The 57,055-nt window shown below is 71.7% G+C and carries 52 protein-coding genes (1 of these 52 cut by a window edge); 19 read left to right on the top strand and 33 right to left on the bottom strand.

What is annotated here, in order from left to right:
- Positions 1–431 carry the 3' portion of a CocE/NonD family hydrolase gene (locus OHB01_RS20790; RefSeq protein ID WP_147944338.1) on the top strand. 1,318 nt of this gene lie to the left of the window's left edge, so 431 of the gene's 1,749 nt are visible here — the last part of the coding sequence; its start codon lies beyond the left edge, outside the window; it ends in the stop codon at positions 429–431.
- Here the strand turns inward: OHB01_RS20790 and OHB01_RS20785 are convergent.
- The 3 genes from OHB01_RS20785 to OHB01_RS20775 are packed head-to-tail and all read right to left on the bottom strand — an operon-like array spanning position 365 to position 5,998.
- Complete coding sequence (locus OHB01_RS20785; RefSeq protein ID WP_328853858.1) at positions 365–3,952, bottom strand: BTAD domain-containing putative transcriptional regulator; 3,588 nt, start codon at positions 3,950–3,952, stop codon at positions 365–367. The genes OHB01_RS20790 and OHB01_RS20785 overlap by 67 nt on opposite strands.
- Positions 3,953–4,010: 58 nt before the next feature.
- The gene (locus tag OHB01_RS20780) at positions 4,011–4,613 is read right to left on the bottom strand and encodes a hypothetical protein (protein ID WP_142623521.1); all 603 of its coding nucleotides are present in this window, start codon (positions 4,611–4,613) and stop codon (positions 4,011–4,013) included.
- A complete protein-coding gene (locus tag OHB01_RS20775) occupies positions 4,610–5,998 on the bottom strand; it encodes a selenium-binding protein SBP56-related protein (protein ID WP_142650506.1) in 1,389 nt (462 codons plus the stop codon). Before OHB01_RS20775 ends, OHB01_RS20780 begins: the two co-directional genes overlap by 4 nt.
- A gap of 111 nt (positions 5,999–6,109) precedes the next feature.
- On the opposite strand from OHB01_RS20775, the gene leuE reads away from it, so the two are divergent.
- The gene (gene leuE / locus OHB01_RS20770; protein ID WP_328853857.1) at positions 6,110–6,793 is read left to right on the top strand and encodes a leucine efflux protein LeuE; all 684 of its coding nucleotides are present in this window, start codon (positions 6,110–6,112) and stop codon (positions 6,791–6,793) included.
- Positions 6,794–6,888: 95 nt separating this feature from the next.
- Here the strand turns inward: leuE and OHB01_RS20765 are convergent, their stop codons facing one another.
- Positions 6,889–7,680 carry an LLM class F420-dependent oxidoreductase gene (locus tag OHB01_RS20765; protein WP_261985908.1) on the bottom strand — a complete coding sequence of 264 codons (792 nt, stop codon included), beginning with the start codon at positions 7,678–7,680 and terminating at the stop codon, positions 6,889–6,891.
- A gap of 338 nt (positions 7,681–8,018) precedes the next feature.
- On the opposite strand from OHB01_RS20765, the gene OHB01_RS20760 reads away from it, so the two are divergent.
- Positions 8,019–8,660: a VC0807 family protein gene (locus tag OHB01_RS20760; protein ID WP_142650503.1), complete on the top strand. Its 642-nt coding sequence runs from the start codon at positions 8,019–8,021 to the stop codon at positions 8,658–8,660.
- Between the two features lie 37 nt (positions 8,661–8,697).
- Here the strand turns inward: OHB01_RS20760 and OHB01_RS20755 are convergent, their stop codons facing one another.
- A complete protein-coding gene (locus tag OHB01_RS20755; RefSeq protein WP_142650502.1) occupies positions 8,698–8,997 on the bottom strand; it encodes a nuclear transport factor 2 family protein in 300 nt (99 codons plus the stop codon).
- A 56-nt stretch (positions 8,998–9,053) separates the two neighbouring features.
- Between OHB01_RS20755 and OHB01_RS20750 the strand changes: the two genes are divergently transcribed.
- The 3 genes from OHB01_RS20750 (at position 9,054) to OHB01_RS20740 (ending at position 11,074) form a co-directional block, all read left to right on the top strand.
- A complete protein-coding gene (locus OHB01_RS20750; RefSeq protein WP_142650501.1) occupies positions 9,054–9,779 on the top strand; it encodes an SDR family oxidoreductase in 726 nt (241 codons plus the stop codon).
- Positions 9,780–9,852: 73 nt separating this feature from the next.
- The gene (locus tag OHB01_RS20745; protein ID WP_142650500.1) at positions 9,853–10,725 is read left to right on the top strand and encodes an aryldialkylphosphatase; all 873 of its coding nucleotides are present in this window, start codon (positions 9,853–9,855) and stop codon (positions 10,723–10,725) included.
- 7 nt (positions 10,726–10,732) lie between these two features.
- Positions 10,733–11,074, top strand: coding sequence for a hypothetical protein (locus OHB01_RS20740; protein ID WP_328853856.1), 342 nt, complete (start codon positions 10,733–10,735; stop codon positions 11,072–11,074).
- 61 nt (positions 11,075–11,135) lie between these two features.
- On the opposite strand, the gene OHB01_RS20735 is transcribed toward OHB01_RS20740, so the two are convergent.
- The 9 genes from OHB01_RS20735 to OHB01_RS20695 form a co-directional block, all read right to left on the bottom strand.
- Positions 11,136–11,528, bottom strand: coding sequence for a type II toxin-antitoxin system VapC family toxin (locus tag OHB01_RS20735; protein ID WP_142650498.1), 393 nt, complete (start codon positions 11,526–11,528; stop codon positions 11,136–11,138).
- Positions 11,528–11,779, bottom strand: coding sequence for a hypothetical protein (locus tag OHB01_RS20730; protein ID WP_142650497.1), 252 nt, complete (start codon positions 11,777–11,779; stop codon positions 11,528–11,530). Before OHB01_RS20730 ends, OHB01_RS20735 begins: the two co-directional genes overlap by 1 nt.
- A 53-nt stretch (positions 11,780–11,832) precedes the next feature.
- Entirely contained in the window at positions 11,833–12,327 is a 495-nt protein-coding gene (locus OHB01_RS20725) for an SDR family oxidoreductase (protein WP_328710746.1), read from the bottom strand.
- Between the two features lie 297 nt (positions 12,328–12,624).
- Positions 12,625–14,019 (bottom strand): FAD-dependent oxidoreductase, encoded by a 1,395-nt coding sequence (locus tag OHB01_RS20720; protein ID WP_328853855.1) that lies wholly within the window; start codon positions 14,017–14,019, stop codon positions 12,625–12,627.
- A 13-nt stretch (positions 14,020–14,032) separates the two neighbouring features.
- On the bottom strand, positions 14,033–14,824 hold the full coding sequence (locus tag OHB01_RS20715) for an ABC transporter permease (RefSeq protein ID WP_142650495.1): 792 nt from the start codon (positions 14,822–14,824) through the stop codon (positions 14,033–14,035).
- On the bottom strand, positions 14,821–15,684 hold the full coding sequence (locus OHB01_RS20710; RefSeq protein WP_142650494.1) for an ABC transporter permease: 864 nt from the start codon (positions 15,682–15,684) through the stop codon (positions 14,821–14,823). The genes OHB01_RS20715 and OHB01_RS20710 overlap by 4 nt, the downstream gene beginning before the upstream one ends.
- Entirely contained in the window at positions 15,681–16,937 is a 1,257-nt protein-coding gene (locus OHB01_RS20705; protein ID WP_205830818.1) for a polyamine ABC transporter substrate-binding protein, read from the bottom strand. The genes OHB01_RS20710 and OHB01_RS20705 overlap by 4 nt, the downstream gene beginning before the upstream one ends.
- 144 nt (positions 16,938–17,081) lie before the next feature.
- Entirely contained in the window at positions 17,082–18,230 is a 1,149-nt protein-coding gene (locus tag OHB01_RS20700) for an ABC transporter ATP-binding protein (protein WP_142650493.1), read from the bottom strand.
- A gap of 51 nt (positions 18,231–18,281) precedes the next feature.
- Positions 18,282–19,715 (bottom strand): gamma-aminobutyraldehyde dehydrogenase, encoded by a 1,434-nt coding sequence (locus tag OHB01_RS20695; RefSeq protein WP_142650492.1) that lies wholly within the window; start codon positions 19,713–19,715, stop codon positions 18,282–18,284.
- Between the two features lie 228 nt (positions 19,716–19,943).
- Here OHB01_RS20695 and OHB01_RS20690 point away from each other — a divergent pair, with 228 nt between their 5' ends.
- A complete protein-coding gene (locus OHB01_RS20690) occupies positions 19,944–20,435 on the top strand; it encodes an Lrp/AsnC family transcriptional regulator (RefSeq protein WP_030511698.1) in 492 nt (163 codons plus the stop codon).
- A gap of 37 nt (positions 20,436–20,472) precedes the next feature.
- Here OHB01_RS20690 and OHB01_RS20685 read toward each other — a convergent pair whose 3' ends face one another.
- The 6 genes from OHB01_RS20685 to OHB01_RS20660 form a co-directional block, all read right to left on the bottom strand.
- Positions 20,473–22,080 carry an ABC-F family ATP-binding cassette domain-containing protein gene (locus OHB01_RS20685; RefSeq protein WP_147944347.1) on the bottom strand — a complete coding sequence of 536 codons (1,608 nt, stop codon included), beginning with the start codon at positions 22,078–22,080 and terminating at the stop codon, positions 20,473–20,475.
- Positions 22,081–22,325: 245 nt separating this feature from the next.
- Entirely contained in the window at positions 22,326–22,979 is a 654-nt protein-coding gene (locus OHB01_RS20680) for a cyclase family protein (RefSeq protein ID WP_147944348.1), read from the bottom strand.
- Between the two features lie 17 nt (positions 22,980–22,996).
- Positions 22,997–23,941, bottom strand: coding sequence for an agmatinase (gene speB, locus OHB01_RS20675; RefSeq protein WP_147944349.1), 945 nt, complete (start codon positions 23,939–23,941; stop codon positions 22,997–22,999).
- Positions 23,938–24,765 (bottom strand): nitrilase-related carbon-nitrogen hydrolase, encoded by an 828-nt coding sequence (locus OHB01_RS20670; RefSeq protein ID WP_328853854.1) that lies wholly within the window; start codon positions 24,763–24,765, stop codon positions 23,938–23,940. Before OHB01_RS20670 ends, speB begins: the two co-directional genes overlap by 4 nt.
- The gene (locus OHB01_RS20665) at positions 24,762–25,952 is read right to left on the bottom strand and encodes a Zn-dependent alcohol dehydrogenase (RefSeq protein WP_328853853.1); all 1,191 of its coding nucleotides are present in this window, start codon (positions 25,950–25,952) and stop codon (positions 24,762–24,764) included. The genes OHB01_RS20670 and OHB01_RS20665 overlap by 4 nt, the downstream gene beginning before the upstream one ends.
- Before the next feature lie 33 nt (positions 25,953–25,985).
- Positions 25,986–27,413 carry a purine-cytosine permease family protein gene (locus OHB01_RS20660; RefSeq protein WP_147944351.1) on the bottom strand — a complete coding sequence of 476 codons (1,428 nt, stop codon included), beginning with the start codon at positions 27,411–27,413 and terminating at the stop codon, positions 25,986–25,988.
- Between the two features lie 94 nt (positions 27,414–27,507).
- On the opposite strand from OHB01_RS20660, the gene OHB01_RS20655 reads away from it, so the two are divergent.
- Positions 27,508–28,965 (top strand): PucR family transcriptional regulator, encoded by a 1,458-nt coding sequence (locus tag OHB01_RS20655; protein WP_328853852.1) that lies wholly within the window; start codon positions 27,508–27,510, stop codon positions 28,963–28,965.
- A 12-nt stretch (positions 28,966–28,977) separates the two neighbouring features.
- On the opposite strand, the gene OHB01_RS20650 is transcribed toward OHB01_RS20655, so the two are convergent.
- Entirely contained in the window at positions 28,978–29,715 is a 738-nt protein-coding gene (locus OHB01_RS20650) for a GntR family transcriptional regulator (RefSeq protein ID WP_142650521.1), read from the bottom strand.
- A gap of 247 nt (positions 29,716–29,962) precedes the next feature.
- Between OHB01_RS20650 and OHB01_RS20645 the strand changes: the two genes are divergently transcribed.
- From OHB01_RS20645 to OHB01_RS20615, 7 genes are all read left to right on the top strand, one after another.
- Positions 29,963–31,084, top strand: coding sequence for an ABC transporter substrate-binding protein (locus OHB01_RS20645; protein ID WP_142650484.1), 1,122 nt, complete (start codon positions 29,963–29,965; stop codon positions 31,082–31,084).
- Between the two features lie 48 nt (positions 31,085–31,132).
- Entirely contained in the window at positions 31,133–32,644 is a 1,512-nt protein-coding gene (locus OHB01_RS20640) for a sugar ABC transporter ATP-binding protein (protein WP_142650483.1), read from the top strand.
- On the top strand, positions 32,644–33,603 hold the full coding sequence (locus OHB01_RS20635; RefSeq protein WP_142650482.1) for an ABC transporter permease: 960 nt from the start codon (positions 32,644–32,646) through the stop codon (positions 33,601–33,603). Before OHB01_RS20640 ends, OHB01_RS20635 begins: the two co-directional genes overlap by 1 nt.
- A complete protein-coding gene (locus tag OHB01_RS20630) occupies positions 33,600–34,625 on the top strand; it encodes an ABC transporter permease (protein WP_142650481.1) in 1,026 nt (341 codons plus the stop codon). The genes OHB01_RS20635 and OHB01_RS20630 overlap by 4 nt, the downstream gene beginning before the upstream one ends.
- Complete coding sequence (gene lsrF, locus OHB01_RS20625) at positions 34,618–35,505, top strand: 3-hydroxy-5-phosphonooxypentane-2,4-dione thiolase (protein ID WP_142650480.1); 888 nt, start codon at positions 34,618–34,620, stop codon at positions 35,503–35,505. Before OHB01_RS20630 ends, lsrF begins: the two co-directional genes overlap by 8 nt.
- 64 nt (positions 35,506–35,569) lie before the next feature.
- Positions 35,570–37,246: a glycerol-3-phosphate dehydrogenase/oxidase gene (locus OHB01_RS20620; RefSeq protein WP_328710753.1), complete on the top strand. Its 1,677-nt coding sequence runs from the start codon at positions 35,570–35,572 to the stop codon at positions 37,244–37,246.
- Positions 37,243–38,787, top strand: coding sequence for an FGGY-family carbohydrate kinase (locus tag OHB01_RS20615; protein ID WP_142650478.1), 1,545 nt, complete (start codon positions 37,243–37,245; stop codon positions 38,785–38,787). Before OHB01_RS20620 ends, OHB01_RS20615 begins: the two co-directional genes overlap by 4 nt.
- Positions 38,788–38,812: 25 nt before the next feature.
- Here OHB01_RS20615 and OHB01_RS20610 read toward each other — a convergent pair whose 3' ends face one another.
- Positions 38,813–39,850: a DivIVA domain-containing protein gene (locus OHB01_RS20610; RefSeq protein WP_328855823.1), complete on the bottom strand. Its 1,038-nt coding sequence runs from the start codon at positions 39,848–39,850 to the stop codon at positions 38,813–38,815.
- Between the two features lie 90 nt (positions 39,851–39,940).
- Between OHB01_RS20610 and OHB01_RS20605 the strand changes: the two genes are divergently transcribed.
- Together OHB01_RS20605 and OHB01_RS20600 are read left to right on the top strand one after the other, a co-directional pair.
- Complete coding sequence (locus tag OHB01_RS20605; protein ID WP_328710755.1) at positions 39,941–40,696, top strand: ABC transporter ATP-binding protein; 756 nt, start codon at positions 39,941–39,943, stop codon at positions 40,694–40,696.
- Entirely contained in the window at positions 40,693–41,364 is a 672-nt protein-coding gene (locus OHB01_RS20600; RefSeq protein ID WP_328710756.1) for a hypothetical protein, read from the top strand. Before OHB01_RS20605 ends, OHB01_RS20600 begins: the two co-directional genes overlap by 4 nt.
- 126 nt (positions 41,365–41,490) lie before the next feature.
- On the opposite strand, the gene rlmN is transcribed toward OHB01_RS20600, so the two are convergent.
- Positions 41,491–42,603, bottom strand: a complete 1,113-nt coding sequence (gene rlmN, locus OHB01_RS20595) for a 23S rRNA (adenine(2503)-C(2))-methyltransferase RlmN (protein ID WP_328855822.1) — start codon at positions 42,601–42,603, stop codon at positions 41,491–41,493.
- Between the two features lie 104 nt (positions 42,604–42,707).
- Here rlmN and OHB01_RS20590 point away from each other — a divergent pair, with 104 nt between their 5' ends.
- The gene (locus tag OHB01_RS20590; RefSeq protein ID WP_147944356.1) at positions 42,708–43,742 is read left to right on the top strand and encodes a suppressor of fused domain protein; all 1,035 of its coding nucleotides are present in this window, start codon (positions 42,708–42,710) and stop codon (positions 43,740–43,742) included.
- 439 nt (positions 43,743–44,181) lie between these two features.
- Here the strand turns inward: OHB01_RS20590 and OHB01_RS20585 are convergent, their stop codons facing one another.
- The 9 genes from OHB01_RS20585 to OHB01_RS20545 all read right to left on the bottom strand — a co-directional run bounded on the left by OHB01_RS20585 (position 44,182) and on the right by OHB01_RS20545 (position 54,996).
- Positions 44,182–45,309, bottom strand: coding sequence for a phosphatidate cytidylyltransferase (locus tag OHB01_RS20585; protein ID WP_222709629.1), 1,128 nt, complete (start codon positions 45,307–45,309; stop codon positions 44,182–44,184).
- A 107-nt stretch (positions 45,310–45,416) separates the two neighbouring features.
- Positions 45,417–45,974 (bottom strand): ribosome recycling factor, encoded by a 558-nt coding sequence (gene frr, locus OHB01_RS20580; protein WP_142650473.1) that lies wholly within the window; start codon positions 45,972–45,974, stop codon positions 45,417–45,419.
- A gap of 9 nt (positions 45,975–45,983) precedes the next feature.
- Positions 45,984–46,754, bottom strand: a complete 771-nt coding sequence (pyrH, locus tag OHB01_RS20575; RefSeq protein WP_030511713.1) for a UMP kinase — start codon at positions 46,752–46,754, stop codon at positions 45,984–45,986.
- 52 nt (positions 46,755–46,806) lie between these two features.
- Positions 46,807–47,640 carry a translation elongation factor Ts gene (gene tsf / locus OHB01_RS20570; protein WP_142623556.1) on the bottom strand — a complete coding sequence of 278 codons (834 nt, stop codon included), beginning with the start codon at positions 47,638–47,640 and terminating at the stop codon, positions 46,807–46,809.
- Positions 47,641–47,834: 194 nt separating this feature from the next.
- Positions 47,835–48,710 carry a 30S ribosomal protein S2 gene (rpsB, locus tag OHB01_RS20565; protein WP_328855821.1) on the bottom strand — a complete coding sequence of 292 codons (876 nt, stop codon included), beginning with the start codon at positions 48,708–48,710 and terminating at the stop codon, positions 47,835–47,837.
- An 816-nt stretch (positions 48,711–49,526) separates the two neighbouring features.
- A complete protein-coding gene (locus OHB01_RS20560) occupies positions 49,527–51,131 on the bottom strand; it encodes a CoA transferase (RefSeq protein WP_328855820.1) in 1,605 nt (534 codons plus the stop codon).
- 451 nt (positions 51,132–51,582) lie between these two features.
- Positions 51,583–52,866, bottom strand: a complete 1,284-nt coding sequence (gene dprA, locus OHB01_RS20555) for a DNA-processing protein DprA (RefSeq protein WP_142650471.1) — start codon at positions 52,864–52,866, stop codon at positions 51,583–51,585.
- Positions 52,866–54,641, bottom strand: a complete 1,776-nt coding sequence (locus tag OHB01_RS20550) for a YifB family Mg chelatase-like AAA ATPase (protein WP_328710759.1) — start codon at positions 54,639–54,641, stop codon at positions 52,866–52,868. Before OHB01_RS20550 ends, dprA begins: the two co-directional genes overlap by 1 nt.
- A 1-nt stretch (position 54,642) precedes the next feature.
- Positions 54,643–54,996, bottom strand: coding sequence for a YraN family protein (locus OHB01_RS20545; protein WP_142650453.1), 354 nt, complete (start codon positions 54,994–54,996; stop codon positions 54,643–54,645).
- A gap of 316 nt (positions 54,997–55,312) precedes the next feature.
- On the opposite strand from OHB01_RS20545, the gene OHB01_RS20540 reads away from it, so the two are divergent.
- Positions 55,313–56,242 (top strand): tyrosine recombinase XerC, encoded by a 930-nt coding sequence (locus OHB01_RS20540; RefSeq protein ID WP_142650518.1) that lies wholly within the window; start codon positions 55,313–55,315, stop codon positions 56,240–56,242.
- Positions 56,243–56,545: 303 nt separating this feature from the next.
- On the opposite strand, the gene OHB01_RS20535 is transcribed toward OHB01_RS20540, so the two are convergent.
- A complete protein-coding gene (locus OHB01_RS20535; protein WP_240971895.1) occupies positions 56,546–56,986 on the bottom strand; it encodes a M23 family metallopeptidase in 441 nt (146 codons plus the stop codon).
- Between the last annotated feature and the right edge of the window lie 69 nt (positions 56,987–57,055).

The raw sequence follows: 57,055 nt of genomic DNA, 5'->3' as shown, positions 1-57,055 counted from the left end.
TGGAATCCGACGCGAGGTCTTTCACGGTGACGGGCAAGCTCGTGGACGTGCACCCCGACGGCCGGGAGGAAATCCTCGTGGACGGCATCGCGCGTGTCGCGGACGGCGCCACCCAACTCCCGGACGGTGCCACTCGGCTCACAGGCGGCGGCGTTCAACTCGCGGACGGTGCCGCCCAAGTCGCGGACGGCGGCACCGAGCTCACAGGCGGCGGCGCTCAGCCGGAGACGGCGCGTGTCCTCCTCGGCAACCTCGCCCATGTCTTCGGGGCCGGGCACCGGGTGCGGGTGGAGGTGGCGGGATCGAACTTCCCCAAGTTCGCCCGGCACGCGGCCCCCGCGCGGATCACGATCAGCGCGCCGTCCTACCTGCTGCTGCCGGTGACGGGCAGGCCGAGGTCCTCGCGCGACGCCGTACGGCCCCGCTCGTAGGCGGCGTCGAAGGCCGGGCCCGCCGTCTCACGCGCCGACTCCAGCGCCGCGGCGGCCTCGGCGTCCGCCCGCCAGCCCTCGAACGCGGCGTCGGCCGCACCGAAGAGCGCCGCGGACCGCGTCGCGTCGCCCCCGGCCAGGGCGATCATGGCCATCCCGGCCAGCACGGTCGAAAGGACCGGCGGGTCGGGGGCGGCGCCGAGGGCGTCCAGCGCCTGGTGATGACGCGCGAGCGCGCCGTCGAGGTCGCCCCTGGCCAGCAGCGTCCTGCCATACGCGGCGTTTGTCGACGCGAGTTGCTGAGGGACGGCGGGGCTGTCCTCCAGCACGGACAGGGCCTCCTCGTACGCCGCCACCGCGCCGTCGAGATCGCCCCCGCTCCGCGCCACGTTCGCCTCGCCCATGCTCACCTGCACCAGCGCGTACGGCGAGACGCCGGCGGTCACGTGGGAACGGGCCGCCGCCACGTCCGCCGCCGCGCCCTCGCGGTCGCCCGCCTGGAGGCGCAGCTCGGCCAGGCGGGTCAGGGTGGAGATCATGTCGTCCGCGCTGACCCATCCCGCGGTCAGCCCGGCGATCTCGTCGATCAGGTCGGTCGTCTCCGCGCCCCGGCGGGCGCGGAGCGTGGCCAGCGTGAGGAGGGCCTCGCTGAGCCCCCAGCGATCCCCCAGTGCGCGGAACCTGCGCACCGCCTCGGCGACGTCCCGTTCGCTGCCGCCGTGCGGGCCGAGCGAGCCGCCCCTGATCATGAGCGCCGAGGCGGCCAGCCAGGGATCGTCCGAGCCGGCGTACGCGTCGAGCATCGCGGCCGCCTCCTCCCTGCGTCCGGCGATCGCCGTCACGACCGCCCGCAGGATCGGCAGCATCGGATGCACCGGCCCCTCGCGGAGCGCCTCCTCGATGAGGTCGCCGAGCTCCCGGCGGATCTCCTCGACGCGGCCGGGCTCCGTCCAGATCATGCCGAGCCGGGTGACCGTGACCGCGAACCGGCATCCGGCATAGGCGCGCACCATCCCGGCGGGCGGGCCTTCGGGAACGAGGTCGAGCACCTGCCCGGCCCAGACGGACGCCTGACCGCGATGCCCGCGCAGCCACCAATACCAGCTCATCGTGCCGCACAGGCGCAGCGCGGTCTCCGCGTCCCGGGAGTCGACGGCCCAGCGCAGGGCGGCGTTCAGGTTGTCCTGCTCGGCGGTCAGCCTGGCCATCCACTCCAGCTGCCCGGCTCCGCGCAGGCGCGGCTCGGCGTCCTCGACCAGCCGAAGGAAGTGCGCCGCGTGCCGGCGCCGGTAGTGGTCGAGCTCACCGCTGTCCGTCAGCCGTCGCAACGCGTATGCGCGGATCGTCTCCAGCATCCGGAACCGGCCGTCGCCCGGCGTCTCCAGCAGGGACTTGTCGACCAGCGACGGCAGCACCGCCACCACGTCGAGGCCGTCGCCACCGCAGACCAGCTCCGCGTCGTCCAGCGTGGCCCCGCCCGCGAACACCGCGAGCCGCTCGGCCAGCGTCCGCTCCTCGGGCGCGAGCAGGTCCCAGCTCCACTCGACCACCGCGCTCAGCGTGCGGTGCCGGGGCAGAGCCGTACGGCTCCCGCCGGTCAGCAGGCGGAACCGGTCGTCGATGCGGGCCGCGAGCCGTTCGGGGCCGAGCGCCCTGATCCGCGCCGCGGCCAGCTCGATGGCCAGCGGCATCCCGTCGAGGCGACGGCAGATCGTCACGACGTGCGGCGTCGTACGCTCGTCGAGGACGAAGCCGGGACTCACCGCGCGGGCGCGGTCGACCAGGAGGCGTACGGCGGGGTAGCCGCCCGCCTCGCCGGGGGTGACGCCCTCCGGGGGCAGGCCGAGGGGAGGGATCGGGGCGAGCGTCTCCCCCGGCACGCCGAGCGGCTCGCGGCTGGTCGCCAGCACGCGCACTCCCGGGCAGCGGCGCAGCACCAGCTCGGCCAGGCGCGCCGCGGCGTCGATCACGTGCTCGCAGTTGTCGAGGATGAGCAGCAACTCGCGCCCGGAGAGGGCGGCGACCAGACGTTCGGCCGGGTCGGGCGGGTCGCGCCGCCAGTCGCCGCCCACCCGCGGCTCGGCGGCGACGCCCAGCGTTTCGAGCACGGACCGCACGACGTCGGCAGGGTCCGTCAGAGGGGCCAGCTCGACCAGCCACGCGCCTTCGCCGCACCCGCTCTCATCACACCTGCTCTCATCACATCGGCCCTCACCGCACCTGTCGTCACCACACTGGCCCTCACCGCACGTGTGCTCGCCCCGCCCGCTCTCACCACGCTTGTCCTCACCCCGCCCGCTCTTGCCACGCTTGTCCTCGCCTCGCCCGCCCTCCACGGAACCTCCGGTACCGGAGCCGTGGCGGTGCTCGGCGGCACTGGTCGGGGCGACGCGCAGGGCCGTCTCGACCGCGAGGCGCGTCTTGCCCGCCCCGCCCGGACCGACGACCGTGACCAGCCGGGAGTCGCGCAGCAGGGCCGCGAGACGCGTGACCTCCTCCTCGCGGCCCACGAACGTCGTCGGCGGCGCCCACACCCTGCCCGCGCGAGTGCCGGAGCCGCCCAGGCTGTCGGGGGAACCGGCGGCGTCGGGAATGCCGGGGGCACTGGGGATGCCAGGGGTGCCCGGTGTGCTCGGGACGTCGGGAATGCCCACCGCGCCGGTAGTGGGGGCGCCCGCCGCGCCGGGGGTGTCCCTATCGCCGGGGCCGCCCAGGGTGCCGGGGGCGCTGGGGGCGCTGGGGGTGCGGTTCATCGGCGGGCTGGGCGGCATCGGGGCATCCTGCCCGCGCAGTACGTCGAGATGGGCGGCCTGCAGCTCCGGACCGGGATCGACGCCGAGTTCGTCCGCGAGCGCCCGGCGGACCCGCTCCCACAGGGCGAGGGCGTCCGCCTGCCTGCCCGAGCGGGCGAGCGCGCGCATCGCCAGGGCGGACAGCCGTTCACGCAGCGGATGGGCGGCCACCTCGGCCGACAGGTCCACCTCACGGCCGAGCGCGAGGTGCGCGGCGGCGCGTGCCTCGACCGCGGCCAGCCGCCGCTCCTCCAGCCGGGCCGCAGCGGCCGCCAGGTAGGACACCGCGCGCAGGTCGGCCAGGGCGGGCCCGCGCCACAGCGCCAGCGCCTCGTCCAGCTCCCCGCTCGCGGCCTCGGCGTCCGTCACGCCGTCCGTCACCCCGTCCGGCAGCGTGCCCGTGGCGTACGGCAGGGTCAGCCGCAGGAAGACGTGGGCGTCGACCCGCGCCGGGTCGAGGTCGAGCACGTAGCCGCCGTCGCGCCACAGCACCGCGTCCGGCCGCCCGAGCGCCGCGCGCAGGCGCTTGACCAGCGTCTGCAGGGCGTTCGCGGCGTTGGCGGGCAGGTCGCGCTCCCACAGCGCGTCCACGAGCCGGTCGGCCGGGACGAGGCGGCCGGGCCGTATGGCCAGCACGGCCAGTAACGCGCGCACCCGCGTGCCCGTGACGGCGACCGGAGCCCCGTCGTCATCGAGGACCTCGAGCGCGCCGAGGAGACGAACCCGCACGCCGGTCTATCCTGCCAGCCGTACGGGAGGCCGCGCCGCTCGCCCGTCGCGTGGTCGCTCAGACGGCGCCCACGAGGGTGACGACGCCGGCTCCCACCAGGGCGAACGCCCACATCCTGTCGAGGTTGAACCAGGCCCGGCGCAGGACGGCCACGCCGAGGAACTCGTACACCACGACGGCGACGACGGTCGCCGTGAGGAACATCGCGAGCGTGTGCACCCCGGCGACGAGCATGCCGCCCGACAGGGCGTGCCCGTGGTGACCGGCGGCGGGCATGCGGGTCAGCACGGGCAGCAGCATCAGGCCCGCGCCGTGCACCGACGACATCAGGAACGACCAGGCGGCCAGTTGCGGCAGCGACAGCCGCATGCCCACCCAGCGGAAGTGCCGCCGGGAGAGCAGGTGCCACAGGCCGAACCCGACGAGCACGACGCCCGCCCCGATCGAGAGGGCCGTGGCCGTCACGATCGAGCCGGTCGCCGACACGGCGAGCACCACGAGGGCCACCGACGCGAGGTGGCCCAGCGCGATGACCGGCAGGGACTGCAGCAGCAGGTCGCGGCTGCGCTCCTGCAACCCGCGGGCGACAGCGAACAGCCAGCCCATCGCGGGATTGATCCCGTGAAAGGCGCCCAGCAGGATGACGGCGGTCAGGGTCACGGGTAGCAGTAGGAGTCGGAGGACGCGTCGCCGCCCTGGAGCCGGGTCTGGTGCGGGCGCAGGCCGCGGAAGTCGTCGCCGTGCGGGAAGAACCGCTCGTCCAGCGTGAACGACTCGGCGTCGACCTTCGCCATCCAGGCGCCCACGCCGTCGGGGTAGAACTGGTCGTCCCAAGCGCCGTACAGCGAGTTGGTGACGTAGACCCGGCGGCCGTCGCGGCTCACCTCGACCATCTGCGGGCCGCCCGAGAGCCGCTCGTCCGGCGCGGCCGGGTGCGCCTCGCGCCGCACGATGCCACCGAGGCGGACCGAGCCGATCTCGACCGGCTTGAACGGGTCGGAGACGTCATACTGCTTGAGCTCGCCGGTGCCCCAGCACGACACGTACAGGCGCTGATCGTCCACCGACAGGTCGATGTCGGTCACCAGCGGCGGCACCGCGCCGAACGGCTTGAGCACGTCGGGCAGGTCGTCGGGCGATGCGGGCTCGGCCGGGATGGTGATCACTTTCTCGGCCGTCCACCGGGAGCCGTCCTTGTGCCACACCCACACGGAGGCCGACAGGTCCTCGACGCTGGTCACGACGCCCACGAAGCCGTACGTCTTGGTCGGGTCGTGGGCGGGGCGCAGCTCCAGCGTCATCTGGTGCTGGTCGCCGAGGTCCACCTCCTGGACGTGCCTGCGCTTGCGCAGGTCCCAGAAGTGGATCTTGTGGCCGTACTTGCGGCCGAGCAGCAGCTCGCCGACCACCCCGTCCTCGACCATGGACGGCGTGCCCCACTCGGAGGTGACGAGCACGTCGTGGTTGATGTGCCACCAGAAGTCGTACGCGAGGTACTGCGGGCCGCGGTCGACCTCCCACCGGCCCAGGACCTCGAACGAGTTGTGGTCGAGGATCGCGATGCCGCCGGGCCCGTCGTCGCCGTAGCCGCCGAGCGCGCTGACGTACAGGCCCTCGGGGCCGCAGTGCACGGTGTGCGGGCGGGAGTATCCGGCCCGCTTGCCCAGCTCCTCCGCCTCGATGACCTTCACGAGCTCGGGGCTGACCCGGTCCTTGGTGTCGTAGATGTAGATCCGCGACGACCGCAGGCCGGGGATGATCAGGTAGCGCCGCTCGACGTGGGGGTGCGGGGCGTAGGGGCACAGCGCGCTGCTGCACGCGTTCCAGCCGAAGTGGTGCAGCTCGTCCCCCGTGTACGGCAGGTCGGTCCAGCCCACCACGGTCCCGTACGACGGGGAGCCGGGATCTGTGTCGAGGACGGCGAGCGCGTCGGGCCGCTGGGCCGACCGGTCGAAGGCGGCCACGTAGGCCAGCTTCTCCGGCGGCGCCTCGGCGGCGTCCCTCGGTGAGGGATAGAACGTGGGGTCAGGCTTCCACAACGTCATGCACCCCAGGATTCTCCCGCGTTCCCTACCAAGTCAATAGGAATCTACTGACTGTGACCGGCGCCTGGATAGGGCTATAACAGGACATGCGATTTCGTGACGGGAGCGAGCATGTTCTTCGGCATCACCAACATCTGGACCTACATCGCGGGAACGTTCCTGATCATCCTGCTTCCGGGGCCCAACTCGCTCTTCGTGCTGTCCACCGCCGCGCAGCGTGGCGTGCGGCAGGGCTACCGGGCGGCGGCCGGGGTCTTCGCCGGTGACTCGGTCCTCATGTTCCTGTCGGCCGCGGGGGTCGCGTCGCTGCTGAAGTCGACGCCCGTCCTGTTCTCGATCGTGAAGTATTCGGGCGCGATCTATCTGGCGTGGATCGGCTTCGGCATGCTCCGCGGCGCCTGGCGCTCCCTGCGCGCCTCCCGCGACACGGCCGCGGCCTCCCAGGTCGCCGAGACGGCCCAGGCCACGGAGACCACCGAGCAGGCGCCGGTGCGCAGCCCGTTCCGCAAGGCGTTCACGATCAGCCTGCTCAACCCCAAGGCCATCTTGTTCTTCGTGGCGTTCTTCGTGCAGTTCGTGGACCCGTCGTACGGCGCGCCGGCGCTGTCGTTCCTGATCCTGGCGCTGATCGTGCAGATCTTCAGCGTGACCTACCTGAGCACGCTCATCTTCGGCGGCACGTTCCTCGCGAGCCACTTCCGGCGCCGCCGCAAGCTGGCCGCCGGGCTCACCTCGGGTGTCGGCGCGCTCTTCCTCGGCTTCGGCGCCAAGCTGGCCACCGCGACCCTGAGCTGACACCCGCCCTGGGCCTTGCCCATTCGGCGGCCTCATCCGGCGGCCTCATCCGGCGGCCTCATCCGGCGGGCTCATCCGGCGGGCATCCGGCAGGCTCATTCGCCGCGCATGTCGGCGAGGGCGTTCTCGAAGGCGTCCATCGCCCGCTGGATCCGGTCCCACCCCGCCGACGGCAGCCAGGGCATGACCCGGGCGACCCCCGCCTTCTCGCACCGCTCCAGCACGCCGGGGTCGGCCGGCACGGACACCACGATGACCTCGACGTCCCTGCCCTCCTCCTCGGCCCGCCGGAACAGCTCGGGGATGCGCTCCAGGATTCCGGGGCCGTAGTTGGGCAGCCACGCGTCCCCATAACCGAGCACGCGGTCGAAGACACGCGGCCCGGCGCCGCCCACCAGGATCGGCGGGTAGGGCTTCTGCGCCGGTTTCGGCCATGACCAGATCGGGCCGAAGGACACGAAGTCGCCGTGGAACTCGGCCTCGTCACGGGTCCAGATCTCCTGCATCGCCCGCACCCGCTCCCGCATGACGGCGAAGCGGCGGGCCGGATCGACGCCGTGGTTGCGCAGCTCCTCACGCTGCCATCCGGCGCCGATGCCGAATTCGAACCGCCCGCCGGTCAGGTTGTCCACGCTCGCCACCGTCTTCGCCAGGCTGATGGGCTCGTGCTCGGGCACGAGGCAGATTGCCGTGCCCACGCGCAGCCGCGTCGTCGCCGCGCCCGCCGCCATGCAGGCGATGAACGGGTCGTAGCTGTGCCAGTAGCGCCGGGGCAGCTCGCCTCCCTCCTGGTCCTTCGGCGTCTCGCCGGCGGGTGGCACCGGAATGTGCGTGTGCTCGGTGAACAGCAGCGCCGTGTGGCCGCGCTGCTCGACGAGCCGGGCCAAGGAATCAGGACGAACCGCATCATCCGTTGCGAAGTAGCCGAAACCCGAGTCCATGCCGTCAACGTAACCCGCATCCGCCACCCGCCGGGAAAAGCGCTCAGCACCCCCTGGTAAAGCGCTGATCAGGGGTTTTCCATCGGCCGAGACGGCCACTGGAGGCATACCGTACCGTTATGAAGCGCGGGGGCGCTTCGGCATTCGGCCCCCGCGGGCGTGACGGTCAGGTACGGTAAGCCACCGACGATGCCGCCCAACCCGGGGTTTCCATCCGTTATGTCCGGGTAGGCGCGTTGCCCAACTACAGCGTCGGTCTCCCCCACCGGCCCGTTGGAGTCGCCATGAACCACGCACCCTTCGCCCTGCCACGGCTCACCGCGCTGATCAGGCAGGCGGTGCCCAGGCTCCTCGAAGGCGTGGTGGCCCCCCTCGTGGTCTTCTACACGGCCCTCGCGGTGCTCGGCCTGCGCGGCGCGCTGATGGCCGCGGTGTCATGGGTCTACCTGGGCGTCCTGTGGCGGCTCGTCCGGCGCCAGCCCGTGCCGGGAACGATGATCATGGCGACGATCGCGATCACCTTCCGCACCGTGATCGGGTTGTGGACCGGCAGCCCCGTCCTCTACTTCATCCAGCCGGAGCTCGGCACGATCTGCATCAGCATGGTGCTCCTGGCGTCGGTGCGGATGCGCCGCCCGCTGGTCCAGCGGCTCACACTCGACTACATCCACCTGCCGTCGTTCGTGCTGCGGCACGAACGCGTCCGCACCTTCTTCGCCCGGATCACCCTGCTGTGGGCGTTCGTCCTCCTGGCCAACTCGGCCATGAGCATCTGGCTGCTGCTGAACGAGTCGATCGGCGACTACCTGATCATCCGCACCGCCGCCGTCGCCGTCGTCACCGGCCTGGCCTTCGCGGCATCCGTCTGGGCGTTCCGCCGGGTCCTGGGGCGGCTGCACACCGAGACTCCGGCGGTCACCCGTTAGTCCCCCCTTAGTCCCCGTTGGTCCTTGTCAGCCCCCGTCAGGCCTCCAGCCGGTGGGTGCGCGCCGCCTCGTCGCCGCGGGTGTGCCAGGCGTCGAACGCGAAGGCCGTCACCTTCCACCCCACGGCCTGCCGTACGAGCCGGAGCCGGTAGACGCCCCACACCTCGAACATGCCGCCGCCGAGCTCGGCGTCGAGCAGGTTGTAGGAGTATCCCTTGGTGGTCACGTGCGCCTCGGCGCCGTCCACCGTCACGGCGAAGTTGCTCACGGTGTGGAAGCTCTGCTTGCGGGCGTGCAGGCCGGTGCGCCACCCGCCCACGAGGGCGTCGGCGCCGATCCGGGCCGGTTCCCCCGCCCCATCGCCCTACGCGATCTGTGATAGGGACGCATGTCATGGGTAACGCACTGGTCACCGGCGCCTCACGAGGTCTGGGCGCCGTCATCGCCGAACGACTCGCCGCGGACGGCTGGCACGTCGCCGTCAACTACGCCAACGACACGGCCGGGGCCTCCGCCGTCGTCGACCGCATCACCGCCGCCGGCGGCTCGGCCGCTCTGGCCAGGTTCGACGTCACCGACGAGGAGTCCGTACGGGAGGGCGTGGCCGCGATCGGGCCTGTCGACGTGGTCGTCAACAACGCCACCGGTCCCCAGCCGCTGGTGCCGGTGGAGAAGCAGACCTGGGAGGACCACCTCGGCCAGCTCCGCTTCTTCGTCAAGGCCCCGCTGCTGATCCTGCAGGCCGTGCTGCCCGGCATGCGCGAGGCCGGCTCGGGCCGGATCGTCAACGTGGGCAGCGAGGTCACCGATCTCGGCAACCCGGAGTTCGGGCACTACGTCGCCGCCAAGGCCGCCATGCACGGGCTCACCCGGTCGTGGGCCCGGGAGCTGGGGCCGTACGGGATCACGGTGAACACCGTCGAGCCCGGCTGGATCCCGGTGGAGCGGCACGCGGACGTTCCCCCGGAGGACTACACCGGCTATCTGAGCGACGTCCCGCTGGGCCACATGGGCGTGCCGATGGACGTGGCCGAGGCGGTGGCGTTCCTCGCCTCCCCCGGTGCCCGGTTCGTCACCGGCCAGCGGCTCGCCGTCAACGGCGGCAAGACGATGAGCTGATTTCACCTGGTCGAAACCAAAGAATCATGTGATTCGCGAGCTGTTTCGGCAAAAAATCGGTTAATGTCCGTTCATGTCCGGCGCATATTTTCCCCGTATCCAGACCGTCACGGGCGCCGTCCCCGTCTCCGAGATCGACGGGCCGGTGCTGCCGTACGAGCACCTGCGCACCGACACCCGCTGGGGCATCGGCGTGGACTCCGATCCCCATCGGTGGCTGGACGAGGAGCGATATGTGCTGGCCGAGGTCAAGAACCTCGGCAGGGAGCAGGCGCTGGGCCTGATCGTTGAGCACAGCTGCATCGGCATGGCCCGCGACCCCGCCGCGCTCGCCCGGATCTCGATGGCCTCGCGGGTGCCGATCGTGGCCGCCACCGGCTTCGCCGCGCAGCCGTTCGCGGGTGCGGCCATCACGCGGTACGGCGTGGAGGACCTGACCGCCGACCTGCTGCACGAGATCGGCGCCGGGCTCGACGGGACGGGCGCGCGGCCGGGTGTCATCGTCGCCGCCGCGTGGGACGAGACGCCCACCCCGGCCGAGGAGCGTGCCGTCACCGCCGCCGCCCGCGCCTCGCTGCGCACCGACCTCCCCGTGGCGACGGGCGGCCTGGAGCTGCTGGAGCTCCTGCTCTCGCAGAACGTCCCCGCCCGGCGTCTGGCCGCCCGCTCCGGCGATCCACTGGTCCAGCGCAAGATCGCCGAGACCGGGGCGTACGTGAGCGTGGACGACGCCGAGGACGTCCTCACCCTCCTCGACGGCGGGCACGCCGAGCGCGTCCTGCTCAGCAGCGGCGTACGCCTGCGGGAGCACCTGTCCGGCTACGGCGGGCAGGGCTACGGGCGGCTGTTCTCCTCAGTCCTCCCTGCCCTGCGAGAGGCCGGCGTGGACGACGACACCCTGCGTCTCATCACCCACGAGAACCCGCTCCGCTGGCTCACCGCCTGACGGCCCGATGGACCTGGTCGAGCACTACCGGCGCTTGCTCAGCGTGGCGCGGTGGCTGGACATGGGGCTGAACTGGACGGTGGTCCAACGGCCGGACAGGCCGGTCGGGCGCGCATGGATGCTCTACGCGGCCGATGGGCACATCCGGCTGTGGATGCACAATCTCGACCCGCGTGAGGTGCACGGACCGGACCCGCACGCTCTCGACCACCTGGTGCACCTGCTGCCTGACCCGTTCACGATCGCGTCGCGCGCGAGCGCTCTGGCGCTCGTCACCATGGACAGCGGTGCTCATCTGGACCCGGAGTGGTTCGAGCTCCCTCAGCGCGAGATTCATCCCCTCGTCTGAACGTCGAACCGGGGCTTCATGCGGTGTGTCCGCGGTGATGACCGACATCGTGGCGGTGCACCTAGATCTTGACGATCTCGACGTGGTCGCCGCAGAGTGGCGTGAGATCCGCGGGATCGGAGGTCAGGACCGTGACCGGACGGGCCGCGACACGCGCGCTCGCGGCCAGGACGGCGTCGATCGCGTACCTGTGACCGCGAAGGCGGTGGGTACGCAGCAGCGCCGCCGCCTCGGCTCCCACCTCCCGGGTGACGTCGAGGACGTCGATACGCGACAGAACCCATCGGACCCGTGCCGGATGCACCCGTTCGTCGTCGGCCTCGAGCGTGGTCATCACCGTGGTCACGACACGTACGCCCTCCTCCTCCGCAGCCGCGAGAAGCGCCAGCACGCTGCGGTCCTTGCGGTAGAGCCGTGACAGGCCCTCACTGTCCAGGACGAGCGTGCCCGGCATCAGGCGGCCGCCCCGCCCTTGGCCCTGTGGTCGTGACGCAGGAGGGCACGCGCCGCGTCGATCTCCTCTCGCGTCAGCGGATCGTTGTCGGTCTCGAAGTCGGCCACGATCTCGCGCAGCTTGTCCATGGCCATCCGGTGCTCGAGGGCTTCGGCGACATAGGCGGAGAAACCGCCCGGTCCGACCTGGGCACGGATCGCCTCGGCGAGCTCCTCAGGCAGGCTCACGGAGTATTTCTTACTACCGCTCATACCGTGCATGCTACCTCTGGTAGTAGTGCTGCAGGTGGCTCGCGACGGGCGGCTCAGGAGAATCCGCCGTTGCTCTTGAGCAGCTGACCGTTGATCCACTGCCCCTGCCGGGAACACAGGAAGCTCACCAGGTGCGCGGTGTCCTGCGGCATGCCGAGCCGGCCCAGGGGTGTCTGCGCGAGGCATCTCGCCCGCACCTCATCCGACATCCACCCGGTGTCCACGGGCCCCGGGTTGACGACGTTGGCGTGCACGCCGCGGAACCGCCGGCCGTACCCACGGATCAGCAGCCAGACGGCACGCGCGTTCACCGCGAAGTGCCGGTCGAAGCTCTCTATGGTGGTGTCGAGCAGGCCGGAGTCGACCGACTCGCAGTGACTCATCACCAGCGCGGTGACGCCTCCGAGCAGGCGCTCCGCCTCGTCGAAGATCCGCGCCGGCGCACGCACGTCGGCGAGGTCCGCCTCGATCGCCGCGAACGCCGCGCCCCGCGCGGCGAGTGAGCTGCCGATCTCGTCTGCCGCGCCGCGCTCGGCGCCCCAGGTCATGCGCTCGTCGTACGGCGTCCAGTAGGTGAACGCGATGTCCAGCCGGACGCGGCCAGCTCACGGGCGATCGCCGCGCCGATGCCCACGGTCCGGCCGACACCGGTCACGAGCGCGATCGGGCGGGATGCGGCGGCCGCGCCACGGCCAGGAGCGGGGGCCCGGCTTCTGTGGTCATCTCGGAACTCCTCGATCCGTGTCTTCTGCGCCGGCAGGCTACCTGTGCGCGAAAGGCACGAAGATCTCGCGGACGGCCCGGGCGGCTCCCCAGTCGTCGTCCACGCCGAAAGGTACGAGAACCTAGGAGTCGAAGCCGAGCCCGAAGGCGTCGAGGGTGCGCAGCCAGGCGTTGCGGCGGCCCTCGTGCTCGTCGGCCCGGGCGATGGCCCAGCGGGTGAGCTGGATGACGCCCGACCGCACCGGCTCCGGCGGGAAGGGCACCGGCTTGTGCCGCACCATCTGCAGGTCCGTCCGCTCGGTCACCCTGCCCTGCAGCAGGTCGAGCATGACGTTGGCCCCGAAGCGGGTGGCCCCCACGCCGAGGCCCGTGTATCCGGCGGCGTAGGCGAGGCGTGAGCCGTACGCGGTGCCGAAGAAGGCGCTGAACCGGCTGCAGGTGTCGATGACCCCGCCCCACCTGTGCGTGAAGCGCAGGCCGTGGAGCTGCGGGAACGTCTCGAAGAAGTGCGTGGCGAGCTTCTCGAAGGTGGCGTCGCGCTGGTCGTACTCCGGCTTGACCAGGCCGCCGTTGTGATAGACGGCGTCGTAGCCGCCCCACAGAATCCGGTTGTCGTCAGTCAGCCGGTAGTAATGGAACTGGTTGGCCGAGTCGCCGATGCCCTGGCGGTGCCGCCAGCCGATCGCCGCCAGCAGGTCGTCCGGCACCGGCTCGGTCATCAGCGCGTAGTCGTACACCGGCACGAGGAAGTGCCTGAGCCGGCGCAGCAGCGGTGGGAAGGCGCCGGTGCCGAGCGCCACCCGCCCGGCCCTGACCCGCCCCTTCGGCGTCTCCAGTTCGAGCGTGACGCCGTCGTCGTGCACGGCGCGCACCGGCGTGTGTTCGAAGACGCGCACGCCGAGCCGCACGCAGACGTCGCGCAGCCCCCATGCCATCCGCGCCGGGTCGACCATGGCGACGCCTTCGCGGTCCCACACGCCGCCGAGGTATGTCGGGGAGTCCACCTCGGCCCGCACCTGCTCGCGGTCGAGCCGCTCCAGCCGGACGCCGAGCGAGGCCGCCCCGCTCACCTCCTCGTCGAGCCCGGCGAGCTGCCACTCCTCGGTGGCGACCCGCAGCTCCCCGGTCCGTTCGAAGGAGCAGTCGACGCCATAACGGGCGAGGGTCGCCTCGATCTCGTCGAGGTTCTCCCGGCCGAGCCGTTCCAGCGTCGCGATCTCCGTGGGCCAGCGGTCCTGCCCGTTGCCGAGACCGTGGGTCAGGCTGGCGGCGCAGAACCCGCCGTTGCGGCCGGAGGCGGCCCACCCGACCGCGCGGCCCTCCAGGAGGACCACGTCGAGCGAGGGGTCGCGCTCCTTGGCCATCAGCGCGGTCCACAGGCCGGTGAACCCGCCGCCGACCACCGCCAGGTCGGCCGTGACGTCTCCCGTCAGCGGGGGCAGCGGCTCGAGCGCGATCGGCCGGTCCAGCCAGTACGGCTTGCGCTCCGCGTCGGCGAGCGCCTTCGACGGAACCACGAATCCCACATCCTCACGCGTTGGCGCGGCGGCGGGCCAGGAGGGCGTTGACCACGGCGATCAGCACACCGGCCGCGAAGATCAGCGTCCCCATGACGTTCACCTGCGGTGGCAGGCCCACGCGGGTGGCCCCCCAGATCCACAGCGGGAACGTCATGGTGCCGCCGGAGTTGAAGTTGGTGATGACGAAGTCGTCGATCGACAGCGCGAAGGCCAGCATCGAGCCCGCCAGCACGCCCGGAAAGATCATCGGCAGGGTGACCAGCCGGAACGTCGTCCACGGTCCCGCGCCGAGGTCGCGGGCGGCCTCCTCAAGGGAGGAGTCGAGCGTCATCACCCGTGCCCGCACGGTCACGGCCACGAACGAGATCGAGAACATGACGTGCGAGATCAGGATCGTCCAGAAGCCGAGCGGCACGGCGAGCGTGACGAACAGCGACAGCAGCGACGCGCCCATCACGATCTCGGCGCAGGAGATCGCCGCGAACATCACGAGGTTCATCGCCCCGGAGCCGCGGAAGCGGTAGCGGCCGAGCGCCAGCCCGATCAGCGACCCGAGCACCCCGGCGATCAGCATCGTCAGCACGGCGATGAGCAGCGAGTTCACCAGCGCCTGGGTGAGGTCGCCGATCTCGAACAGCTTGCCGTACCACTTGAACGTGAAGCCCTGCCAGGCCGTGTTGTAGCGGCCCTTGGTGTCGTTGAAGCCGAACAGGATCATCACGGCGATCGGCAGCACGAGCCAGGCGATCACCAGCCAGGTGTAGATCTGCAGGCCGCGGCCCCGCAGCAGGCCACGCTTCATCGCGCCGCCACCTCCAGCACGTCTTCGGTGCCGAGCGCCTTGGCGTACGCGAAGATGCCCACGAGCAGCAGGGCCATCAGCGTGAACGACAGCGCCGAGGCGGTCGGATAGTCCTGGTTGATCAGGAACTGGTTCTGGATGACGTTGCCGATCATCGTGTTGCTGGTGCCGCCGAGCACCGAGGCGTTGACGTAGTCCGACGTGGCCGGGACGAACGTCATCAGCACGCCGGCGAACACGCCCGGCAGCGACAGCGGCAGCACCACCCGCAGGAAGGTCTGCGTCTTGCTGGCGTAGAGGTCCTGCGCGGCCTCCAGGACGCGCGGGTCGATCCGCTCCAGCGCCACGTACATCGGCAGGATCATGAACGGCAGGAAGTTGTAGGCCAGGCCGCCGATCACCGCCGCGCTCGTGGCGAGGATGTGGAAGTCCTGCGGCACCAGGCCCAGCGACTTCAGCGGCCCGAGCAGCATGCCGTTGTCGGACAGGAAGAACTGCCACGAGATGGTGCGCAGCACGAACGACACCAGGAAGGGCAGCAGCAGGAGGAACAGGTAGACCGACTTGCGGGTGCCGCCCTTGAAGGCGATCCAGTACGCCACGGGGAACCCGATGACGATCTGGATCACCGTCGAGATCACGCCGTACACCAGGGACCTGACGATCTGGTCGTGGTAGGTGCTGATCCCGTCGACGTAGCTGTGCCAGTTGAAGGTGAACGCGTAGCCGTTGACGACGTCGCCCGACTGCAGCGACAGCGACAGCATGACGACCGTCGGGATGACGAAGAAGATCGCCAGCCAGAGCGTGCCGGGGAACAGCAGCAGGTATGGCGTCAGCGAAGCCCGGAGCCTGCTCATGACGTCGTGATCGCCTGGAAGATGGACTCGAACTTCTTCTGCTCCTCCGGCGTCTTGCCGTTCACGTAGCTGCGGAGCCTGGCGGTGTCCTGCTCGCTCGGGAACACCAGCGGGCTGCTCGCCACCTGTTCGAGGAGCTTCTTGTCGTCGCCCGTGGCCTTGGCGGCGTCGGCGGCGATGACGTCCTTGGCGGCCGGGACCGGCGTCACGTAGTTGATGTACTCGGCGAGGTGCGCCGCGACGTTCACGTCGTAGAAGAAGTCCATCAGCATGATCGCGTCGACCGGGTTGGTCGCGGTCTTCGGGATCGTCATGTTGTCGGTCCAGATGGTGCCGCCCTCCTGCGGGACCACGAACTTGAGGTCCGTGCCGTCGGAGACGTTCTTCTGGAAGACGTCGCCCGACCAGGCCATCGTGAGCCAGATGTCGCCCTTGGCGAGCGGGTCGGTGTACGCCTGGTCGTAGTACTTGCGCACGATGCCGGCGTCGCGCTGCTCCTGGAGCTTGGCCGCGGCCTTCTGCCAGTCGGCCTCGGTGGACTTGTCGGGGTCCACGCCGATCGCGAAGAGGCCGAAGTTGGCGATCTCCTGGGAGTCGGACATCATGCCGACCTTGCCCTTGTATTTGGGGTTCCACAGGTCGGCCATGGTCGGCGGGGTGTCGACGTACTTCGGGTTGTACGCGATGCCGGTGATGCCGGAGGCCCACGGGATGCTGTAGACGTTGCCGGGGTCGAACGACTCGTTCCTGTACTCCGGCGCGACGTTGGCCGCGAAGTTCGGCAGCTTGGTGTGGTCGAGCGGGGCCAGGTAGCCGAGCTCGACGAGCCGCTGGAAGTGCAGGCCGTTCGTGACGACCATGAGGTCGTAGTCGATCGACTGCCCGGCGGCGAGCTGCGGCTGGATCTTGGCGAACCAGCTCGGCATCTCCAGGATGACCTCTTTGTAGTTCACCGTGATGCCGGTCTGCTGGGTGAACTGCTTGAGCTCGGGCTGCTTGGGGTCCATGTAGAGCGGCCAGTTGGCGAAGTCCACGTGGCCGTTCTTCGTCTTGCCCGACCAGAACTTCTCCACCTCTGACTGGGCCTGGGCGGAGGAGGACGGCCTGGCCGTGCCCTTGCCCTGCACGCCGCAGGCGGCGAGAGCGAGCCCGGCGGCCGACAGGCCCGCGAGCCGGAAGGCGTCGCGCCTGCCGAGCCGGCGCTGGGTCATGCCGCGGAGGAGGGCGGGGTCCTGCCTGTATGGGTCGTTCATAGGAGTTCGTGCTCCGGGTTCGCTCTACCGGGTTCGCTGTACCGGGGGGTTCGGGATAACCGGGGACTCGGGATGCCGGGGATTCGGGATGCCGGGGATTCGGGATTCGTGGCGGGGTTCGAAGGGTGAAACCGGTGGGGGAATCTACCGCAGCGCGTAGGAGTGCCAGGGCTGCCAGGAGAGCCAGACGGTGTCGCCGCGTTCGGCGGTGATCGTGCTGTCGTGGGCGTTCTGCTCGAACACCGTGATCTCGGCGCCGTCGCCGAGCGCCACGACGTAGCTGTTGTAGGTGCCGAGGTAGACGACTTCGGAGACGGTCCCCCGCACCACGCTGAGGTCGCCCTCCGGCCGGTCCCTGGCGATCTTGATCTTCTCGGGCCGGACCGTGAGGTCGACTGTGGCGCCGGGCGCGAGCGCGCCGTCGGCGGGGACGAGGATGCGGTCGCTCGCGCCGAGCGCGAGCACGGCGGTGTCGCCGGTGATCTGCTGGACGGTGCCGCTCAGCAGGTTGGAGGTGCCGATGAATCCCGCCACGAACTTGCTGGCGGGCCGCTCGTAGATCTCGCGGGGGTCCGCGAGCTGCTCCACGAGGCCGTCGTTCATGACCGCGATGCGGTCGCTCATCGTCAGCGCCTCGCTCTGGTCGTGCGTCACGTAGACGAACGTGATGCCGACCTCGCGCTGGATGCGCTTGAGCTCGATCTGCATGGCCTGGCGGAGCTTGAGGTCGAGCGCGCCGAGCGGCTCGTCGAGCAGGAGCGCGCGGGGCCGGTTGACCAGGGCCCGGGCGAGCGCGACGCGCTGCTGCTGGCCTCCCGACATCTCCTTCGGCCGGCGCTTCTCGCGGCCGACCAGGTCGACGACCTCCAGGATCTCGCCGACGCGGCGCTTGATCTCCGCGTCGGGGACCTTCTTGCGCTTGAGCCCGAACGCGACGTTGTCCCAGACGTTCATGTGCGGGAACAGCGCGTAGGACTGGAACACCATGTTGATGTCGCGCTTGTTGGGCGGGACGTTCGTGACGTCCTCCCCGTGGAGCCTGACGATCCCCTGGGTGGGGTCCTCGAACCCGGCGATCATGCGCATGCTGGTGGTCTTGCCGCAGCCCGAGGGGCCGAGGAGGGAGAAGAACTCCCCCTCCGCAATGGCGAGGCTCACGCCCTTGACCGCCCGTACGACCTCGCCGTGCGAGACGTACTCCTTGACCACGTGGTCGAGTTCGATGGCGGGCACGTCTCCTGATACGGGGGCAGCCGCGACGGCCGCCCCCGAGCCCGCCTGGATCTCTGTCATTCCAGGCTTATCCCTCTTTTTCGATAGGCGTCCGGCCGCGGCCGATGGCGCCTATTCGCCGATGTAGTGCATGACGTGCTTGACGCGGGTGTAGTCGTGCAGGCCGAAGACGGACAGGTCCTTGCCGTAGCCCGAGTGCTTGAAGCCGCCGTGCGGCATCTCGGACACGAACGGGATGTGGGTGTTGACCCAGACGACGCCGAAGTCGAGTCGCTTGGACATCCGCATCGCGCGGCCGTGGTCGGTGGTCCACACCGAGCCGGACAGGCCGTAACGGACGCCGTTGGCCTTGGCCAGCGCGTCCGCCTCGTCGGTGAAGGTCTGGATGGTCATGACGGGGCCGAAGATCTCGTCCTGGACCATCTCGTCGTCCTGCTTCAGCCCGTCCACGACGGTCGGGGCGAAGAAGAAGCCCTTGTCGCCGACCCGGGTGCCGCCGGTGAGGACCTTCGCGTGCTCGGGGAGGCGCTGGAAGAAGCCCTCGACCCGGGCGAGCTGGTTGGCGTTGTTCAGCGGGCCGAAGTAGGCGTCCTCGACCTCGAGGCCGCCCAGCTTGGTGGCGGCCGCGGCCTCGGCCAGCGCCGCGGCGAACTCGTCGTGGATGCTCTCCTGCACGAGCACGCGGCAGGCGGCGGTGCAGTCCTGGCCGGCGTTGTAGAGGCCCGCCCCGGCGACCGCCTCGGCGACGGCCTTGATGTCCTTGACGTCCTCGAAGATCACGACCGGGGCCTTGCCGCCCAGCTCCAGGTGGACGCGCTTGACGTCGTCGGCGGCGGTCCTGGCGACCGACATGCCCGCGCCGACCGAACCGGTGATCGCGACCATGCTCGCGGCCGGGTGGCCGACCACCAGCGCACCGGTCTCCCGGTCGCCGGTCACGACGTTGAAAACCCCGGCGGGCAGGACGTCGCCGAGGATCTCGGCCAGCTTCAGCGTGGAGACCGGCGTGGTGTCGGACGGCTTGAGCACGACCGTGTTGCCGGCCGCGAGAGCGGGGGCGATCTTCCAGACCGCCATCATCATCGGGTAGTTCCACGGCGTGACCTGACCGATGACACCGATAGGCTCGTGCCGGATCACCGAGGTGTGGTCGGCGAGGAACTCACCGGCGGTCGGGCCCTCAAGGGTGCGGGCCGCACCGGCGAAGAACCGGAAGTGGTCAGCGGCGATCGGGGTCTCGTCCTCGGCCATGCGGGCGCGGGGCTTGCCGGTGTTGCGGCACTCGGCCTCGTTGATCTCGTCAGCGCGGGCCTCGATCGCGTCGGCGACCTTCAGCAGCAGCGCCGCGCGCTCGCCCGGGGTCGTCTGGCCCCACGTCTCGAAGGCGGCCGTCGCGGCGGCGTACGCGGCGTCGACGTCCTCCTGGCCCGACACCGGTGCCTGGGCGTATGCCTCCCCCGTCGTAGGGTCTACGACGTCGGAGAAACGGCCGCTGGCGGCGTCGACGAACTTCCCGTTCACGAAGTTCTGGAGACGGGTGGTCACCGGTGACCTCCTGGTGGTGGCTGAGTTGTCGCGACTCTGGCAGAGGAAAGAGCCAACGACAAGGGATTTCGTCGCTAAGATACCAAATTGCTACGAAATCGCTTGACGTGAGCGACGGAGCTGACAACATGTCAGACCACGATCGCAACATGTCAAAAATGATGCTGTAACACCAGGTCGCTACGGCGATCGAAGCCGAAGCCCGCCAAGAGAGGACACCCCCCGAGGATGACGACTCCGCCAAAGGCTCGCGCGGCTGCCGCGAAGGGTGGGCCGGTGGTGCTCGACGAGATCTCCAAGCAGATCATCGAGCAGCTTCAGATGGACGGGCGAAAGCCGTACGCCGCCATCGGCAAGGCGGTGGGGCTGTCGGAGGCCGCGGTGCGCCAGCGCGTGCAGCGCCTGCTCGACCTCGGCGTCATGCAGATCGTCGCCGTCACCGACCCGCTCACCCTGGGCTTCCCCCGCCAGGCCATGATCGGCATCAAGTGCGAGGGCGACCTGGAGCAGGTGGCCGACGAGCTGTCGCAGATCCCCGAGATCGACTACGTGGTGCTCACGGCCGGGTCGGTCGACATCATGGTCGAGGTGGTCTGCGAGGGCGACACCCACCTGCTGGAGATCCTCGGAAAGATCCGGGCGATCTCCAGCGTGCGGGCGACAGAGACCTTCGTCTACCTCAAGCTGCACAAGCAGACCTACTCCTGGGGCACCCACTGACGACCGTCCCCGCCCCGGCCCGGCGGGGCCGGGGGGCTCAGGTCTCCAGCAGTCGGCCGTCGGACAGCTCCAGCCACCGGTCCACCCCGACCTCCGCGAGGAACCGCTCGTCGTGGCTGACCACCACGAACGCCCCCTCGTACGCGCCGAGCGCGCTCTCCAGCTGCCCCACGCTGACCAGGTCGAGGTTGTTGGTGGGCTCGTCGAGCAGCAGGAGCTGAGGCGCCGGTTCGGCGCACAGCACGCAGGCCAGCGTGGCGCGCAGCCGTTCGCCGCCCGACAGCACGCCCACCGGCAGGTGCGCCCGCACGCCGCGGAACAGGAAGCGGGCGAGCAGGTTCATCCGCTCCGCCTCCGGCATGCCGGGGGCGAACGCCGCCAGGTTCTCCGCCACGGTGCGATCCACGTCGAGCAGGTCGAGCCGCTGCGACAGGTAGGCGACCCGGCCGTCGGCCCGCCTGGTCGTGCCGGCGTCCGGCTCCAGCTCGCCGCCGATCACGCGCAGCAGGGTGGACTTGCCCGCGCCGTTGGCGCCGGTCAGCGCGATGCGCTCGGGGCCGCGGATCGCCAGGTCGATGCCCGGCTCGGCGAACAGGCCACGGACCTGCAGGCCCTCGCCGAGGAAGACCGTCCGCCCGGCGGGCACGTTGGTCCCCGGCAGCTCCAGCGCGATCTTCTGGTCGTCGCGCAGCGCCCGGCCCGCCTCGTCGAGCCTGGCCTTGGCGTCGCTCACGCGGGCGGCGTGCATCTGGCCGGCCCGCCCGGCCGACTCCTGGGCGCCCCGCTTCATGTTCCCGGCGAAGATCCGCGCCAGCCCGGCGTTCTTGAGGTTGCGGGCGGCGTTGCCCGCGCGGCGCTCGGCCCGCTCACGCGCCTGCTGCATCTCCCGCTTCTCGCGCTTGAGCTCCTGCTCGGCGCTGCGCACGGTCCGTTCGGCGGCCTCCTGCTCCGCGCGTACGGCCGCCTCGTAGGCGGTGAAACCGCCGCCGTAGAAGCGGATCTCTCCCCGGTCGAGCTCGGCGATGCGGTCCATGCGGTCGAGCAGGGCCCGGTCGTGGCTGACCACCAGCAGGCAGCCGTTCCAGTCGCCGAGCACGTCGTAGAGCCTGCGGCGCGCACCGAGGTCGAGGTTGTTCGTCGGCTCGTCCAGCAGCAGGACGTCGGGCCGCTTGAGAAGCTGGGCGGCCAGGCCGAGCGAGACGACCTGGCCGCCGCTCAGCGTACGCAGGATGCGGTCGAACGCGAGGTCGCCGAGCCCCAGCCGGTCGAGCTGGGCACGGGTGCGTTCCTCGATGTCCCAGTCGTTGCCGATCGTGGTGAAGTGCTCCTCGGCGGCGTCGCCCGACTCGATGGCGTCGAGCGCGGCGATCACCGGGGCGATGCCGAGCACCTCGGCCACGGCCAGGTCGCCGGTGAGAGGCAGGCTCTGCGGCAGATAACCGAGCACGCCGCTGACGGACACGCTCCCGCCGCGAGGCCGGTGCTCACCGGCGATCAGCTTGAGCAGCGTGCTCTTGCCCGCGCCGTTGGGAGCGACCAGGCCCGTACGGCCACCGCCCACGGTGAAGGACAGGTCGTCGAAGACGGGCGTGTCGTCAGGCCAGGAAAAGGACAGGCCGGAACAGATGATGAACGCATCGGACATGCGAGAGACCTCGTACGTGATCCGGGCGCACCGGAGCCGCCCGGCAAGGGGACAGGGATCAGAGAACGACAACGAGGGCCACATCGGCGGCGGTCATGCGCGCCTGCCGGGGCCGCTCGATCTCCGGTATCACCCGGAGATGTCGTCCTCACCTGCCACGTCTGGTCTCCTAGCCTGGGGTCACGAGCGCCGGACACGATAGCAGCCCGATGCCGCCATCCGTCAACCCACGGCGTACGCGGGGGTCAGCCGATCCGGGCGACGGCGCGGACGGGAGCGCCGTCGGCCCCGGCCAGGCGCAGCGGGAACAGCGAGACCTCGATCGGGCGACCGGCGGCCTGGGCGTCCAGCAGCGGGCCGAGACCCCGCAGGTTCTCCGCGATGACGGCGTGCGCGCCGCACAGCACGCGGTGCGCCGGCAGATCGGCGGGAGCCGGGGTGGGATCGACGCTGAGCGCGTCGACGCCGACGGTGCGCACGCCCGCGGCGACGATCAGGCGGGCGGTCTCCGCGTCCAGGTAGGGGTGGGTCAGGTATTCCGGGGTTCCCCAGTGCTCGTCCCAGCCGGTCGCGACCAGCAGGACGGTCCCCGGGGCCAGCCGCCCGGTCACCGCGGCGAGCATCGCCGGGGTGACGGGCGCGCGCGGCGGCAGGCCCCGGGCGTCGAGGACCACCGCCGGTCCGAGGAAGCGTTCCAGCGGCAGGTCGTCGAGCGTGGGCAGCGCGTCGTCGATGTGGAACGGCGCGTCCACGTGCGTGCCCGACTGCGACCCCAGGTGCAGGCCGAGGACGTTGACGCCCTCGGCCGCCACCGTGAGGGCGGGCGCGATCTCCACCTCCGGGTCGCCGGGGTAGACGGGCATGCCGCTCACGACGGGCACCGACAGGTCGACGATCACGGCTTCTCCCCCTGGCGTCAGGCCTTCCCCAGCGCGAGCAGGCCGATCAGATCGTAGGCCACGTGGGAGGCCGCGACCGAGGTGATCTCCGCGTGGTCGTACGCCGGGGCGACCTCGACCACGTCCGCGCCGACGATGTCGCAGCCGGCCAGGCCGCGCAGGATCTCCAGCAGCTCCCGGCTGGTCAGGCCGCCCGCCTCGGGGGTGCCGGTGCCGGGCGCGTGCGCCGGGTCGAGCACGTCGATGTCGATCGACAGATAGAGCGGCCGGCCGCCGATGCGCTGCCGCAGCGCGTCGGCGATCTCGTCCACGCCCCGGCGCAGCACGTCGGCGCTGGTCACGATGCCGAAGCCGAGGCGCCGGTCGTCCTCCAGGTCCTTCTTGCCGTACAGCGGGCCGCGGGTGCCGACGTGGCAGACCGCCTCGGTGTCGAGGATGCCCTCCTCGACCGCACGGCGGAACGGCGTGCCGTGCGTGTACTCGGCCCCGAAGTAGGTGTCCCAGGTGTCGAGGTGCGCGTCGAAGTGCAGCAGCGCGACCGGGCCGTGCCGCCGGGCGGCCGCGCGCAGCAGCGGCAGCGCGATCGTGTGGTCGCCGCCGATGGTGACAAGCTTCGTGCCTCCGTCCATGAGCCCGGAGGCGGACTCCTCCACCGTCTCGACGGCCTCGCGGATGTCGAACGGGTTGCACGCGATGTCGCCCGCGTCCGCCACCTGGACCGTGGCGAACGGCGAGACGTCCAGGCCCGGATGGTACGGCCGGAGCAGGCGGCTGGCCTCCCGGACGGCCGCAGGGCCGAACCGGGCGCCCGGGCGGTAGGAGACCCCACCGTCGAACGGGACGCCCACCACCGCGACGTCGGCGTGCCCGACCTCGTCCAGCCGCGGCAGCCGCGCGAACGTGGCCGGTCCGGCGAATCGAGGGATCCGGGAGGAGTCGACGGGTCCCCTGGGCTCTGTCATGGCGTGCGCTCTTCCTTCCAGTAGAGGTCGGTCCGCCGGTCACGATGGACGTCGTTGCGGGGGCCGGTGGCCTTGTCCCGCGCGTGCGCGAGATCGCAGTCGGCGACCAGCACGGCGGGCCCGTCCCGTAGCACGGGGCCCGCCAGGGGATAGCCGTCGGGACCGATCAGGGAGGTGCCGCAGACCCAGCCGACGCCGCGCTCCACCCCGCACCTGTCGGCCACGGCGACGAACATGCGGTTGGCCGCCGCGGCGATCTGGGCGAAGGCGACCAGCACCGGGCGCTCCCCTTCGGGGACGGGCGAGGCGGGCCAGTTGGTGGAGACGGCGAGCAGGTCGGCCCCCGCGAGGCCCACGGACCGCACCCACTCGGGGAACTCCAGGTCATAGCAGACCATCATGCCGATCCGGCCGAGCGTGGTCCCGACGACCGGGGCCGGCTCGTCGCCGGGGACGAACACGTCCTGCTCGTCGTGCCACAGGTGGGCCTTGCGATAGACGGCCCTGGTGCCGGTGGCGTCGACCGTGACCTGACTGTTGCGTACGGCACCGCCGTCCAGCTCGCAGAACCCGCCGACGATCACGAGGTCGTGGTCGCGGGCCAGCCGCCGCCATCCGGTCACGGTGGGGCCGTCGGCGGGCTCGGCGAGACTCCTGGCCTCCTCGGCTCCGGTGAAGACGTAGCCGCTGTTGACCAGCTCGGGCAGCACCACCAGCCGGGCGCCGGCCTCGGCCGCCTCCCTGATCGCCGCCTCGGCGGCGGCGCGGTTCGCCTCCGGCTCGCCCACCCGCAGCGGGAGCTGCGCCACCGCGACCCGCGTCACGACCGCACCCCCTCGTTCGTCCCCGCGTTCGCCCCTGTGTCCGTCCATGTGTCCGTCCCCGCGGACGTCCCCGCGGACGTCCCCGCGGGCGCCCCCGGCCGTACGACCGTGCGCAGGCCGGTGCCGGCGCGCAGGTCGGCGAAGGCCGCGGGCAGGCCGGCGAGCCCGGCCTCGGCGCCGACCAGCCGGTCGAGCGGCAGGCGCCCGGACAGGTAGAGGCTCGCCAGCCGGGGGAAGTCGACCGCGGGCACGCTGGAGCCGTAGTTGCAGCCGAGGATGTTCTTGCCCTGGTCGGCGAGGTCGAACGGGTCGAAGGAGACCCGCGTGCCGAGCGCGGTCATGCCGACGAGCACCGCGTTGCCTCCCGCGCGCAGCAGCCCGGGCAGCGCCTCGATCGTGGCGGCCCGGCCGATGGCCTCGAACGCGTGATGCGCCCCGCCGGTGATCTCCAGCACCTTCTCCGCCAGCGCCGGGTCGTCACCGCGCAGGGTGTGCGTGGCGCCGAGCTCCCGGGCAAGGCCGAGCCGCCGGTCCGACAGGTCGACGGCGACGACCGGCTGGGCGCCGGCCAGGCCGAGGCCGAGCACGACCGCCTGCCCGACGCCTCCGCAGCCGATGACGACGGCCGACTCGCCCGGCCGCACCCCCGCCGTGTGCACTGCGGCCCCGACCCCGGTCGTCACGGCGCACCCGATCAGCGCCCCCACCGGGAACGGCACCTCGTCCGGAACGACGATCGCGGCGGTCTCGGGCACCACGGCATATTCGGAGAACGTGCCGAGCCCGAGGAAGGGCAGCACGGGCGTGCCGTCCTCGTCGGACAGCGGGGTCGAGCCGTCCGGCAGCGTGTTGGACACGGCCTTGGTGTTCGAGCACAGCCAGGCACGGCCGGCTGCGCACGCCTCGCAGCGGCGGCACGGCGCGAACCACGACAGCACGACGTGGTCGCCGGGCCTGACGTCGCGTACGGCAGGGCCGACGGCCTCGACCACGCCCGCGCCCTCGTGTCCCAGGACGATCGGCTCCTCGACCGGCCAGTCCCCGTCGAGGACGTGCAGGTCGGAGTGGCAGACGCCGCTCGCCTCGATACGGACGAGGACCTGGTCGTCCCGGGGGTCGGCCAGGCGCAACACCCGGCTTCGCAGGCCCTGCCCCCGCACGAGGACGGCCGCGTTGGTGACGGTCATGTGATTCCTTCCTCGGACGACATCCGGCGGGGTTCAGGACGCGGCGAGCTCGCGCTCGCTGGCCGCGACGACGCCCTCCTCGGACGAGACGTCGAGCGTGCGGCACAGCAGCAGGTAGACGCCGCCGCCGACGATCAGCCCGACGGCGAACGCGATGTCGACGCCGCCCATGGCCTCGGCCACCGGGCCGGTGAAGAAGCTGAGCACCACGAAGGGAACCATCGCGGCCAGGCCAAGCAGGTAGGAGACCAGCCCGCGCCACGCCCACATGCCGTAGATGCCGTCCTTGCGGAAAAGGTGCGTGATCGCGTAGTGGCCGCGCCGTACGAAGAAGTAGTCGACCAGGTTGACGGCCGTCCACGGCACGAGCACGTACAGCATGATCAGCTGCACGTTGGTGAAGGCGGTGGAGAAGTCGCCGATGAGCAGCATCCCCACGAGTGCCCACACCACGGCCAGCACGACGACGGTGACGATCCTGATCGAGCGGGTCGGCCGCACCGGCCGCAGGGTGTCGACGGCGGTGACGACGGTCAGCATGCCGCTGTAGGCGTTGAGGCCCATGGTCGCGACCAGCACGAGCACGGACACTACCGTGAGCACGCTGCCGAGGCCGGTGAACACGTTCTCGCCCGCGTCGTGGATGCCGACGAGCGTGTCGGTGACGCCGAGCCGGGTGGCCATCCACGCGCCGATCGGGATCAGCCACAGCGGCGAGGCCGCGGCGCCGCAGAAGACCGACCACACGATGTGTGAGGTCTTGGTGCGCCGGGGCAGATAGCGCGAGTAGTCCGAGACGTACGGCGCGTAGGTGATGTTGTACGAGGCGGCGACCGCGAACTGGACCATGAAGGCGACCCAGGTGAAGCCGCCGGAGGAAGGGGCCGCCTGCCCGCCCGCGCCCCCGAACAGGATGACGGCGGTCAGCACGAGCCACAGCGGCAGCGAGATCCAGAACAGCACCTGGAACGCCCGGTGGAGCCAGTCGTAGCCGTAGATGGCCAGCACCGCGGCCACCACGGTGATGACGATCCCGATCACCGGCTTGCTCCAGCCGAACACCGCGTTGAGGCCGTTGTCGATGATGACCGTGTCGATGACGTTGAAGCCGACGTACGTGAAGAGCGTGCCGGCGAGTGCCAGGATGACGCCGCGATATCCGAGCTGGGCCCGCGACTGCACCATCTGGGGCAGCCCGAGCCAGGGGCCCTGCGAGGCGTGGAAGGCCATGAAGAAGGTGCCGAACAGGATGCCGAGCGTGCTCGCCAGCGAGGTCCAGCCGAGCGGCAGCCCCATCGCCGGGCCGACGAAACCGATCGCGACGGTGTACGGCTGGAAGTTGCCGCAGAACCAGAACGGGCCCTGGTGCCAGACCTTGCCGTGCCGCTCGCCCTCCGGGACGTAGTCGATCGAACGGACCTCGATGGCGCCGGGCGAGGCGGAGGGGGCAGCCGTCGTCATACATTCCTCCAGGTCGGGGGGGAGATGGCTTGAGTGTGCCTAACGGCCCCAAATCAGAACAATTGGGTCAATCACCGGAAATAGGCTGGGCGTTGTGGACGGGCACAACACGGTGGAAGACCTGGTGCGCTCCCCCGCGCTGCAGCTGAAAGTGCTGGCGGGCGAGCGCGGACTCGGCAGGTCGGTGTCGTGGGCCCACGTCAGCGAGCTGGAGGACCCCACGCCCTGGCTGCTCGGAGCCGAGGTCATCATGACCACCGGCATCGGAGTGCCGCGCGCGGCCGCCGCCCAGCGCGCGTACCTGGAACGGCTCGACGACGCCGGGGTGGCCGCGCTCGCGCTCAGCGCGGGCCTGCACGTCCCCCCGCTGCGCCGAGCCTTCCTCGACGCCGCCGAGGACCGCGGATTCCCCGTGCTTGAGGTGCCGCTGGCCGTGCCGTTCATCGCCATCGCCCAGGAGGTCGCGGCCGCGGTGCAGGCGGACGCCCGGCAGCGGCTCGGGGCACAGCTCCAGGTGTTCGGCGCGCTGCGCTGGCTCGCCTCGGAGAGCCTGGACACGGCCGGACTGTTCCGGCGGCTCGAACGACTGTCGGGCTACGACATCTACCTGACCACGCCGCAGGGCCGCCCGCTGCTGCCCGGCGTGCCGGCGCCCCCGCCGGGCGTACGCCTGCCCGCCTCGCTGGAGGCCCCGCCGACGATCCCCGGCGGATTCGCGCTCCCCGTCCCCGCTCCCGGCGGTCCCGCCGGGTTCCTGGTCGCCTTCGAGCGGGAGGGCGCCAGGCCCGCCGGGCTCGCCGTCGTCCAGCACATCGCGACCGTCGCCGCCCTGCGGGTGGCCATGGTGCGCAGCGAACGCGAGACGCTGCGGCGGCAGGGCGCGGAGACGCTGGCCGAGCTGCTGCAGGACGTGCTCGACCCGGAGACCGCGCGGCGCAGGCTCGCCCTGGCGGGCCTGGCGGCCGACCACGACGTCGTGCTGCTCGTGGTGCGCGACGCCGCCGACGACGCCGTCGTACAGGCGCTCGGCGAGCATCCGCACCTCATGCTCCGCCGGCAGAGCGACCTGTACGTGCTGACGGCGGCGGACGCCGACACGGCGGAGCTGGAGGCGGTGCCCGGGATCGCGGCCGGTGTCAGCCGCGCTATCGCACCCGGATCGTCGCTGCGGGTCGCCCAGCGCGAGGCGCTGTGGGCGGCCTCCCGCGCCGCCGAGTCGGGCCGGCCGCTGGTCGCCTACGGCGCGGACACCACCGGCCGGTGGCTGCCCGCCGACGTGGGCGTGCTGACCGCCCTCGTCGAGCACGTGCTCGGTGACGTCCTGCGGTATGACGCCGAGCACGGATCCGAACTGGTCGCGTCGGTGCGGACCTGGATGGAGCGTGACCGCCGCGTCGACGACGCCGCGCGGGCCCTGCACGTGCACCCCAACACGCTGGCGTACCGGCTGCGCCGGTTCGGGGCGCTCACCGGGCGCGACCTGTCGGCGACGGGCGACTTCGCCGAGGTGTGGCTGGCCCTCCGCGCCGCGGGACAGCTCGGCCGGGTCTGAACGCCCGGCAGGTCAGCGGATGCCGACGTAGAAGCGCGTCTGGTCGCTTCGGTGGAGGGCGTAGTACGCCTCGAACCTGGTGTTGTCCTCCAGCCACGCGACCGACTCGATGCCGAGCAGAGGCGTCGAGGTGGACACCTCGAGCAGGGCCGCGTCCTCCCGGTTGGGGAAGACCGCCTCGATCCAGCGGTCGGCCGCGGCGGGCTCGATGCCATACCGGCGGCGCAGCACGTCGTACAGCGACTGGTTCTCCATGATGGCGCGTTCGAGCCCGGGGACGAGCCGGGCGGGCAGGGCGGTGTCGACGAGCAGCCACGGCTGGCCGTCGACCCGGCGGAGCCTGCGCAGCCGGACGACCTGCTCCCCCAGCGGTATGCGCAGGAGCGCGGCCTCCCGCTCGTCGGCCTCGCCGAGCGCCTGGCGGACGGTCTGCGTGGTCACCCGGCGCCCCGACTCCCGCAGGTCGTCGGCCGACCCTGACATCGATCCGACGAACCTCAGCTCGGTCTTGCGGGGCGCGACGAAGGCTCCCTTGCCCTTTACCTTGTAGATCAGGCGTTGCTGGACCAGCTCACGCAGCGCCTCCCTGACGACCGTGCGGGAGACGCCGAACAGGTCGCTCAGCTCGGCCTCGGACGGCAGCGGCTGATCGGGCCCGCGCACGCCGCTCTCGATCTCCGCGCGCAACGCCCGCATGAGCTGCATCCACAGCGGTTCCGCCCCGTCGCGGTTGAGAGGCGGATAGGTCATCGTCACGGGAACCTCCTCGGCGGCACCGCAGCAGGATGCCCCACTCGAACCTGTAACTACAAGTTGGCCCGGCTGTTACCAAGATTAATCGTCACTGGCGGTCCGAGGCGACCGAAAACACGCTCTTGACAGGCCCGTAACGCCCGCCTAGTTTGCTTGTCACTACAGGCCTGTAATGACAGGTCGATCGAGCGAAGCCTTGACGCCGACTCTCCCCCCTCGCGAACCCGCTCTGTCTGGAGACACCATGCACATGCGTCCCACACGCCGGTCCTGGCGCGCCGCCTCCGCCGCGGCGATCTCCGCTTTCGCCGTACTGGCCGCGGGCTGCGGCTCCGGCTCCGGTAGCGCCACCGCGGACGCCGCTGGCGGGACCGCGGGCGGCGGCGGTGACAAGCCCTTCATCGCACTGAGCAACGGCTTCATCGGCAACGGCTGGCGGCAGACGATGATCGCCAAGTTCGAGGCCGCCGCCGAGCAGGCCAAGGCCGACGGGCTGATCGGCAAGTACAAGGTCGTGAACGCGCCGGGCGAGAACTCGGCGACCGAGCAGGTCGCCCAGATCAAGAGCCTGCTGCTGCAGAAGCCCGACGCGCTGCTCATCGACCCCGCCTCGCCCACCGCGCTGCAGCCGGTGATCCAGCAGGCCTGTACGGCCGGCGTCAAGGTCGTGGTCTTCGACTCCGCCATCGACGCGCCCTGCGCCCACGTGCTGCAGAACAGCTTCGTGGACTGGGCGACGTACGCCGCCAAGCCGCTGCTCGAAGGCATCGGCGGCAAGGGCTCGGTCATCGTGAGCCGCGGCGTGGTCGGCTCCCAGCCCGAGGCCGAGATGCTCGACACGACCAAGAAGATCCTCGCGGGCTACCCCGGGGTGAAGACCGTGGCGACGGTCACCGGCATGTGCGACGGCGCCACCGCGCAGAAGGCCGTGCTCGGCGTGCTGTCCAGCGTGCCGAAGGTCGACGGCGTCATCGGCTGCGGCGACGGCTACGGCGTGGCCCAGGCGTTCGCCACGGCGGGCAAGCCCGTGCCCGCGGTCGACTTCGAGACCAACGGCCGCGCGCTGAGCTACTGGCGGGACAACAAGATCGACAACGGCTCGGTCGCGGTCATGTCCGACCCCGGCCAGTCGGTCGCCGCGCTCTGGGAGGCCCTGGACCTGCTCGACGGCAAGGACGTGCCCAAGCAGATGACCTTCCCGATCGTCCTGATCGAGCAGAAGGACCGCGACGCCTGGGCCTCGGTGCTCAAGCCCGACGAGTACGCCGCCTGGCCGTGGACCCGGGAGCTGTTCCGGCAGCAGGTGGAGGCCGTGAAGACCGGCGGCAAGCCGATCCAGCCGCCGATCCCGTCGGCCGCGAGCTGACCCGGCTTCGCAACGACCACGGCACGGAGGAGACGGAGGAGACCGGGCATGCACGTCGACAATCTCCCGGCCGGCGGCACGGCGCCGCCGCAGACGGGCACCGGACCGGCCGCCCGGCCGCCCGTCGTCACTGCCAGGGGCGTGACCAAGGCGTACGGGCGCACCCGGGCCCTGACGGGCGTGGACCTGGAGGTCCGCGCGGGCGAGGTGCTCGGGCTGGTCGGTCACAACGGCGCGGGCAAGAGCACGCTCATGCGCGTGCTCGCCGGGCTGGAGGCCTGCGACACGGGCACGGTCCTCGTGCACGGGAGGAAGGCCTCCGCCGGGGACTTCCGGTCGGTGCGGATGGCCTACCAGGAGACGTCACTGTGCCCCGACCTCACCGTGGCGGAGAACATGTGGGTGTCCTCGCGGCACTGCCTGCCCCGCCTGCGGTGGCGGCGGGCGGCGAGCGACGCGGTGCGCCGCCGCCTCGACGAGATGTTTCCCGGCCACGGCGTCTCCCCGCGTGACCGGGTTGAGGACCTGTCGCTGGCCCGGCGCCAGATGGTGGAGATCGCCCGGGCCTGCCTGGTGGACCGGCTCGACCTGCTGATCCTCGACGAACCCACCGAGTCGCTCGGCCCGGACGCCGCCCGGTCGCTGTACGCCTACGTGCGCAGGCTGACCGGGGCCGGCACCGCCGTGCTGCTCATCTCGCACCGCATCCGCGAGGTCCTCTCGGTGGCCGACCGGGTGGCCGTGCTGCGCGACGGTGCGGTCACCGCGGAACGGCCGGCCGCCGGGCTCGGCGAGCCGGACGTCCTCGAGCTGATGGGCGCCCACGTCGCCGCTCCCTCGGCGACCGGCACACGGACGGCCGCCGCCGGGGCCGCGGCGCGGGAGACGGTGGCCGAGCTGCGCGGCGCCATCGGACCCGGCCTGCGGGAGGTCACCCTGCGGGTCGGCAAGGGCGAGGTCGTGGGCCTCGCCGGGCTGGCCGGCCAGGGCCAGCAGGAAGTGCTCGAACGCCTGTGGCGACCGGTGCGGCGCGACACCACGGTGAACGTGACGCGGGCGTACGTGCCGGGCGACCGGCAACGCTCGGGCGTCCTGCCCCTGTGGAGCGTGGGCGACAACCTGATCGTGACCGCGCTGCGCGGCATCGCCCGCCGGGGGCTGCGCCGCCCGGCCGAGGAGCGCGCGGTGGTCGGTGACTGGGTGAAGCGCCTCGCCATCAGGGGCGGCGCGGAGGCCGGGATCACCGAGCTGAGCGGCGGCAACCAGCAGAAGGTCATCGTCGCCCGCGCCTTCGCCTCCGCCTCCGGGCTCGTGCTGCTCGACGACCCGTTCCGGGGCGTGGACGTGCACACCAAGACCGATCTGTACCGCCTCATCAGGGATGAGGCGGCGAAGGGCCGGAGCATCGTCTGGTACTCCAGCGAGAACGCCGAGATGGCCCACTGCGACCGGGTTTACGTCTTCCGTGCCGGCCGGATCGTGGCCGAACTGACCGGCGAGGAGATCTCCGAGGAACGCATCATCGCCGTCTCCTTCAACGAGGACGGAGGAAACGACTGATGGCCCAGCTTCTCGCCCCGGCGCTGCCCGACCGCGCGCGGATGCGCCGCTCGGCCCCGGCCGCGGTCAGCGCCGTCGCCCTGGTCGCGATGCTCTGCGTCTGCTCGTCGCTCCAGCCGGGTGTGCTGACCGTGGAGGGCCTCACGCTGGTCCTGTCCGCGACCGTCCCGCTGGTGATCGCCACGCAGGCGCAGATGACGCTCATGGCCGTCGGCGACATCGACCTCGGGATCGGCAACTTCGTCGGCCTGATCACGGTGGTCTCCGCCACCCTGCTGGTGTCGTCCCCTCTCCTCGGCGTGCTCGTCCTGATCGGGCTGGTCGCGGCGTACGCCGTGCTCGGCCTGCTCATCCACCTGCGCGAGGTGCCGGCGCTGATCGCGACCCTCGGCGCCTCGTTCGTCTGGCTCGGGCTCGGCCTGTTCCTGCTGCCGACGCCGGGCGGCATGACCCCCGGGTGGCTGGCGTCGTTCGGCGCATGGCAACCCGCGGGCTTCCCGGCGCCGCTGCTGCCGATCCTGGTCGTCGCGCTGGTGGTCTACCTGCTCACCGCACGCAGCGCCGCAGGCGTGCGGATGCGCGGTCTGGGCAGCAACCCGGTCGCGCTGCGGCGGGCCGGCCTGCGGCCGCTCACGTCCCGCGTCGTCGCCTACGCGACGGCGGGCGCGCTCGGCGTGCTGTCCGGCCTCGTCCTGGCCTCCCAGACCGGCGGCGGAGACGTGTCGTCGGCCTCCAGCTACACGCTCACAACCGTGGCCGCGGTGATCCTCGGCGGGGGCTCCTTCTCCGGCGGCAACGCCGTGCCGTGGGGCGCCGCGATCGGCGGAGTGACGCTGGGGCTGGTCAGCGTGGTTCTCAGCCTGCTCGACGTCCGATCCGACATGCAGTCCGCCGTGCAAGGCGTGATCGTCCTGGCCGTGCTCGCGGGCCGCGTCGTCGTGGGGAAGGTGTTGCGATGAACATCCGCGTGACCCGCCAGTGGAGCGGCCCCTGGAACGGTGCCCCCTGGATTTGGGGCTTCGCCTCCGCCGCGCTCGTGTGGCTGGTGATCCTGGCCATCTCGGGCCAGGGCGGCGGGCAGACCGTCTCCCTCGCCCTGTCGCTCGCGCCGTACCTCGTCATCGTCGGGCTTGGGCAGATGCTGGTCATCAGCGCGGGCCCCGGCAACATCGACGTGTCGGTGGGGTCGGTCATCTCGCTCGCCGGGTTCGTCTCGGTGGCGGCGGCCTCCGCGACCGGCTCCGCGGCCGTGGGGATCCTCTCGGGGATCGGCGTCGGCGTCCTCGTCGCGGCGGTCAGCGCCGTGGCCATCCTTGGCCTGTCCGTCCCCCCGATCATCGCCACGCTGGCCGCGGGGCTCGTCGCCTCGTCGATCACGCTGTCGACGGCCAACGGCTTCACCGCCGTGCCAGACCCCGGTCTGCGCTCGGCGCTCAACCTGCGCCCTGTCGGCATCCCGCTCCTCGCGCTCGCGATCGCGGTGCTGACCGTGCTCGTCGTTGCGCTGCTGCGCCGCACGGTCTACGGCCGGTCGCTGATCGCGGTGGGCCAGAGCCGCCGGGCGGCCGAGCGGGCCGGCATCCCGGTCGCCCGGATCATCGGGGCGACCTACCTGCTCAGCGGGGCGCTGGCCGGGCTGACCGGCGCGCTGCTCGCCGCCTACATCGCGCCCTCGGCCGATCTCGGCACCCGCTACCTGCTCGACTCCGTGGCCGTTGTGGTCATCGGCGGCACGCTCATCTCCGGCGGTCGCGCGGTCCCGGTGGGCGTGTGGGGCGCGTCCGTCTTCTTCATCCTGCTTGACGGACTGGTCAACCTCGTCGGCTGGAGCACCGCGGCGCAGAACCTGCTCAAGGGCGGCCTGGTGCTCTTCGTCCTCTTCCTCGCCGGTGGAGGCGACCGTACGGCATCTCTGTTCAGACGGCGATCGCGCACCGCGACCGCCACCACCACTAGTACAGGAGACGACACTGATGGCTGACACCGACGGCCTGCTCGACGCCCGCGACTTCGGGACGTCCGCCGGGCCCGCGGCGAGCGGCTTCCACGTCAAGGGCGCGCACGGGCAGGACTGGGGCCTGCGCAACCGCCTGTCGCGCATCTTCCGGCCGGACACCGGGCGCACGGTCATGCTGGCGTTCGACCACGGCTACTTCGTGGGCCCGATGGCCGGGCTGGAGCGCCTCGACACCCGGATCGCCCCGCTCGTCCCGGACGCCGACGCGATCATGATGACCCGCGGCGCGCTGCGCACCAGCATCCCCGCGACCACCGACGCCGGGATCGTGCTGCGCGCCAGCGGCGGCCCGAGCATCCTGCGCGAGCTGTCCGACGAGCACATCGCGCTCGACATGGAGGACGCGCTGCGCCTCAACGCCGCCGCCGTCGCCATCCAGGTGTTCATCGGCGGCGAGCACGAGTCGCGGTCGGTCGCCAACCTGGCCGCGCTCGTGGACGCCGGTCAGCGGCACGGCGTCGCCGTGCTCGGCGTCACCGCCGTCGGCAAGGACATGGTCCGCGACGCCCGCTACTTCCGCCTCGCGACCCGGATCAGCGCCGAGATGGGCGCCCACATCGTCAAGACGTACTACGTCGAGGAGGGCTTCGAGACCGTCACCGCGAGCTGCCCGGTGCCGATCATCGTCGCGGGGGGCAAGAAGCTGCCCGAGATCGACGCCCTGACGATGGCCTACCGGTCGATCCAGGAGGGCGCCGCCGGCGTCGACATGGGCCGCAACATCTTCCAGAGCGACAGCCCCGCCGGCATGCTCGCCGCGGTCCGCGCGGTCGTGCACGACGGGCTCAAGCCCGAGGAGGCGTACGAGATCTACAAGGAGAGGGCGCGCGGCTCCGCCGCCTAGTCCGATCCTTCTCCGGCGCGGGTCCGCCCGCGGACCCGCGCCCGTCACCCTCCGGGAGCCACCCATGTCGCAACACGTCCCCTTCGGTGAGACCGACGTCGTCGATCTCGCCGTCATCGGAGCCGGCATCAACGGGCTCGCCATCGCCCGGGACGCCGCCGCACGCGGCCTGCGCGTCGTCGTCGTCGACCGCGCCGACGTGGGCTCGGGCACGTCGAGCACCTCCAGCCGGCTGATCCACGGCGGCCTCAAGTATCTCGAGCGCTACGACTTCACGCTCGTGCACGAATCCATCCGGGAGCGGCACCTGCTGTTCCGCACCGCGCCCCACCTCATCCGCGACTACCCGATGCTGATCCCCTTCTACGAGGGGAACACCCGGCCGGGAGCGCTGATCCGGCTCGGCCTGCTGGCGTTCGACACGATGGCCCTGGGCCGGGGACGCGGGCTCAGCCGCGGCGTACCGGTCCGCACGGTGGCCCGCCGGTGGCCCACCCTGTCGCGCGAGGGCCTGCGCGGGGCGGCGCTGTTCCACGACGCGCAGGTGCCGTGGGCGGAGCGGCTCTGCGTCGAACTGCTCCTCGACGCCCGCCGCCTGGGCGCGCGCGTCCTCACCTACACCTCCGTCACCGGACTGATCGTCGAGAGCGACCGGGTCGCCGGCCTTCACACCGAGGACGTGCGGTCCGGGGAGCGCGGGGAGATCCGGGCCGCCGTCACCGTCAACGCCGCCGGGCCGTGGATCGACCGGATCCTCGACGGGCAGATCGAGAGCCGGCGGCTGAACGGCGGCACCAAGGGCAGCCACGTCGTCCTCGACCCGTTCCCCGGAGCCCCCGACACCTGCATCTTCTTCGAGGCGGCGGCCGACGGCCGGCCCATCTTCGTCTTCCCCTGGCAGGGCCGCTACATGCTCGGCAGCACCGACCTCACCTACGAGGGCGACCTGGACGAGGTGGTGGCCGGCGACGCCGAGATCGACTACCTGCTCGCCGAGACCAACCGGATCTTCCCGCAGGCGAACCTCACACCCGCCGACGTGCTGTGGAGCGTCGCCGGGATCCGGCCCCTGCCGTACACGGCCGGGGTGTCGGACAACGCCAAGATCAGCCGTGGACACACCGTGCTCAACCACGCGCCCGCCTACCGGGGCCTGCTAACGGTCATCGGCGGCAAGCTCACGACCCACCGGGCGCTCGCGGAGGACGTGACCGACGAGGTGCTGCGCGTGCTCGGCAAGCGGCCGCGCCCGTGCGTCACCCGGACCCGGCCGTTCCCCGGCGCGGACACCTCGGACTGGCCGGAGTTCGTGCGCGACTTCCTGCGTGAGTCGCCGCTGGACGGTGCGTCCTCCCGCAGGCTGCTGCAGCTCTACGGCGTGCGCGCCCGCCGGGTGCTCGACCTGGCGGCAGAGGACCCCTCGCTCGCCGAGGTCGTCGACAAGGAGACCGGCGCCCTGGCCGCCGAGGTCGTCATGGCCGTATGCGAGGAGGGCGCGGTCACGCTGGCCGACGTCATGCTGCGACGTATCCTTGTCGGGCTCAACGGCGACATGGGCCTTTCCAGCGCCGCGACCTGCGCCGACGTCGCCGTACGCCACCTCGGCTGGGACGAGGGGCGAGCCCGCGCCGAGGTGGCCGCCTACGAGAACGAACTGCGGCGCCACCGTCCCCGGGCGCTGGCCGCCGCGGCGGGTGGAGGCGCGGGCGCAGGCATGGACAACGACGGGAGGAGACCATGACGAACCTGGCCACGTGTTACGTCGGGGTCGACGTCGGCCTGACCGCGTCGAAGGCCGCCGCGTTCGACACCGAGGGACGCGAGGTGGGGGTGGTGCACGCCCGCACTCCCCGCACCAGCGTGACCGCCCACCGGCACGACGTGGACATGACCGGGCTGGCCGGCACCGTCGTGTCACTGCTCGGCGACCTCGCGGGCAAACTCGCCGCCGACGGGTACGCGCCGGCCGGCATCGGCGTGGCCGCGCACGGCAACGGGCTCTACCCGGTCGACGCGTCGCTGCGGCCGGTCGGACCTGCCATCGCGTCGTCGGACAGCCGGGCCCAGCACATCGTGGACGCGATCGAGCCGCAGGCCGCCCGCCGCCTGGCCGCCGAGACCGGCTCCATCCCCTGGGCGGCCCAGCCGTCCGTGCTCCTGCGCTGGATGCACGACGCCGACCCCGAGGCGTACGCCGCGACCCGGTGGGCGCTGTCATGCAAGGACTGGGTGACCTCGCAGCTCACCGGCGTGCCGAGCGCCGACTACAGCGACGCGAGCGCGTTCGGCATGGTGGCGCTGGACACCCGCGAATACACGCCGACGGCGCTCGAACTGGTGGGGCTTCCGGCCGGCGACCTCGACCGCTTCCCGCCGCTGCGCGAGTCCGGGCAGGTCGTGGCCGGACTCAGCGCGCGGGTCGCGGAGCTGACCGGACTGCCGGAGGGGCTGCCCGTGATCGCGGGCTGCATGGACTGCGTGGCCGCCACTCTGGGCGCGGGCGGCCGGGCGCCGGGCGACGTGACGATCATCGTGGGCACCTGGGCCATCAACGGGGTCGTCGTCCCCGCCGCCACCCCCGCGCCCGAGGTCACGCTCAGCGCGCTGATGCCCGACTCGGGAACGATGCTCGCCATGGAGGTCGCCCCCACGTCGGCCGCCAACCTCGACTGGCTGAGCACCGCGTCGGTGCCGCACCGGGCGACCACCGGCGTTCCGGCGGCGGACCTGCTGGCCGAGACGGCGACGGTGGCGCCGGGCGCGGACGGGCTGCTGTTCCTGCCGTTCGTCAACGGCGCCCCCGAGCACCCGGCGGCCTCAGGGACCTTCCTCGGCATCTCCGCCGTACACCGTCGCGGGCATCTCACCCGTGCGGTCATCGAGGGGGTCGCGCAGTATCACCGGGTGCAGCTCGACCGCGTCCTGGCCAGCGGGGCCGACGTGGGCGACCGTCCCTGGCGGCTGGCTGGGGGCGGCGCACGGTCGGAGGTCTGGGCGCAGATCTTCGCCGACGTGCTCGGCCGTCCCGTCCGCCGTCAGCTCACCAGCGAACTCGGCGCACGCGGGGTCGCCTCGCTGCTGCCCGCCGCGCTCGGGCACAGCGACGTGCCGTGGTCGGTCAGCGACACCGACGACCTGTGCGTCCGCCCCGGTCCCGCCCGCGAGGCATACGTCCGGCAGGCGGAGGTGTTCGACCGGTGCCTGGCCGGGATGTCCGCCGCATGGTCGGAGGTCGAGCGGTATCGCACGGCGGGGTTCGAACCGGCTCCCACCGGCCGCTGACAGGCCACGAGCTTTGCGAGTCGCCTCAGGGGCGGCGCTCCAGCACGTTCGCCATGTCGGCGAGGAAGCCGTCCACCTCACCGACCGCGTAGCCGGGCCGGAACACCACGGTCGCGAACGTCGCCTTCCTGACCTGCTCCGCCGTGAGCGGCTCGGCCGCCGTCCCGCGCAGCGTCGCCACGATCCGGTCGAGGAAGTCGTCGACCTCCTCCTCCCGGTAGCCCATGCCGAGCCGCCCGGGGCGGAAGGCCACCCGCTCCACCCGCGCCGCCTGCGTCTCCAGCCAGCTCGGGGAGCCCGGCTCCGGCGGGAGCGTGCCCGTCCTCTCCTTACGGCCGGCGCCCACGGCGGCCTTCGCGGAGGGCGTCTGCGGGCGTGCGCGGTCCTCGGCAGGCGTACGGCGTAGCGGGGCCGCCGAGGCCGGGGCGGCAGTGGGCCGGGACACGGCGGCGGACCGGGACGTTCCGGCGGCGGCCTGCCCGACGGGCCCGGAGGCCCCGGTGGGCCGGGACACGTCGGCGGACGCGGGGGCGGACGCGGCGGACCGGGACGTTCCGGCAACGGCCTGTCCGGCGGGCCACCGGACGGCCGGTGCGAACTCTTCGTCGGAGGCCCCCAGGGCAGCGGATCCGGAGCCGGTGGCCCCCGAGGCCACGGGCGGCGGCGCGGTGGGAGCGGTGGTGGGCGGTGGCGACACGGCCGGGGCGGTGAGCGGCGGCTTTGATACGGGGGCGGTCGGCGGTGGCACGGCCGGAGTGGTGGGCGGCTTCGGTGCGGGTGTAGCGGTGTCCCGGTCTCCTCTGGCCTCGACCGCCACGATGAACGCGTCGAGCGCGAAGTCCACGGCCGTCTCGTTGTAACCCCCGCGCTTGACGGCGAACCTGGCATTCCTGATCTCGTCGGCGGTCACGGGCGGCCCATCGAGCGGACCGAGGCCGAGCGTCCGCTCGATCCTGCGCACGAATTCGTCGACTTGCGCGGGGTCGTAGCCCAAACGCACGGCCATGACACGGGGAAAGCGGTTCACACCACACCTCCCTGCCCGTTGCTCAAGCCCGTCCATTCTGACGGGACTCCGAACAAAAAGGCGAGACCCAAAGATCGCCCGATGTCCGCACGCGGGGAGGAACAATCCGGATAGGCTCAAATGACTATGCGGATCGCCAGCCTCTCCTTCCGGTACGGACGGCGCGCCCCCTGGATCCTCTCCGACGCCGGTCTGGTCCTGGACGCGGGCGACGTGGTCGAGGTCACCGGGCCCAACGGCACCGGCAAGTCCACCCTCCTGCGGCTGGTCGCCGGGCTGCTCCGGCCCACGCGCGGAAGCGTCGAGGACCGCCCCCGGGTCGTCGGGTACGCCCCAGAGCGGTTCCCCGCCGACCAGCCGTTCACCGTGGCCGCCTACCTGCGGCACATGGCGGCGGTCCGGCGGGTGGGCACGGAGTCGATCGGCCGGTGGAGCGAGCGGCTGGGCATGGACCATCTGCTCGGGCAGCGTCTGCCCGACCTGTCCAAGGGCAGCGCCCACAAGGTGGGCCTCGCGCAGGCGCTGCTCGCCGAGCCGGGGCTGCTCGTGCTCGACGAGCCCTTCGCCGGTCTCGACGCCGCCACCCGGGCCGAGCTCCCCCGGATCATCGGGGAGATCAGCGCGCGCGGCGGCATCGTCGTGATGAGCGACCACCAGGGCGATCTGCGTTCCTTCCCCGGCCTGCGCCGCTGCGAGGTCCGCGACCGGGCCCTACGGGAGCTCGATCCGATCGATCCGATCGAGGGCGCCGGGGAGCCGGCCCTGACCGTGCTGGAGGTGGCGGTGGCCGCGTCGAAGGCGCAGGACCTGGCCGACCGTCTGCGTGCCGAGGGCTGCACGGTGAACATCACGGCCCGCGCCACCCGGGAGGTCGCCGGATGACCGCCGTGATGGCGCTGGCGAGGTTCCGCCTGGCCGGCTACGTCGCCTCACACCGGGCGTTGCAACCGCTGATCGCGCTGCTGGCACTGCTCGCGATCCTCTACGCGAGCCCCATTCCCGCCGGGCAGGAGATCGCGGCCACCGCGGACTCGGCGGCCATGCTCGTGCCGGTGCTCGCCTGGGCCGCGCGCGGCCTGCTCGACACCGAGCCCGACGAGCAGCGCAGCGTCGCCATCTCGGCCCTGGGCGCGAAGGAACTGGCCGGCGGCCTTCTGGCGGCGTACGCGTCGCTGCTCGTCCTGGCGGCGATCGGCGAGGCCGCGCTGCTCCTCCGCCTCGTCGGCTCCCCCACCCTCACCGTGCTGCTGGTGGGCGTGTGGCTGCATCTGCTGTCCGCGGCGGCGGGCCTCACACTCGGAGCGCTGACGAGCCGCCCGATCCTGCCCTCCCCGGCGGTGTCCACGATCGCCCTGATCCTCGGCTACCTGTCGATGCTGGTGCTCAGCATGGCCGGGGCCCGCTGGCTCACCGTGCCGGTCATGGGCTGGATGCGGGACGCCCATCACGGGGTGCTGCTGTCCGGGCTGCCCCTGATCACCGCACAGTCGCTGCTGTGGCCCGCGATCGGCCTGGCGGCCTACACGTGGCTGCGCCGCACACGCCCCTGAGGCACCACCACGCCGGTCGCCGAGGTGCCGGTCGTCAGGGTGCCGGACACCAAGGCACCGATCGTCGGAGCGCGGTCTTGGGACGCGGGTATCGGGACGCGGGTATCGGGACGCGGGTGCCGCGCCTTATTGGGGCGCCGCGGCGAGCTGCCCGCACGCCCCGTCGATCTCCCGCCCCCGGGTGTCCCGTACGGTGACGGCGACGCCGTGGGACTCCAGGAGGCGTACGAACGCCCGCTCGTCCTCGGGACGCGAAGCGGTCCACTTCGAGCCGGGCGTGGGGTTGAGCGGGATCAGGTTGACGTGCACGAGCTTGCCCTTGAGCAGGCGGCCGAGCAGGTCGGCCCGCCACTCCTGGTCGTTGATGTCCTTGATCAGGGCATACTCGATGGACACGCGCCGCTTGGTCTTGGCCGCGTAGCTCCAGGCCGCGTCGAGCACCTCGGCGACCTTCCACCGGGTGTTGATCGGCACGAGCGTGTCCCTGAGCTCGTCGTCCGGGGCGTGCAGGGAGACGGCGAGCGTCACCGGCAGGCCCTCGTCGGCGAGCTTGCCGATCGCGGGCACCAGGCCGACCGTCGAGACCGTGATCCCGCGCGCCGAGATGCCCAGGCCCTCCGGCGCGGGGTCGACCAGGCGGCGTACGGCGCCGATGACGGCCTTGTAGTTGGCCATCGGCTCGCCCATGCCCATGAAGACCACGTTGGTCACCCGGCCGGGACCGCCCGGAACCTCGCCGCGCGCCAGCGCCCGGGCGCCCGCGACGACCTGCTCGACGATCTCGGCCGTGGACATGTTGCGGGTGAGCCCGGCCTGCCCCGTCGCGCAGAACGGGCAGTTCATGCCGCATCCGGCCTGGGAGGAGACGCACATGGTGACGCGGTCGGGATAACGCATCAGGACCGACTCGACCAGCGAGCCGTCGAACAGCTTCCACAGCGTCTTGCGCGTCATGCCGTCGTCACAGGTGATCTCGCGTACGGAGGTCAGCAGTGGGGGCATGAGCTGCTCGACCAGCCGCTCGCGCAGCGCGCCCGGCAGGTCGGTCATCTGCTCGGGAGAGCCGGTCAGCCGGGTGAAGTAGTGGCGGGAGAGCTGGTCGGCGCGGAACGGCTTCTCCCCCAGCTCCGCCACGGCCGCCCGGCGCTCGGCCATGGTCAGGTCGGCGAGGTGGCGCTGCGGCTTGGCCCTGCGGGGCGCCACGAAGGTCAGCTGCCCGGTCTTCGGCTGCTCGCTCACGCAAAACCCTTTCCATCATCCGCGGCCGTGGTCTTAACGACCGGCGCACGCGGCTTTACATTCTGTCTGGCGGTCGAATCCCGGAGGCGTACGAGAGGTGAGGTGTGGACACCACTGTCGTGCTCACCAGCACCAACCCCTACGGGAGCCGCACACTGACGATCGAAGCCGACCGGACCTCCTCCGTAGCTTACCTTCGTGACGCGAAGGGGATCGTCCACGGAGCGGTCTGGCTGGCCAACCACGTCCCGGCGCCCGCCGAGGCCGATGCGGGCCGCGCCGAGGCAGGGCTGCCGCCGGTGATGCCCGAGGCGCACACCGCGCACCCCTCGGGCCGCCCGCCCCTGGACGCGGAGTCGCTGTCGGTGCTGTGGTTCGAGGAGGGCGACGGCGTCGCCCTGTACGAGAACGACGCGCTCCTGGCGGTCATTCCGGCGTGGGCCGACCTGGAGCACGGCCTGCCCGGGTACGCGCGGGACGCCGTCGGGGAGTCGCCGTTCGCCTGGCCGCTGGGCGAGGCGCTGGAGGGCCTGTCTCCCCGCGTGGCCAAGGCCCGCGCGTACTGGCAGTGGCGGCAGGCGGAGGGCAGCTGGGCCACCTACCAGCAGTTCGTGCTCGGGCACCTGGACAGCAGGCTCGGGCCGCCCGGCCGTTATTGGGACGTCTCCGGCGACCGGTTCCCGCTGGTGGGCGTCAGCGAGCGCCCGCCGACGTTCACCCGGGACTACACCGTGCTGTCCACCGTCGGCATGAGCTGCCAGCGGATGCCCGCCGCGGAGATGTACGACACGGCGTGCCGGGTGGAACTCGCGCTGGCGACCAGGCAGGATCCGAGGGCCGCCGCACGGCTGTTCGCCTGGCTGGGGCAGTATCCGTGGCGGTCGGTCACCTGGCTGGGGCATGGGCACACGGCCCGCTGGTTCCAGGATCCGGCCACGTTTCCGCTGGACGGCGGGCACCAGGGGGTGCTCATGCTGATGGACCCGCCCGGGCTACCCGACATGTCGGGATTCATGTTCGGCGGCGACGCCGTACGGTGGCTGTGGCTGCTTCCGCTCAACGAGTCGGAGCTCCGCCTCGTGGCCGATCACGGCCATCGGGTGATCAGTGAGCGACTGGCGCTGACGAGCCGGATCTGACGCGTCCGCACGCTGGGCCGGAGCACGCATCGAGCCGCCAATGGGTCGGACCGGCAGCGGGTCGGACCGGCAGCGGACCCGGGCATCAGCGGTCCGAGACGTTCAGGGGCACGGCCGTCACCGGGCCCAGCGGTCAGCGGGCCGGATTGTCGGCAGGTCGCGCCATCAGGGCGACCGGAGCGTCAGGGGGCACGGCCGTCACCAGGCCAAGCAGTCAGCGGGCCGGGCTGTCGGCAGGTCGCGCGGTCAGACGACCGGGGCGTCCGCGGACTCGGCTGCCAGCGGACCGGGCTGTCGGCAGGTCGCGCCATCAGGGCGACCGGAGCGTCAGGGGGCAGGGCCGTCACCAGGCCCTGCGATCAATGGGCCGGGCTGTCGGCAGGTCGCGCGGTCAGACGACCGGGGCGTCCGCGGACTCGGCTGCCAGCGGACCGGGCTGTCAGGCGACCGGGACCAGGAGCGTGAGCAGCAGCCACACGGGGACGAGCGTGAACAGCAGCGAGTCGAGGCGGTCCATCGCCCCGCCGTGGCCGGGCAGCAGCGTGCCCATGTCCTTGATGCCGATGTCCCGCTTGATCACCGACTCGACCAGGTCGCCGAGCGTCGCGCAGACGACTCCCGCCAGGCCGACGACGGCGCCTTCCCAATACTCACCCTGCAGCAGGAAGTGAACCAGTAACGCACCGCCCACGACGCAGGCGAGGGTGGACCCGGCGAAGCCCTCCCAGGTCTTCTTCGGGCTGATGAGCGGCGACATCCGGTGCTTGCCGAAGAAGATCCCGGCGAAGTATCCGCCGATGTCGCTGCACACGGTGACCGCGATGAAGACGATCACGCGATCGGGCCCGTCCTCGGGGGCCAGCAGCAACGGCACGAACCCCGCGAGAAGCGCCGGGTAGACCGCGACGAACACCGCGGCGGTCGCGTCCCTGACGAAGCCTTCCGCGCCCTGGAACATGCGCCAGGCCAGCAGCACCATCACGGTCACGCCGAACGCGCCGACCAGGAACGACGTGCCGCCCCAGAACGGCCCGACCACCATGGCCGCCATGCCGGCCAGCAGGGGCGGCAGCGGCACCCGGATGCCGAACTCCCCGAACGCCTTGACGAGCTCGTGGATGCCGACGCCGACGGCCAGCAGGACGACGACGAGGAAGGCGGCCTTCACGGTGTAGAGCGAGGCGATGACCGCCGCGCCGAGCGCGACGCCGACCCCCACCGCCGCCGGGAGGTTGCGGCCCGTACGGCCCGAGGGCTTCTTGGCGGGATCGCCGGACGCGCCGGTGCCCGGTGGGTCCGCGAGGCCGTTCGACGTGGCGGCCCGGCCTGCCCCGGCAGCGGAATCGGCGGCGGAACCGGTGCCGGGTTCGGTCCTGCCGCCCTGACCGGCGTCACGGCCCGCACCGCCACGGCCGAGGCCGTTCGGCGCGGACGCCTGATCGGCGCCGCTGCGACCACCCGCCTCGGCGCCGTGTCCGGCAGCGGAAGTGCCCGCCGGGCCCCCGACCGGGTTCCCTGCCGGGCTCCCCGCCGGATTCCGGTCGCCGGCGGCAGCGGTTCCGTCCACAGCGTCCCACTCTCTATATGCGCGTGATCCTTGTGCCACCCCACTTGTCGCGGATGCGGCACAAGGATCACGGTCGTGCCGTACGGCCCGCTTTCCGGGCCGCGACGTCAGACCTCGAGCAGCTCGGCTTCCTTGTGCTTCAGCAGCTCGTCGATCTTCGCGACGTGCTTCTGGGTGAGGTCGTCGAGCTCCTTGACCGCACGATGGACCTCGTCCTCGCCGGCCTCGCCGTCCTTGACGAGCTTGTCGAGGATCTCCTTGGCGTGCCGGCGGATGTTCCGGATGGACACCCGGCCGTGCTCGGCCTTGTTGCGGGCGACCTTGATGTACTCCTTGCGGCGCTCCTCCGACAGCTCGGGGAACACCACGCGGATCACGGTGCCGTCGTTGCTCGGGTTGACGCCGAGGTCACTGTCGCGGATGGCCCTCTCGACCGCGTTCAGCGAGCCCTTGTCGTACGGCTGCACGAGCACCATGCGCGCCTCGGGGACGTGGAACGACGCAAGCTGCTGGATCGGCGTCTGCGATCCGTAGTAGTCAACACTGATCTTGTTGAACATCGAGGGCGTCACACGGCCGGTGCGGATGCTCGCGAAGTCGTCCTTGGCGACCGTCACCGCCTTGTCCATCTTCTCCTCGGCCTCGAGGAGGGTTTCGTCGATCACTGCGGCTCCCTACTTCCCTGCCGGACTCACCAGCGTGCCGATCTTCTCACCACGGACCGCCCGGAGGATGTTGCCCTCGCCCATGAGATCGAAGACCACGATGGGCAGGCCGTTGTCCATGCACAGGCTGATCGCGGTGGCGTCCATCACCCCGAGGCCCCGCGTCAGCACCTCACCGTAATCAAGCTGGTCGAACCGGACCGCGTCGGGGTTCTTGCGCGGGTCCGAGTCGTACACGCCGTCGACCTGGGTGCCCTTGAGCAGCGCCTCGGCACCGATCTCCAGTGCGCGCTGCGCCGCACAGGTGTCGGTCGAGAAGAACGGCGAGCCGAGCCCCGCGCCGAAGATGACCACGCGGCCCTTCTCCAGGTGGCGGATCGCGCGGCGCGGCAGGAACGGCTCGGCCACCTGCTGCATCGTGATCGCGGTCTGCACACGGGTGTCGATGCCGCGCTTCTCCAGGAAGTCCTGCAGGGCGAGACAGTTGATGACGGTCCCGAGCATGCCCATGTAGTCGGCACGGGCGCGGTCCATGCCGCCCTGCGACAGGGCCGCGCCGCGGAACATGTTGCCGCCGCCGACGACGACCGCCACCTGGACGCCCTCACGGACCGCCTCTGCGACCGAGTCGGCCAGCTGGGCGACGACACGGGGGTCGATCCCGAGGGACTCGCCGCCCGCGAACGCCTCGCCCGACAGCTTCAGCATCACCCGCTTCCAGCGCAGCGGCCCGTCGTACGACGAAGCCGCCGGCGTGGCGGGTCTGGTGTTCTCCTGCACGGCGGCGGCCTCCTCGTATGTAGCGCGGGTCGAAAAGCTCCTGGCAGTAAGCCTAAGCCTGGCCGACCTTGTAGCGGGTGAAGGCCAGGACCTTGACGCCGGCCTCGTCCGCGACCTTCGCGATCGTCTTCTTGTTGTCCTTCACGAACGCCTGCTCCAGCAGGGTGAAGTCCTTGTACCAGCCGTTGACCCGGCCCTCGACGATCTTCGGGATGGCGCCCTCGGGCTTGCCCTCCTCGCGGGTCATCTGCTCGAACAGCGACCGCTCCTTCTCGATGACCTCGGCGGGCACCTCGGCGGGGCTGAGGTACTTCGGCGCCATCGCGGCGGTGTGCTGGGCGATGTCCTTGGCGACCTCGGCGTTCGGCGTGTCGAGCTGCACGAGCACGCCCACGGCCGGCGGAAGCTGCGGGTCGGTCTTGTGCATGTAGGAGGTGATGAAGCCACCCTCCAGCACCGCGAACCGGCGGATCTCGATCTTCTCGCCGAGCGCCGCGTTGGCCTCGTCGAGCAGCTCCTTGACGGTCTTGCCGTTCAGCTCGGACTCGAGCAGGGTCGGCACGTCGGCGGGCTTGGTCGCGACGATGTGCGCGACGATGTCGGCGGCGAGCTCCTGGAAACGCTCGTTCTTGGCGACGAAGTCGGTCTCACAGTTGAGCTCAAGCAGCGCCGCGAGGGAGTCGCCCTCGTGCTTGACGGCGACCAGGCCGTTCGACGCGGTGCGGGCCTCGCGCTTGCCGACGTCCTTGGCACCCTTCAGGCGCAGGATGTCGACGGCCTTGTCGAAGTCGCCCTCAGACTCCTCGAGCGCCTTCTTGCAGTCCATCATGCCGGCGGCGGTCAGCTCGCGAAGCCGCTTGACGTCGGCCATGTTTACGGAAGCCATTGTCCAATTTCCTCTTCGGGACCCGGATGCGAATCGTCTGGGGGGTGGGCACCCGTGCCGAGCGCCCACCCGGTGAAGCCCTCAGCGCGGCGGGCGTCGCCCTACCGCACCGAAACCAGGTCGCTGCCTGGCAGATTCCCGCCGTCGCGGCCTGCCAGAGGCGCCAGCGCCCGGCGGGAATCCGTGGTCGTACGTCAGGCCTGCTCGCCCTGCTCGCCCTGCGCGGGCTGCTCGGCGGCCGGAGCCTCGGCGGTCTCGGCGGCCGGAGCCTCGGCGGCCGGAGCGGCCTCGCCGCCCTCGAGGAGCTCGCGCTCCCACTCGGCCAGCGGCTCGGCGGCGGCGACGCCCGCGGGCTTCTCGTCACCGCGGCCGGCGCCCGCACGGGTCATGAGACCGTCGGCGACCGCGTCGGCGATCACGCGCGTGAGGAGGCTGACGGCGCGGATGGCGTCGTCGTTGCCCGGGATCGGGTAGTCGACCTCGTCCGGGTCGCAGTTGGTGTCGAGGATCGCGACGACCGGGATGCCGAGCTTCTTGGCCTCGTTGATCGCGATGTGCTCCTTCTTGGTGTCCACGACCCAGACCGCGCTCGGGACGCGGGCCATGTCACGGATACCGCCGAGGGTGCGCTCCAGCTTCTCCTTCTCGCGGCGGCGCATCAGGAGCTCCTTCTTGGTGAGCCCGGAGCCGGCCACGTTGTCGAAGTCGAGCTCCTCGAGCTCCTTCAGGCGCTGGAGCCTCTTGTGCACGGTGGAGAAGTTGGTGAGCATGCCGCCCAGCCAGCGCTGGTTCACGTACGGCATGCCGACGCGCGACGCCTGCTCGACGATCGACTCCTGCGCCTGCTTCTTCGTGCCGATGAACATGATGGTGCCGCCGTGCGCGACGGTCTCCTTCACGAAGTCGTAGGCACGGTCGATGAACGACAGCGACTTCTGCAGGTCGATGATGTAGATGCCGTTGCGCTCGGTGAAGATGAAGCGCTTCATCTTCGGGTTCCACCGGCGGGTCTGGTGGCCGAAGTGGACGCCGCTCTCCAGCAGCTGCCGCATGGTGACGACAGGGGCCATGGTGATGGTCCTCCATGGTCGTGTGCCCTTGGGCACGGTCTCGGTTGGTCACGCGGGCGTCTTGCCCGCGCCCTGACGCCCCGGGCCGCTTTCACCGGACGCGGTCCGGACCGAGAAGGCGGCTCGTGAGTGGGCGTGCGAATTCGGCCCGCCTAGCAGGCCGTCGAACAGTCTACCCGGATCCGTCCCATCAGTTGACCCTTGCCGGATCGGCACGCGTCACACCACCAGTCGACCCTTGCCGGATCACACGCGTCACACCACCAGTCGACCCTTGCCGGATCACACGCGTCACACCACCAGTTGCCCCTTGCCGGATCGGCGTGCGTCAACTCACCTTGGGCCCCACCGGCCACCGCCGCCTTCCCGAACCAGCGCGCGACTGCCTCGCCTCACCCCCCACGCCCTGCCCTGCCCTGCGGGGCATCCTGGAACACGCACAGCACCCCCATCCAGCCGCGCCGTGGTGCCCGTGGGCCTCCCAGAAGCGCACGGCGCCACACGCGGTCACCGCGCCGCCCGACCCGACGCCTGCCGAGCCCCGGCTGTTGTGGTGCCTGCGAGGTTGTCGTGGGAGAACGGGGGCCGGCGGGTGACAGTCCGCGGGGCGCGGGTGCGAGTGATGGTGCTGCGGGTGAGGGGGCGGGGTCGGCCGTCAGGAGGACGGGGCCCATGCCACCCACTGCCGTCAGCACGACGGGGCCCACGCCACCCCGTGCATCAGGACAACGGGGCCCACGCCACCCCGTGCATCAGGACAACGGGGCCCACGCCACCCCGTGCATCAGGACAACGGGGCCCACGCCGCCGGGTGCGTCAGGAGGACGGGGCCCACGCCGCCGGGTGCTCCCCCTGGCGGGGCGGCGGGCTCGTCCAGTGCGGCCGCGTCCCGTTGATGGCACCGGGCGGGGTGACATAGGTGAGCGTGCCGAAGGGGCTGTCCATCGTCGCCAGCAGATCATCCACCACGGGCTGCCGCACCCCCGCCCCGTCGATCCCGGCCCCGTCGATTCTGCCGAGATCGTCGAGCCACGCGGCGGTTCTCGCCAACGACACCTCGACGTGCCAGGAGCCGCCCTCGGCCGCCCGCCGGAGCAGCGCCGCGACCGCGCCGAACGCGGCCAGGTAGCCGGTGCCGTGATCGAGAGCCTGCGCGGGGAGCGGGCTCGGTCGCAGACCGTCGCCGTTCTCGTGGGCGATCCCGCATGCCATCTGGACGAGGCTGTCGAACCCCCTCCTCGATGCCCATGGCCCGCGCGAGCCGTACGCGGAGATGTCGACGCAGACGATGCCGGGCCGCAGGGCGGCGAGATCGTCCGGCCCGAACCCCCTGGCCCGCAGGGCACCGGGCCGGTATGCCTGAATGACCACATCGGCCTGGCGGACCAACTCTTTCAGCCTGTCCGCCTCCGAACGCAGGTCGATGTGGCACGACCGTTTGCCGAACGCCGTCTCCACCACGAGTCCCGGCACCTCCGGCAGGTGCGCGGCGCCCACCCGCAGCACGTCAGCGCCGTACGCCGCCAGCGCTCGCGCGGCCACCGGCCCCGCGATCACCCGGGTCAGATCGAGCACCCGCACGCCGCCGAGCGGCCGTTTCATCCCCGTCGGGGCGCTGGTGCCGAGGTCGCCGCGCATATGGCGGGCCTGCGCGCGGCCGGCCCCTCTGCCGGTCTCGCCGCCGACGGCCTCGCTCGCCTGACCGGCCCAGCCGGAGTCCCAATCCGCCTGACCGGCCCAGCCGGCATCCCCATCCGCCTCGCCGTCCCGGCCAGAATCCGCATCGGCCTGCCCGTCCCGGCCCGACAACCGGGAGAGGCCGACAAGGGGAAGTTCGGCCAGCGCCCCCGCCTGAGGGTGCGCGAGCCATTGGGCCCTGCTCCGCATCGCCGCCGCGCAACCGCCCTCGCGAGTGACCGCGTCTTCGATCTCCACCGCCGTACGAGCGGCACACGCCCTGGCGACATCCTCCTTGCCCGAGCCGGGCGGCAGCCCGAGCGCGCGCAGGGCGGCGTCACGGTGATGGTCGAAGTTGCAGTGGAGCCGGACCCACCCGCCCGAGGTGCGGTAGTCCCCCGACAAGGCGGCCCAGGTATCCATGGCCTTCCCGTCTGTGCGGAAATGCCTCTCGCTCTGGAAGGCCACGGCAGCGTGCCGCACATCGATCGTCACGTCCGGATCGCCGTACGCGTCGCGAGCCGGTTCCCGGCCTCCGGGTCTTCCCCCGACGCTCTCCCCCATGTGGCCGGCGTACGCCGCGACGGCGGCGGCCAGGGCCCCGGCCGAGGCCGCGGCCATCGTGCCGATGGGGAAGACGGACGGCAGGACGGGGTCCTCACCGACGACTCGGACCTCCGGCAGGGCGACCCCGACGTCCGTCCCCAGCTCCCCGATCAGCGCCCCGATCAGCTTCGCGGTCACTGCCGACTCCTCACTGCCGATGCCTCACTGCGATGCCGTGCAGCGTCGATGCCTTGCGTCGTAGCGCTGGCCCAGGGGCATGCCTTGCGCCGACGCACTGCGCCGACGCACTGCGCCGACGCACTGGGTCGATGCCCTGCGCCCATGCCCTGCGTTCATGCCCTGCGTTCATGCCGTGCGTTCATGCTCTGTGGCGATGCCGGGCCACGTGCTCCACCACGGCGAAGCCGCCTGCCGGCTACCGGGGCCAGTATCCATACCGGTCGCTATCCGCCCATGACGGCCCTCCCCACTCCGGCTCCCGGCCTCGGTTGTGGACGGCATGAGCCTTGTCGCAGCCGTACGAGGGGTCTCGCCGCCGAGCCTGCGCCACCGCGACGATGCCGTCGCCGGGGTGGCCCAGCCGACGGCATTCCGCCGAGAACCCCGCCGGGCGCCCCCGATGGCGCGTTCAGCCCGTCCATCCGCGCGCGGCACGTCGCAGCCGCCACCCTCGGTCCACGTTCTCGACGAATCCCGCGGCGGCCAGGGCGCCGAGACAGGCGAGTGTCGTCCCGATGTCCACACCGGCGGCCACCGCGATAGCGGCGGGTCCTGTGGCGCCGCGCGCGGGGATCGCTTCGAGCACACGCCTGGTCTCATCGTTCAGCCCGTCGCGAGGCCGGATCGGCCCGCGTTGCTCCGGCGCGAGATCGTCACCGATGGAGCCGACCAGCTCGATGATCTCCTCAGGTGACGTGACGCAGACGGCCTTGCCCTGGCGGATAAGGACGTGGCAGCCCGTGGAGACGTCCGCGGTGATCGGACCGGGCACGGCCATCAGATGCCGGTTCAAGCCCCAGGCGTGCGTGGCCGTGTTGAGCGCACCGCTGCGCACGGCCGCCTGCACCACGACGGTCCCCCGGGACAGAGCGGCGATGACCCGGTTGCGGATGAGGAACCGCAGCCGTGTGGGGTGTGCGCCCGGCGGCCACTCGCTGATCACCGCGCCCTGCCGGCGCACGGCACGGAACAGGTCCTCATGAGCGCTGGGGTAACACACGTCCGTCCCGCAGGCGAGCACGACGACCGTCGGCGTTCCGGACGCCAGCGCGCCCCGGTGGGCAGCGCCGTCGATCCCGTAGGCGCCACCGCTGATCACCGTCCATCCGCGTCCGCCGAGACTCATCGCGAACTCGGCCGCCACGGTCGCGCCGTACGCCGTCGCTGCCCTGGCCCCGACGACGGAGACCGAGCGCAGACAGGAGAAGCGCAGGTTGGCATGTCCGTCCACCCACAGTCCGAACGGCCGCGCGTCGCCGAGGTCGTCGAGCTGGGTGGGCCATTCGGCGTCGCCCGGAACGACGAGCCGGGCTCCTCCCCGCATGCCTTGCGCCAGGTCGCCCGCGGGGTCCGTGTAACGGGCCGCCCAGGCCGCCGCGTGGCGGCCGAGATCGACATGGCGCCGGGACGCCTCGGCGTGGTCCTTCTCGTCACGCACGAAGTCAGGGTCGAGCACGCCGCGTCTCGCCCGCTCCATGGCACCGACCGGGCCATAGCGGGCGATCAGCCGGCTCATCACCGCATCGCCTGCCTCGGCCATCCGCATGATCGCCACGCGGGCCAGCCGCTCCGCCCTGCCCTGTCCGGTCGCGCCCTCGGCGTCCCCGGCCGAGCTGCCGCGGACGCCCGCTGCCTGAGAGGCGGTCTCACGGGCCGGCGCGTCGCCGGCAGTGGAGAATTCGGTCGTATCCATCAATCCACTCCCAGCCACAGTGCGAGGGCGGCCGACGTCTCGGCCTGGTCCGGGCGGTCCTTGCAGGAGAGATCCGCGAGAGTCCAGGAGATGCGGAGCACACGATCAAGGCCGCGGGCGCTGAGCGTGCCCACGTCGAGACCTCGGTGGAGCGGGGCCATCGCGGCGTCGGGCAGGCGGAAATCACGGTGCAATGCGGATGACGACACCTCCGCGTTGGTACGCCAGGGAGTGCCGGCCAACCGTTTGGCGGCCCGCTCGCGCGCCAGTCTCACCCGCTCGGCCACGGTCGCGCTGGTCTCCACGAAGTGCCGGTCCGCGAGCAGCTCGGCACGGGTGGCCCGGCCGATCTTCACCTTCACGTCGACGCGATCCAGCAGCGGCCCGGAAAGCCGGTCGAGATAGCGGCGCCGGCCCGCGGGTGTGCACTTGCAGGGGTGCCCGACCGTTCCCTGCAGTCCGCATGGACACGGATTCGCCGCCATGACCAGCATGAACCGGGCGGGGAAGGTGACGGTGCCGACGGCTCGCGCGATGGTCACCGTGCCCGACTCGAGGGGCTGCCGCAGGGAGTCGAGCACGGTCGTCGCGAACTCCGGCGCCTCGTCAAGGAAGAGCACGCCCCGGTGTGCCAGCGACACCGCTCCGGGCCGCACGACGCCTCCGCTCCCGCCGCCTACGACGGCAGCCATCGTGGCGCTGTGATGCGGGGCCACGAAAGGCGGCCGGGTGAGCAGCGGACGCCCCGGCGGCAGCGTTCCCGCCACCGAGTGGATGGCCGACACCTCCAGCGCCTTCTCCTGGTCGAGTGACGGCAGAAGGGTCGGCAGCCGCTCGGCGAGCATGGTCTTGCCGCTCCCGGGTGGGCCCAGCATCCAGAGATTGTGTCCTCCGGCGGCGCACACCTCCAGCGCCTTGCGGCCCATCGGCTGCCCCGCCACGTCGCACAGATCCGGTCCCGGCGCGCCGCCGTCGCCGCCGTACGGGCCTGCCGGGCGCGAGGCGTCCTCGACCCGCCGGGCGTAACCGCCATGTACTGCGACAGCGCTCTGCTTGGTGCGCGCGCCGTGTCCGCCGTGATCGGCGTGCTCGCCCTGCTTTGTGCGAGCACCGCGCCCGCCGTGCCCCTCATGCTCGGTATGAGCGTTCTGCTTGGTGCGCGCGCCATGTCCGCCGTGCTCGGGCTGTCCGACGTCTCCTGTGTGCTCGGCGTCCTGCGCGAGCGAGGCGGCGTCGTCCACCACCGGAAGCCGGTGCAGGTCGCCCGAGCGCAGCCACCCCACCAGTTCGCCGAGAGCGGCGACCGGGACCACGGTGAGATCGGGCACGAGAGCGGCCTCGGCGGCGTTGAGCGCGGGCACCACGATCGTGCGCACCCCCGCCTCCGCGGCGGCGAGCGCGGCCGGAAGCACGCCCCTGATCGGCCGGACCCTGCCGTCGAGACCGAGCTCGCCGACGAACACCGGCGCCGCGATCCGCTGCGCGGGCACAGCACCGGCCGCACCGAGCACCGCGATCGCGATGGCCAGGTCGAAGATCGATCCTCGCTTGGGCAAGGTGGCCGGAAACAGGCTCACGGTGACGCGCGCGTCGGGCCAGGCGAGCCTGCTGTTGATCAGTGCGGATCTCACGCGACCCCGTGCTTCGCTGATCGCGGTGTCGAGAAGCCCGATGAAGTGCGTTCCGGCGATGCCGGGGCCCACATCGGCCTCGACCTCCACGAGGCGTCCGGTGACACCCACGAGGCCGACGCAATGGGTCCGGGCGACGGGCATCTCAGACCACCCCGCGTTCGTGCCTGAGCGAGAAGTCGCCCGCGAACCGTTCGATCGCGATCACGTCGACCCGTATGGTGTCGAAACGCTCCGTGTGCATGGTCAGCCATTTGACGGCCAGCGTCCGGAGGCGCTGCAGCTTCTCAGCGGTCACCGCCTCGAAGGCGGTGCCATGGCTTCGCCCGGAGCGGGTCTTCACCTCCACGATCACCAGCGCGTCGCCGTCACGGGCGACGATGTCGATCTCGCCCTCCGCGCAGCGCCAGTTGCGGTCGAGTATGCGCATGCCCTTCGCCGTCAGAAAGGTCACGGCGAGTTGTTCACCCTGTCTGCCCAGCCGATCTTTCGCCGCCATGGGACCACCTCCGCCGCAGACATTCGCCGAAGCGGCCCCCGGCCCAAGCCACCGAACCTCGTTCTGTGGATAAGCCGCCTCGCGATCGTGGCTGTGGAAGAACGGAAGAAATCGCAGGTGGGCCCGGTGGGGGGTGCGGACCCTGCTGCCGCGGCCTGACACCAGCCGAACTCCCAGCGAGGCTCCTCGACGGCCGGGCGGAGCGGCGCGTGCCGACTCGCGGGCACCAACCCCACCGGCACGCGGGCGCCGCGCACGCCGGTCTGGCCTACGTACCGGACTCATACCGCATAGCGGCAGGAGGCCGGTGGATAGCATGCGGATCGTGGGAGCGGGCGAAGAGCGGGGAGCCGGGGAGTTCGACGTCGTCCTCGATCAGTTCGAACGGCATCTGCGGCTCGAACGGGACCTGTCGCCGCACACGCTCAGGGCCTATCTCGGCGACGTTTCCTCGCTGTTCGCGCACATGAAGGCCGCCGGGCACGCCGACGTGTCCGCTCTTGACGTCGTCGTCCTGCGCGACTGGCTGGGAGACCAGCACCAGGCCGGACGGTCGAGGGCGACGCTGGCCCGCCGGTCGGCCTGCGCCCGGGTCTTCACCGCGTTCTGCCATCGGCGGGGATGGCTGGCGAGCGACCCCGGGCTGCTCCTCGGCACGGCGAAGGCCGAACGCCGGCTGCCGAAGGTGCTGGACCAGGCCGAGGCCGAGGCCGTCCTGTCCACGCAGGGGCTGGGCGACGCCAGGGACCTGCGCGATCGGGCGATGCTGGAGCTGCTGTACGCGACCGGCATGCGGGTGAGCGAGTTGTGCGGCCTCGACGTGGACGACGTGGACCGGGACCGCCGGACGGTCCGCGTGCTGGGCAAGGGACGCAAGGAGCGGACCGTGCCCTTCGGGTTGCCCGCCCTGCACGCCCTGGACGCGTGGTGCGTGCGGGGCAGGCCCCTGTGGATTCGCGAAGGTAGCGGCCCCGCGCTCTTCCTCGGCGTCCGAGGAGGCCGGATCGACCAGGGCACCGTCCGGCGTGTCGTGCACGCCCACCTGGCCCAGGTCGAGGGAGCCCCCGACATGGGCCCGCACGGGCTGCGCCACACCGCCGCCACCCACCTCCTCGAAGGCGGGGCCGACCTGCGATCCGTGCAGGAGATGCTCGGGCACGCATCCCTGGCCACCACACAGATCTACACGCACGTGTCCATCGAGCGGCTGCGGACCGCCTATCGCCAGGCCCATCCCCGCGCCTGAGCACAGCACCCAAGCACAGCACCCAAGCACAGTGCCCGAGCACAGCCCTTGAGCAGCGCGCCTGGGCACAGCACTCGATCACGCGCCCCCGGCCCGGGCTGCCACGGGCCTCCCGGTCGTCGCGACGCCCGGCGGGCTGCTCAGTCGGCGAGGCAGGAGACGGACCTGCTCCGCCCCGGGTTGTTACGGGCTTCCCCTCATCGCGACGCCCAGCGGACTCAGCCGGGCGGCCAGCGGGGCAGGAGACGGACCTGCCCGGCCCGAGTTACGAGCCCCGCGTCGTCGCGACGCCCGGCGGGCTGCTCAGCCGACGGGCCAGCGGGGCAGGAGACGGACCTGCCCCCGGCCGAACAGCAGGAGCGGGTCCAGGTAGAGACGGCCGCGCAGGAGCCCCCAGTGCAGGCAGGGAGCAGTGCAGTGAGCGGCGGCGTTCTCCTCGACGACGCCGATGACCTGACCTGCCGTGACGGCCTCACCAGGCCTGACCAAGGCTCGGACGGGCAGATAGGTGGTCCGCAGGCCGTCGGAGTGCGAGATCGTCACGACCCCGCGGCCTGCGACCCGCTCCGCCAGACCGACGATTCCCGGTCCGGCGGCCACGACCTTGTCTCCGGGCCGCGCGGCCAGGTCCACACCACGGTGACCGGCCAGCCACCGCTGCGGGGGCGGATCGAAGCGCCTCGTCGGACGTGCGGGCCCGGAAAGCGGCCAGCGCCAGCCGGACGCCTCCCCAGGAGGCCCCATCGGGTCCGGCGGAACCGTCCCCACCGGCCGCCCGGCCCCAGAAGAGCGGACGGCCACCCCTGGCGGCCC

The organism is Microbispora hainanensis (assembly GCF_036186745.1).
Lineage (GTDB): Bacteria > Actinomycetota > Actinomycetes > Streptosporangiales > Streptosporangiaceae > Microbispora.
The sequence above is the reverse complement of the archived record's forward strand: the minus strand, read 5'-3'. Positions and strand labels throughout refer to the sequence as shown.

Coding starts and splice junctions, on each gene's coding strand:
- OHB01_RS20730 (WP_142650497.1), bottom strand. CDS start 11,779: ATGAGCGGTAGTAAGAAATACTCCGTGAGCCTGCCTGAGGAGCTCGCC.
- OHB01_RS20635 (WP_142650482.1), top strand. CDS start 32,644: ATGGCCCAGCTTCTCGCCCCGGCGCTGCCCGACCGCGCGCGGATGCGC.
- dprA (WP_142650471.1), bottom strand. CDS start 52,866: ATGGATACGACCGAATTCTCCACTGCCGGCGACGCGCCGGCCCGTGAG.
- OHB01_RS20700 (WP_142650493.1), bottom strand. CDS start 18,230: ATGACAGAGATCCAGGCGGGCTCGGGGGCGGCCGTCGCGGCTGCCCCC.
- OHB01_RS20640 (WP_142650483.1), top strand. CDS start 31,133: ATGCACGTCGACAATCTCCCGGCCGGCGGCACGGCGCCGCCGCAGACG.
- OHB01_RS20705 (WP_205830818.1), bottom strand. CDS start 16,937: ATGAACGACCCATACAGGCAGGACCCCGCCCTCCTCCGCGGCATGACC.
- OHB01_RS20685 (WP_147944347.1), bottom strand. CDS start 22,080: ATGTCCGATGCGTTCATCATCTGTTCCGGCCTGTCCTTTTCCTGGCCT.
- OHB01_RS20760 (WP_142650503.1), top strand. CDS start 8,019: ATGAACCACGCACCCTTCGCCCTGCCACGGCTCACCGCGCTGATCAGG.
- OHB01_RS20550 (WP_328710759.1), bottom strand. CDS start 54,641: ATGCCCGTCGCCCGGACCCATTGCGTCGGCCTCGTGGGTGTCACCGGA.
- OHB01_RS20545 (WP_142650453.1), bottom strand. CDS start 54,996: ATGGCGGCGAAAGATCGGCTGGGCAGACAGGGTGAACAACTCGCCGTG.
- rpsB (WP_328855821.1), bottom strand. CDS start 48,710: ATGGCCCCTGTCGTCACCATGCGGCAGCTGCTGGAGAGCGGCGTCCAC.
- leuE (WP_328853857.1), top strand. CDS start 6,110: ATGTTCTTCGGCATCACCAACATCTGGACCTACATCGCGGGAACGTTC.
- OHB01_RS20535 (WP_240971895.1), bottom strand. CDS start 56,986: ATGGGGCCTCCTGGGGAGGCGTCCGGCTGGCGCTGGCCGCTTTCCGGG.
- OHB01_RS20650 (WP_142650521.1), bottom strand. CDS start 29,715: ATGACCTATCCGCCTCTCAACCGCGACGGGGCGGAACCGCTGTGGATG.
- OHB01_RS20725 (WP_328710746.1), bottom strand. CDS start 12,327: ATGACCTGGGGCGCCGAGCGCGGCGCGGCAGACGAGATCGGCAGCTCA.
- OHB01_RS20715 (WP_142650495.1), bottom strand. CDS start 14,824: ATGAAGCGTGGCCTGCTGCGGGGCCGCGGCCTGCAGATCTACACCTGG.
- OHB01_RS20710 (WP_142650494.1), bottom strand. CDS start 15,684: ATGAGCAGGCTCCGGGCTTCGCTGACGCCATACCTGCTGCTGTTCCCC.
- OHB01_RS20615 (WP_142650478.1), top strand. CDS start 37,243: ATGACGAACCTGGCCACGTGTTACGTCGGGGTCGACGTCGGCCTGACC.
- OHB01_RS20745 (WP_142650500.1), top strand. CDS start 9,853: ATGTCCGGCGCATATTTTCCCCGTATCCAGACCGTCACGGGCGCCGTC.
- OHB01_RS20620 (WP_328710753.1), top strand. CDS start 35,570: ATGTCGCAACACGTCCCCTTCGGTGAGACCGACGTCGTCGATCTCGCC.
- OHB01_RS20665 (WP_328853853.1), bottom strand. CDS start 25,952: ATGACCGTCACCAACGCGGCCGTCCTCGTGCGGGGGCAGGGCCTGCGA.
- OHB01_RS20540 (WP_142650518.1), top strand. CDS start 55,313: ATGCGGATCGTGGGAGCGGGCGAAGAGCGGGGAGCCGGGGAGTTCGAC.
- OHB01_RS20735 (WP_142650498.1), bottom strand. CDS start 11,528: ATGCCGGGCACGCTCGTCCTGGACAGTGAGGGCCTGTCACGGCTCTAC.
- OHB01_RS20690 (WP_030511698.1), top strand. CDS start 19,944: ATGACGACTCCGCCAAAGGCTCGCGCGGCTGCCGCGAAGGGTGGGCCG.
- OHB01_RS20630 (WP_142650481.1), top strand. CDS start 33,600: ATGAACATCCGCGTGACCCGCCAGTGGAGCGGCCCCTGGAACGGTGCC.
- OHB01_RS20605 (WP_328710755.1), top strand. CDS start 39,941: ATGCGGATCGCCAGCCTCTCCTTCCGGTACGGACGGCGCGCCCCCTGG.
- OHB01_RS20775 (WP_142650506.1), bottom strand. CDS start 5,998: ATGACGTTGTGGAAGCCTGACCCCACGTTCTATCCCTCACCGAGGGAC.
- tsf (WP_142623556.1), bottom strand. CDS start 47,640: ATGGCTTCCGTAAACATGGCCGACGTCAAGCGGCTTCGCGAGCTGACC.
- lsrF (WP_142650480.1), top strand. CDS start 34,618: ATGGCTGACACCGACGGCCTGCTCGACGCCCGCGACTTCGGGACGTCC.
- OHB01_RS20660 (WP_147944351.1), bottom strand. CDS start 27,413: ATGACGACGGCTGCCCCCTCCGCCTCGCCCGGCGCCATCGAGGTCCGT.
- OHB01_RS20610 (WP_328855823.1), bottom strand. CDS start 39,850: ATGGACGGGCTTGAGCAACGGGCAGGGAGGTGTGGTGTGAACCGCTTT.
- OHB01_RS20600 (WP_328710756.1), top strand. CDS start 40,693: ATGACCGCCGTGATGGCGCTGGCGAGGTTCCGCCTGGCCGGCTACGTC.
- OHB01_RS20740 (WP_328853856.1), top strand. CDS start 10,733: ATGGACCTGGTCGAGCACTACCGGCGCTTGCTCAGCGTGGCGCGGTGG.
- speB (WP_147944349.1), bottom strand. CDS start 23,941: ATGACAGAGCCCAGGGGACCCGTCGACTCCTCCCGGATCCCTCGATTC.
- OHB01_RS20645 (WP_142650484.1), top strand. CDS start 29,963: ATGCACATGCGTCCCACACGCCGGTCCTGGCGCGCCGCCTCCGCCGCG.
- OHB01_RS20750 (WP_142650501.1), top strand. CDS start 9,054: ATGGGTAACGCACTGGTCACCGGCGCCTCACGAGGTCTGGGCGCCGTC.